This window comes from Shimia biformata (genome assembly GCF_016888515.1).
In the GTDB taxonomy this organism is placed as follows: domain Bacteria; phylum Pseudomonadota; class Alphaproteobacteria; order Rhodobacterales; family Rhodobacteraceae; genus Shimia_A; species Shimia_A biformata.
The window spans coordinates 2943160-2999482 of the sequence record NZ_JAFEJK010000001.1 but is presented as its reverse complement, the minus strand read 5'-3'; the positions used below and the strand labels follow the sequence as shown (position 1 = coordinate 2999482).

At 62.5% G+C, this 56323-nt stretch carries 53 protein-coding genes (2 of these 53 running past the window's edge); 28 read left to right on the top strand and 25 right to left on the bottom strand.

Annotation, left to right across the window (positions count from 1 at the left end):
- From JQ863_RS14755 to JQ863_RS14730, 6 genes are all read left to right on the top strand, one after another.
- Positions 1-2808, top strand: the 3' portion of a protein-coding gene (locus JQ863_RS14755; RefSeq protein ID WP_204114915.1) for a helicase-related protein. The gene continues 24 nt to the left of window position 1, outside the view; the window shows 2808 of its 2832 coding nt (coding positions 25-2832); the start codon falls outside the window, past its left edge; the stop codon is at positions 2806-2808.
- The gene (locus JQ863_RS14750) at positions 2805-3119 is read left to right on the top strand and encodes a hypothetical protein (RefSeq protein ID WP_204114914.1); all 315 of its coding nucleotides are present in this window, start codon (positions 2805-2807) and stop codon (positions 3117-3119) included. The genes JQ863_RS14755 and JQ863_RS14750 overlap by 4 nt, the downstream gene beginning before the upstream one ends.
- A complete protein-coding gene (locus tag JQ863_RS14745) occupies positions 3116-3571 on the top strand; it encodes a PIN domain-containing protein (protein ID WP_204114913.1) in 456 nt (151 codons plus the stop codon). The genes JQ863_RS14750 and JQ863_RS14745 overlap by 4 nt, the downstream gene beginning before the upstream one ends.
- The gene (locus tag JQ863_RS14740; protein WP_204115171.1) at positions 3571-3948 is read left to right on the top strand and encodes an RNA-binding S4 domain-containing protein; all 378 of its coding nucleotides are present in this window, start codon (positions 3571-3573) and stop codon (positions 3946-3948) included. The genes JQ863_RS14745 and JQ863_RS14740 overlap by 1 nt, the downstream gene beginning before the upstream one ends.
- A gap of 51 nt (positions 3949-3999) precedes the next feature.
- Positions 4000-4338, top strand: coding sequence for a ferredoxin FdxA (gene fdxA / locus JQ863_RS14735; protein WP_204114912.1), 339 nt, complete (start codon positions 4000-4002; stop codon positions 4336-4338).
- A 285-nt stretch (positions 4339-4623) separates the two neighbouring features.
- Entirely contained in the window at positions 4624-5130 is a 507-nt protein-coding gene (locus JQ863_RS14730) for a CarD family transcriptional regulator (protein ID WP_204114911.1), read from the top strand.
- Between the two features lie 74 nt (positions 5131-5204).
- On the opposite strand, the gene cobS is transcribed toward JQ863_RS14730, so the two are convergent.
- Positions 5205-5957: an adenosylcobinamide-GDP ribazoletransferase gene (gene cobS, locus JQ863_RS14725; protein WP_204114910.1), complete on the bottom strand. Its 753-nt coding sequence runs from the start codon at positions 5955-5957 to the stop codon at positions 5205-5207.
- 96 nt (positions 5958-6053) lie between these two features.
- Between cobS and cobT the strand changes: the two genes are divergently transcribed.
- Positions 6054-7067, top strand: a complete 1014-nt coding sequence (gene cobT / locus JQ863_RS14720) for a nicotinate-nucleotide--dimethylbenzimidazole phosphoribosyltransferase (RefSeq protein WP_204114909.1) — start codon at positions 6054-6056, stop codon at positions 7065-7067.
- Between the two features lie 60 nt (positions 7068-7127).
- Here the strand turns inward: cobT and JQ863_RS14715 are convergent, their stop codons facing one another.
- Together JQ863_RS14715 and JQ863_RS14710 are read right to left on the bottom strand one after the other, a co-directional pair.
- The gene (locus JQ863_RS14715; RefSeq protein ID WP_204114908.1) at positions 7128-8999 is read right to left on the bottom strand and encodes a cation:proton antiporter domain-containing protein; all 1872 of its coding nucleotides are present in this window, start codon (positions 8997-8999) and stop codon (positions 7128-7130) included.
- An 18-nt stretch (positions 9000-9017) separates the two neighbouring features.
- The gene (locus JQ863_RS14710; RefSeq protein ID WP_204114907.1) at positions 9018-9473 is read right to left on the bottom strand and encodes an Lrp/AsnC family transcriptional regulator; all 456 of its coding nucleotides are present in this window, start codon (positions 9471-9473) and stop codon (positions 9018-9020) included.
- 151 nt (positions 9474-9624) lie between these two features.
- Between JQ863_RS14710 and hppD the strand changes: the two genes are divergently transcribed.
- Positions 9625-10722 carry a 4-hydroxyphenylpyruvate dioxygenase gene (gene hppD, locus JQ863_RS14705; protein ID WP_204114906.1) on the top strand — a complete coding sequence of 366 codons (1098 nt, stop codon included), beginning with the start codon at positions 9625-9627 and terminating at the stop codon, positions 10720-10722.
- Positions 10723-10809: 87 nt separating this feature from the next.
- Here the strand turns inward: hppD and JQ863_RS14700 are convergent, their stop codons facing one another.
- Positions 10810-11661 (bottom strand): 1-acyl-sn-glycerol-3-phosphate acyltransferase, encoded by an 852-nt coding sequence (locus JQ863_RS14700; RefSeq protein ID WP_204114905.1) that lies wholly within the window; start codon positions 11659-11661, stop codon positions 10810-10812.
- A gap of 102 nt (positions 11662-11763) precedes the next feature.
- A complete protein-coding gene (locus JQ863_RS14695) occupies positions 11764-14223 on the bottom strand; it encodes a hypothetical protein (protein WP_204114904.1) in 2460 nt (819 codons plus the stop codon).
- Between the two features lie 163 nt (positions 14224-14386).
- Here JQ863_RS14695 and JQ863_RS14690 point away from each other — a divergent pair, with 163 nt between their 5' ends.
- Positions 14387-15070 (top strand): SIMPL domain-containing protein, encoded by a 684-nt coding sequence (locus JQ863_RS14690; protein ID WP_204114903.1) that lies wholly within the window; start codon positions 14387-14389, stop codon positions 15068-15070.
- Positions 15071-15127: 57 nt separating this feature from the next.
- Here the strand turns inward: JQ863_RS14690 and JQ863_RS14685 are convergent, their stop codons facing one another.
- On the bottom strand, positions 15128-16474 hold the full coding sequence (locus tag JQ863_RS14685) for an O-acetylhomoserine aminocarboxypropyltransferase/cysteine synthase family protein (RefSeq protein ID WP_204114902.1): 1347 nt from the start codon (positions 16472-16474) through the stop codon (positions 15128-15130).
- 125 nt (positions 16475-16599) lie between these two features.
- Positions 16600-17604: a hypothetical protein gene (locus JQ863_RS14680; RefSeq protein ID WP_204114901.1), complete on the bottom strand. Its 1005-nt coding sequence runs from the start codon at positions 17602-17604 to the stop codon at positions 16600-16602.
- Positions 17605-17720: 116 nt separating this feature from the next.
- On the opposite strand from JQ863_RS14680, the gene JQ863_RS14675 reads away from it, so the two are divergent.
- Complete coding sequence (locus JQ863_RS14675) at positions 17721-18161, top strand: hypothetical protein (protein ID WP_204114900.1); 441 nt, start codon at positions 17721-17723, stop codon at positions 18159-18161.
- On the opposite strand, the gene JQ863_RS14670 is transcribed toward JQ863_RS14675, so the two are convergent.
- Positions 18131-18823 (bottom strand): TetR/AcrR family transcriptional regulator, encoded by a 693-nt coding sequence (locus JQ863_RS14670; protein ID WP_204114899.1) that lies wholly within the window; start codon positions 18821-18823, stop codon positions 18131-18133. The two genes, JQ863_RS14675 and JQ863_RS14670, sit on opposite strands and share 31 nt — an antisense overlap.
- A gap of 60 nt (positions 18824-18883) precedes the next feature.
- Here JQ863_RS14670 and JQ863_RS14665 point away from each other — a divergent pair, with 60 nt between their 5' ends.
- The 4 genes from JQ863_RS14665 to JQ863_RS14650 are packed head-to-tail and all read left to right on the top strand — an operon-like array spanning position 18884 to position 22777.
- On the top strand, positions 18884-20203 hold the full coding sequence (locus JQ863_RS14665) for a flavin-containing monooxygenase (protein ID WP_204114898.1): 1320 nt from the start codon (positions 18884-18886) through the stop codon (positions 20201-20203).
- Positions 20200-21102, top strand: a complete 903-nt coding sequence (locus tag JQ863_RS14660; protein ID WP_204114897.1) for a bile acid:sodium symporter family protein — start codon at positions 20200-20202, stop codon at positions 21100-21102. Before JQ863_RS14665 ends, JQ863_RS14660 begins: the two co-directional genes overlap by 4 nt.
- A complete protein-coding gene (locus tag JQ863_RS14655; protein WP_204114896.1) occupies positions 21099-22028 on the top strand; it encodes an SDR family oxidoreductase in 930 nt (309 codons plus the stop codon). Before JQ863_RS14660 ends, JQ863_RS14655 begins: the two co-directional genes overlap by 4 nt.
- Positions 22025-22777 carry an SDR family NAD(P)-dependent oxidoreductase gene (locus tag JQ863_RS14650; RefSeq protein ID WP_204114895.1) on the top strand — a complete coding sequence of 251 codons (753 nt, stop codon included), beginning with the start codon at positions 22025-22027 and terminating at the stop codon, positions 22775-22777. Before JQ863_RS14655 ends, JQ863_RS14650 begins: the two co-directional genes overlap by 4 nt.
- A gap of 55 nt (positions 22778-22832) precedes the next feature.
- Here JQ863_RS14650 and JQ863_RS14645 read toward each other — a convergent pair whose 3' ends face one another.
- A complete protein-coding gene (locus tag JQ863_RS14645) occupies positions 22833-23942 on the bottom strand; it encodes a CaiB/BaiF CoA transferase family protein (protein ID WP_204114894.1) in 1110 nt (369 codons plus the stop codon).
- Between the two features lie 8 nt (positions 23943-23950).
- Positions 23951-24520 carry a cupin domain-containing protein gene (locus JQ863_RS14640; RefSeq protein ID WP_204114893.1) on the bottom strand — a complete coding sequence of 190 codons (570 nt, stop codon included), beginning with the start codon at positions 24518-24520 and terminating at the stop codon, positions 23951-23953.
- A 128-nt stretch (positions 24521-24648) separates the two neighbouring features.
- Here JQ863_RS14640 and JQ863_RS14635 point away from each other — a divergent pair, with 128 nt between their 5' ends.
- A complete protein-coding gene (locus JQ863_RS14635) occupies positions 24649-25863 on the top strand; it encodes an acyl-CoA dehydrogenase (RefSeq protein ID WP_204114892.1) in 1215 nt (404 codons plus the stop codon).
- Between the two features lie 48 nt (positions 25864-25911).
- On the opposite strand, the gene JQ863_RS14630 is transcribed toward JQ863_RS14635, so the two are convergent.
- From JQ863_RS14630 to JQ863_RS14610, 5 genes are all read right to left on the bottom strand, one after another.
- Complete coding sequence (locus tag JQ863_RS14630; RefSeq protein WP_204114891.1) at positions 25912-27015, bottom strand: serine hydrolase domain-containing protein; 1104 nt, start codon at positions 27013-27015, stop codon at positions 25912-25914.
- Between the two features lie 204 nt (positions 27016-27219).
- Positions 27220-28242 carry an ABC transporter substrate-binding protein gene (locus JQ863_RS14625; RefSeq protein ID WP_204114890.1) on the bottom strand — a complete coding sequence of 341 codons (1023 nt, stop codon included), beginning with the start codon at positions 28240-28242 and terminating at the stop codon, positions 27220-27222.
- A gap of 102 nt (positions 28243-28344) precedes the next feature.
- Entirely contained in the window at positions 28345-29172 is an 828-nt protein-coding gene (locus JQ863_RS14620; protein WP_204114889.1) for an ABC transporter permease, read from the bottom strand.
- Entirely contained in the window at positions 29165-30097 is a 933-nt protein-coding gene (locus JQ863_RS14615) for an ABC transporter permease (RefSeq protein ID WP_204114888.1), read from the bottom strand. Before JQ863_RS14615 ends, JQ863_RS14620 begins: the two co-directional genes overlap by 8 nt.
- A 4-nt stretch (positions 30098-30101) precedes the next feature.
- Complete coding sequence (locus JQ863_RS14610; RefSeq protein WP_204114887.1) at positions 30102-31166, bottom strand: ABC transporter ATP-binding protein; 1065 nt, start codon at positions 31164-31166, stop codon at positions 30102-30104.
- A gap of 151 nt (positions 31167-31317) precedes the next feature.
- Between JQ863_RS14610 and JQ863_RS14605 the strand changes: the two genes are divergently transcribed.
- The 3 genes from JQ863_RS14605 (at position 31318) to betC (ending at position 35422) form a co-directional block, all read left to right on the top strand.
- Positions 31318-31998: a TetR/AcrR family transcriptional regulator gene (locus JQ863_RS14605; protein ID WP_204114886.1), complete on the top strand. Its 681-nt coding sequence runs from the start codon at positions 31318-31320 to the stop codon at positions 31996-31998.
- Positions 31995-33659 (top strand): amidohydrolase, encoded by a 1665-nt coding sequence (locus JQ863_RS14600; protein ID WP_338055527.1) that lies wholly within the window; start codon positions 31995-31997, stop codon positions 33657-33659. The genes JQ863_RS14605 and JQ863_RS14600 overlap by 4 nt, the downstream gene beginning before the upstream one ends.
- A 227-nt stretch (positions 33660-33886) precedes the next feature.
- Positions 33887-35422 carry a choline-sulfatase gene (betC, locus tag JQ863_RS14595; RefSeq protein WP_204114885.1) on the top strand — a complete coding sequence of 512 codons (1536 nt, stop codon included), beginning with the start codon at positions 33887-33889 and terminating at the stop codon, positions 35420-35422.
- A 9-nt stretch (positions 35423-35431) separates the two neighbouring features.
- Here the strand turns inward: betC and speB are convergent, their stop codons facing one another.
- The 4 genes from speB to JQ863_RS14575 all read right to left on the bottom strand — a co-directional run bounded on the left by speB (position 35432) and on the right by JQ863_RS14575 (position 40480).
- On the bottom strand, positions 35432-36379 hold the full coding sequence (gene speB, locus JQ863_RS14590; protein WP_204114884.1) for an agmatinase: 948 nt from the start codon (positions 36377-36379) through the stop codon (positions 35432-35434).
- 248 nt (positions 36380-36627) lie between these two features.
- Positions 36628-38340 carry a methionine--tRNA ligase gene (metG, locus tag JQ863_RS14585; RefSeq protein WP_204114883.1) on the bottom strand — a complete coding sequence of 571 codons (1713 nt, stop codon included), beginning with the start codon at positions 38338-38340 and terminating at the stop codon, positions 36628-36630.
- An 88-nt stretch (positions 38341-38428) separates the two neighbouring features.
- The gene (locus tag JQ863_RS14580; protein WP_204114882.1) at positions 38429-39655 is read right to left on the bottom strand and encodes an MFS transporter; all 1227 of its coding nucleotides are present in this window, start codon (positions 39653-39655) and stop codon (positions 38429-38431) included.
- Positions 39656-39730: 75 nt separating this feature from the next.
- Positions 39731-40480, bottom strand: coding sequence for an SDR family NAD(P)-dependent oxidoreductase (locus JQ863_RS14575; protein ID WP_204114881.1), 750 nt, complete (start codon positions 40478-40480; stop codon positions 39731-39733).
- A 75-nt stretch (positions 40481-40555) separates the two neighbouring features.
- Here JQ863_RS14575 and JQ863_RS14570 point away from each other — a divergent pair, with 75 nt between their 5' ends.
- A complete protein-coding gene (locus JQ863_RS14570) occupies positions 40556-41158 on the top strand; it encodes a TetR/AcrR family transcriptional regulator (protein WP_204114880.1) in 603 nt (200 codons plus the stop codon).
- Here JQ863_RS14570 and JQ863_RS14565 read toward each other — a convergent pair.
- Positions 41134-41763: an ImuA family protein gene (locus tag JQ863_RS14565; protein WP_204114879.1), complete on the bottom strand. Its 630-nt coding sequence runs from the start codon at positions 41761-41763 to the stop codon at positions 41134-41136. The genes JQ863_RS14570 and JQ863_RS14565 overlap by 25 nt on opposite strands.
- A gap of 182 nt (positions 41764-41945) precedes the next feature.
- Here JQ863_RS14565 and JQ863_RS14560 point away from each other — a divergent pair, with 182 nt between their 5' ends.
- Complete coding sequence (locus JQ863_RS14560) at positions 41946-42989, top strand: aldo/keto reductase (RefSeq protein WP_204114878.1); 1044 nt, start codon at positions 41946-41948, stop codon at positions 42987-42989.
- 19 nt (positions 42990-43008) lie between these two features.
- Here the strand turns inward: JQ863_RS14560 and JQ863_RS14555 are convergent, their stop codons facing one another.
- Complete coding sequence (locus JQ863_RS14555) at positions 43009-44430, bottom strand: pyridoxal phosphate-dependent decarboxylase family protein (protein ID WP_204114877.1); 1422 nt, start codon at positions 44428-44430, stop codon at positions 43009-43011.
- A gap of 4 nt (positions 44431-44434) precedes the next feature.
- Entirely contained in the window at positions 44435-45580 is a 1146-nt protein-coding gene (locus tag JQ863_RS14550) for a DUF819 family protein (RefSeq protein ID WP_204114876.1), read from the bottom strand.
- Between the two features lie 172 nt (positions 45581-45752).
- Here JQ863_RS14550 and JQ863_RS14545 point away from each other — a divergent pair, with 172 nt between their 5' ends.
- Entirely contained in the window at positions 45753-46232 is a 480-nt protein-coding gene (locus JQ863_RS14545; RefSeq protein ID WP_204114875.1) for a hypothetical protein, read from the top strand.
- Positions 46233-46234: 2 nt separating this feature from the next.
- Here the strand turns inward: JQ863_RS14545 and JQ863_RS14540 are convergent, their stop codons facing one another.
- The 3 genes from JQ863_RS14540 to JQ863_RS14530 are packed head-to-tail and all read right to left on the bottom strand — an operon-like array spanning position 46235 to position 48963.
- Positions 46235-46798 (bottom strand): TadE/TadG family type IV pilus assembly protein, encoded by a 564-nt coding sequence (locus JQ863_RS14540; protein ID WP_204114874.1) that lies wholly within the window; start codon positions 46796-46798, stop codon positions 46235-46237.
- A gap of 3 nt (positions 46799-46801) precedes the next feature.
- Positions 46802-47338: a TadE/TadG family type IV pilus assembly protein gene (locus JQ863_RS14535; RefSeq protein WP_204114873.1), complete on the bottom strand. Its 537-nt coding sequence runs from the start codon at positions 47336-47338 to the stop codon at positions 46802-46804.
- Positions 47335-48963, bottom strand: a complete 1629-nt coding sequence (locus tag JQ863_RS14530; RefSeq protein WP_204114872.1) for a pilus assembly protein — start codon at positions 48961-48963, stop codon at positions 47335-47337. The genes JQ863_RS14535 and JQ863_RS14530 overlap by 4 nt, the downstream gene beginning before the upstream one ends.
- 109 nt (positions 48964-49072) lie before the next feature.
- Between JQ863_RS14530 and JQ863_RS14525 the strand changes: the two genes are divergently transcribed.
- The 7 genes from JQ863_RS14525 to JQ863_RS14495 all read left to right on the top strand — a co-directional run.
- Positions 49073-49213, top strand: coding sequence for a hypothetical protein (locus JQ863_RS14525; RefSeq protein WP_204114871.1), 141 nt, complete (start codon positions 49073-49075; stop codon positions 49211-49213).
- 80 nt (positions 49214-49293) lie between these two features.
- Positions 49294-50724 carry a Glu/Leu/Phe/Val family dehydrogenase gene (locus tag JQ863_RS14520; RefSeq protein ID WP_204114870.1) on the top strand — a complete coding sequence of 477 codons (1431 nt, stop codon included), beginning with the start codon at positions 49294-49296 and terminating at the stop codon, positions 50722-50724.
- Between the two features lie 2 nt (positions 50725-50726).
- Positions 50727-51317, top strand: a complete 591-nt coding sequence (locus tag JQ863_RS14515; protein ID WP_204114869.1) for a DUF6151 family protein — start codon at positions 50727-50729, stop codon at positions 51315-51317.
- A 62-nt stretch (positions 51318-51379) separates the two neighbouring features.
- Entirely contained in the window at positions 51380-52273 is an 894-nt protein-coding gene (locus JQ863_RS14510) for a hypothetical protein (RefSeq protein ID WP_204114868.1), read from the top strand.
- 110 nt (positions 52274-52383) lie between these two features.
- The gene (locus tag JQ863_RS14505) at positions 52384-53640 is read left to right on the top strand and encodes a sarcosine oxidase subunit beta family protein (protein WP_204114867.1); all 1257 of its coding nucleotides are present in this window, start codon (positions 52384-52386) and stop codon (positions 53638-53640) included.
- Between the two features lie 55 nt (positions 53641-53695).
- Positions 53696-53968 (top strand): sarcosine oxidase subunit delta, encoded by a 273-nt coding sequence (locus tag JQ863_RS14500; protein ID WP_204114866.1) that lies wholly within the window; start codon positions 53696-53698, stop codon positions 53966-53968.
- Positions 53965-56323: the 5' portion of a sarcosine oxidase subunit alpha family protein gene (locus JQ863_RS14495; RefSeq protein WP_204114865.1), read on the top strand. Its footprint extends 572 nt past the window's final position; only the first 2359 of its 2931 coding nucleotides appear in the window; the start codon lies at positions 53965-53967; the stop codon falls past the right edge of the window. The genes JQ863_RS14500 and JQ863_RS14495 overlap by 4 nt, the downstream gene beginning before the upstream one ends.

Sequence of the window (56323 nt, the reverse complement as noted above, 5' to 3'; positions counted from 1 at the left end):
GCGGTGCTGGGCCCCACCAACACCGGCAAGACGCATTACGCGATCGAGCGGATGCTGGGCTATCGGTCGGGCATCATCGGCCTGCCACTGCGTCTTTTGGCACGCGAGGTCTATGACAAGATCGTTGCCGCACGCGGACCATCGGTTGTGGCGCTGGTCACCGGAGAGGAACGGATCGTGCCGCCGCGCACCCAGTATTGGGTCTGCACGGTCGAGGCCATGCCCGAGGGCATGGGCGCGGATTTTGTTGCCATTGACGAAATCCAGCTTTGCGCCGATCCAGAGCGCGGCCATGTCTTCACCGACCGTTTGCTCAGGTCACGCGGCACGCATGAGACGCTGTTTCTTGGCGCCGACACGATGCGCGGCACCATCCGGGCGCTGGTGCCGGGGGCCGAATTCATGCAGCGCGAGCGTATGTCGACCCTCAGCTATTCCGGCAGCCGCAAGATTTCCCGGATGCAGCCGCGTTCGGCCATCGTCGGTTTCTCGGTCGACAACGTCTATGCCATCGCCGAACTGATCCGCCGACAAAAGGGTGGGGCGGCGGTGGTGATGGGGGCACTTTCCCCGCGCACCCGAAATGCGCAGGTCGATCTCTATCAGAACGGCGATGTCGACTACCTTGTGGCGACGGATGCGATCGGCATGGGGCTGAACCTCGACATCGACCACGTCGCCTTTTCCGCCACCACCAAGTTCGATGGCCGCCGGATGCGCCCGCTGGCCCCGAACGAACTGGGTCAGATCGCGGGCCGTGCCGGGCGCGGCATGAGTCACGGCACCTTTGGCGTCACGGGCGAAGCCGCGCCGCTGTCGGACGAGGTCGCGCAGGCGATCATGGATCACCGCTTTACCCCGCTTCGCAAGCTGAACTGGCGCAATGCGGCGTTGAATTTCGGCTCGATCGACGCACTGATCGCGTCGCTGGAAGAGGCGCCGCAGGATGAAATCCTGATCAAGGCGCGCGAGGCGGATGACCTTATGGCGCTGAAATCCGTGGCGCAAACGGCGGAAATCCGCGCCCGCGCCGGGACACCGGACGGGGTCAGATTGCTTTGGGATGTGTGCCGTATCCCGGATTTTCGCGGCATCAGCCACGCCGAACACGCGGGCCTGATCGAAACGATTTTCGGTTATCTGCATGAAAAACAGGCACTTCCCGACGATTGGCTGGCCCGGCAGGTACGCCGGATCGACCGGATTGATGGCGATATTGACACATTATCGAAACGTCTGGCCTTTATTCGCACGTGGACCTATGTCGCACAGCGGAAAGGCTGGGTAAGTGACGAAAACCATTGGCGAAACGAAACCCGCGCGGTAGAAGATCGCCTGTCGGATGCATTGCACGAGCGTCTGACCCAAAGATTTGTGGACCGGCGCACATCCGTGCTTCTGCGCCGGCTCAAGCAGAAGGAGGCCCTTTTGGCCGAAGTGAATGACAAGGGTGAGGTGAGCGTCGAAGGTGAATTCGTCGGTCGTCTCGAAGGGTTCCGGTTCATGGGCGACAAGGGCGCCACGGGACAGGAAGCCAAGACGCTGAAACAGGCCAGCCTTCAGGCGCTGGCCCCGCATTTCCACCTGCGCGCCGACCGGTTCTATAACGCGCCCGATACCGAGATCGACTTCACCGAACAGGGTGGTCTGATGTGGGGCGACAGCGCCGTCGGCAAACTGGTCGCCGGACCCGAGCCGCTGAAACCGCAGGTCGAGGTCTTTGTCGACGACGAGGCCGGGGCCGAGGTTGCCGAAAAGGTCCAGCGTCGCCTTCAGCATTTCATCGACCGCAAGATCGCCGCGCTGTTCGAGCCGCTGCTGAACCTTGGCCGGGACGAGGAACTGACCGGGCTGGCACGTGGCTTTGCCTTCCGCATGGTTGAAAACCTCGGCATCCTGCCCCGTGGCGAGGTCGCGAGCGAAGTCAAGGAACTGGATCAGGACGCCCGTGGCGCGCTGCGCAAGCATGGCATCCGCTTTGGCCAGTTCACCATCTTCATGCCCTTGCTGCTGAAACCCGCCCCGACGCGTCTGCGCCTTGTACTGTGGTCGCTGTCGAAGGGTCTGCAAGAGTTTCCCGAAGCGCCGCCTCCGGGTCTGGTGACCGTGCCCTCGGGTGAAGGTCTGCCGCATGGCTATCACGCAATGGCCGGTTACCGCGCCGCCGGCGACCGCGCGATCCGTATCGACATGCTGGAACGGCTTGCCGACATGCTGCGCACCGAAGACAGCCGTGGCGGGTTTGAGGCCAAGGCCGACATGCTGTCGATCACCGGCATGACGCTGGACCAGTTCGCCGACCTGATGACCGGGCTTGGCTACAAGGCCGAGAAGGGCGAGCGTGAAAAGGTCAAAGCCGCGCCGGAAGCTGCCCCCGCCGAGGCGGTTGAGGCGTCAGACGCAGAAGCCGCGCCCGCCGAAGTCCCCGCCACAGACGCGGCAGAGGCTGAGGCACCTGTTGCAGAAGCGGTGGCTGAGATCGAAGAACCCGTCGAAGCACCCGCAGAAACACCTGCCGAAGCTGCTTCCGAAGACGGCCCCGAGATCGAGACCTTCTATACCTTCACATGGGCTGGACGCGGTGCCCGACAGGGCGGCAACCGTGGCCGTGGCCGACGTGACGATGCCCGCCCGCAAGGCGGCAAGCCCCGTGCCAAGGGCGGACGTCCCGGCGGTCCGAAAGGCGGCAAGGGCCCGCGCAAGGAACAGGGCGCCAAGTCCTTCCAGGCGCGTCCTCCGAAGCAGGACAAGATCGACCCCGACAACCCCTTCGCCGCGGCGCTGATGGGGCTGAAGGACAAGGGGTGATCGAGATGCCTATTGCAGACGCGAAGTCATTGACACCTTCAAATGCCATTGAAATAGCCAAAGGCTATTTCAATGAGTTTTTTGCCGACACGAAAACTGAAAACGTCTTGTTGGAGGAACTAGACTTTGACGACTCTACCGGCGTTTGGTCTGTTACAATTGGCTTCGATGTGGGTAGGACAAAGATGCGCCAACCCAACTACAACGCGTTGGCGGCATTGTCTCCTCAAGAAGTCATTCCAGTTAGGGAGGCCCGCCGGTTCTTCATTCGCGATGAAGATAGTGCGTTAATCAAATTGGATGTCGTTTGAAGAAGTATTTCCTAGACACAAATACTCTGATTTTGTGGTTGGTAGGATCTACGCATCCCGAATGGTTGGGAAAGAGAAAACCCGTCTCCGATTTGGACGAAGAGGATTATACGAACCTCAATGAAATTTTGTCAGATGCAAAAGCGTTCGTAACCCTCCCTTACGTTCTAGCCGAGACATCAAACCTAATTGGTTTCGGGAAGCGAAACACGGCAACCCCCGCGCTGTTTTTGCAGTTCCGGCGCTACGTGGAAAACTGTCAAGAACTGAAAGCTGTTTCCCAAGAGTTAGTGGCCAGGGATGCAATGAGCAGCCATGGACTAACCGACTACGCAATTATCACCCTCGTTCGCAACGGTGTCGTCACAGTTACTCAAGACTTTAAGCTATTTGGAGTGCTTCAGGAATTAGGTTTGCCAGTGGAAAACCTCCGACACAGAAGAAAACTATGATGACCGACCCGTCCCCAAAGCAACGGCTTGACAAGTGGCTCTGGCATGCGCGGTTTTTCAAAACCCGTACCCTGGCGGCAAAGGTGGTGTCCGGCGGCCATGTCCGCGTCAACGGAACCAAGGCCGCAAAGCCCAGTCATTCGGTGTCGCAGGGGGACGTGCTGACCTTCCCGCAGGCCCGGCGCATTCGCGTCGTGGAAATCGCCGCCCTTGGCGACCGGCGCGGCCCCGCAGCCGAGGCGCAGGCGCTTTATATCGACCGCACCGAACCCGAAACACCTGTTCCAAACGCGCCGGGATTTGACGGAAAGGGTCGCCCGTCCAAGCGTGATCGTCGCAATCTCGACCTTTCCCGCCGCACAGCGCTTGAAGATTAGCCCCGGCTGTTTTAGTCAGACGCCCAAGTCAAACCAGATCGAGTCCTTCACATGACCTATGTCGTCACCGAAAACTGCGTCGCCTGCAAATACACCGACTGTGTCGAGGTCTGCCCGGTGGACTGCTTTTACGAGGGTGAGAACTTTCTGGTCATTCACCCCGATGAATGCATCGACTGCGGCGTCTGCGAGCCGGAATGCCCCGCCGACGCGATCCGTCCCGACACCGAGCCGGAGATGGAGAAATGGGTCGAATTCAATCGGAAATACTCGGAAATCTGGCCGGTGATCATTTCCAAGAAAGACCCGCTTCCCGGCGCTGATGAGCGTGACGGCGAAGAAGGCAAGATGGAGAAATACTTCTCCGAAGCTCCGGGCGAGGGCGGCTGAGGTCGATTCGTCTCGTGGTGCCGCCTGGCGGTGCCCGCGACGGGCAAATTTCCGCCCCAAACCACTGAAAAGGAAGGGGGAACCGTGCGGTTGCCACGGGTGCCCCTTTGATTCGGCCCATTTTTGTGTTATATTGCTGACACAAATGTTGTGACCTGCCTGATACCATCCGATGTGCATGCTGCCGTGGATGGTTTTTTACGCCGCAGAGAAACCTTGGTCGCGGGAAGCTGTTTTCCCGGGGGTATCTTGTTCGCCGGCTCAGGCAAATCTGGGAAAGACTATATGACGAAGAAGAAACTGGACTTCCGCCCGAATGAACATGTTGTTTATCCGGCGCATGGTGTTGGTCAGATCATCTCGATCGAAGAACAGGAAGTGGCAGGCATGTCGCTTGAGCTGTTCGTGATCTCGTTCGAGAAGGACAAGATGACCCTGCGCGTGCCCACCAACAAGGCCACCGAGATCGGCATGCGCTCGCTCTCGTCGCCCGACGTCGTGGATCAGGCGATGAAGACGCTGAAGGGCAAGGCCAAGGTGAAACGCGCCATGTGGTCGCGCCGGGCGCAGGAATATGAGCAAAAGATCAACTCGGGCGACCTGATCGCGATTGCCGAGGTGGTCCGCGACCTGCACCGCACCGACGAACAGCGCGAGCAAAGCTATTCCGAGCGTCAGCTTTATGAGGCCGCGCTTGACCGGCTGACCCGCGAAGTTGCCGCAGTTCACGGCGATGACGAGGTCGCCGCCGCCAAGAAGGTGGACGAGGTGCTGCTGTCCCGCGCCGCCTGATCTGACGGACATTCCAAAATCAAGAAACCGCGCCTGTCACCGGGCGCGGTTTTTTTTGGACTTTGGACCTCGGTTCACGTTAGCGTGGCAAGGGTCGCCAAAAGCGCGATTTCGCAGACCTGCTGCGTTGCCCCCAAAACGTCCCCTGTCTGGCCACCGATCTTGGATCTGGCGATCAGCGCACAACAGCCTGTGGCAAGCAGGGCAACGACAATCAAGGCGATCCCGCCCCAACCCGCGCCCAGTATCGCAGCGCCGCATCCAATAGCCACCGCCACCAGCGCCTGTTGCCGCGACGGACGCCCCTGCGCCCGGCTCAGCCCGTCTGATCGCGCATGGGGCAAGGCGGTCATCAGAGCCGGCATGGCCGCCCGGCTCAGTGCCGCCACCCCGATCAGTGCCAGTCCCCACCCCGGCACCGTCAGGATCACCGTCAGCGCCGCCCAGCGACACAACAGCGACAGGCCAAGCGCCAGCACGCCATAGGTGCCGATCCGGCTGTCCTTCATGATCTCAAGCCTGCGCGCCTTTTCCCAACCGCCCCAGAACCCGTCGGCACAATCGGCCAGCCCGTCCTCGTGCATGGCGCCGCTCAGGACGATCGTCGCGAAAAGCCATGCCGCCGCCGCCAGCGTGGGAGGCAGGCCAAGCGCCATCAACAGCCAGCACATCACACCCGCCAGCATCGCCAGAACCACGCCCGCAAGCGGATAGGCCCAGGCGGCCGCCGCCCCGCGCGAGAAGTCGGCACGCAGGGGAAGCCGCGTCAGCAGCGCCAGCGCGACAGCGATATCGCCCGCTCTGATATCCGGTTTCTGCTGCGGCATGTCGGCTCTCACCCTCGTAAAGTCTCTTCCCGCCTTGTCGGTGGGCATCTTTCAGGTAAACACCCCCCAAGAACAAGTCCATTCACGGAGCTGCCCATGACCGCCCCCTTTGCCACACTTGAAGAATTCCGCGCAACGCTGGCCAAGGCGCCAACCCCTGACGCAAAAGCACATGGCGAGGCCGAGGCGCGAAATGGTCAGCTGACCAAGCCGCCGGGCGCGTTGGGGCGGCTTGAGGAACTGGCGATCTGGTATGCCGGGTGGCGCGGCGATGCGCGGCCATCGCTTGACCGTCCGCAGGTGATCGTCTTTGCCGGCAACCATGGTGTTACGGCGCAGGGTGTCTCGGCCTTTCCCGCCGAGGTGACCGAGCAGATGGTGCTGAACTTTCAGCACGGCGGTGCGGCTATCAACCAGCTGTGCCGCGCGGCGGGGGCCTCGCTGGATGTGCATGCCCTGTCGCTGGACAAGCCGACCCAGGATTTCACCAAGACCGCGGCCATGACCGAGGAAGACGTGACCGAGGCCCTGACCAAGGGCTGGACGTCGGTTGATCCCGGTGCCGACCTCTTGGTGGTTGGCGAAATGGGGATCGGCAATACCACATCGGCGGCGGCCATCGCGCTTGCGCTGTTTGGAGGCGATGCTGAGGACTGGACCGGGCGTGGCACTGGTGTCGACGACGCCGGACTTCTCAACAAGACCCGTGTTGTCGCCGAAGCGGTGGCGCTGCACGGCACCAACGACGGGCTTCAGGTGTTGCGCTGCCTTGGCGGGCGGGAACTGGCGGCCATGGCGGGCGCCATCGCTGCGGCCCGTGCCCACCGTATCCCGGTGATCCTTGACGGGTTCATCTGCACCGCCGCTGCCGCCTGTCTTGCGGCGGCCAATCCCGGCGCGCTGGACCACGCGGTCGCCGGGCATGTCAGCGCCGAGGGCGCCCACGGCGCGCTTCTGGACAAGCTGGGCAAGGCGCCGATCCTGTCGCTTGGCATGCGCCTGGGCGAAGCATCGGGCGCGACGGTTGCCATCAGCATTCTGAAGTCGGCCATCGCCTGTCATTCCGGCATGGCCACCTTTGCCGAAGCCGGCGTCTCGGACGCCGACTAGGTTTTTTGCTGGTCAAAAATACCCATGTCCCCACCTCTGGTCAGGTGGGGACATGACTGGTCAGGCGGCGTCGCTGCGCGTGTCCAGCACGGCCAGCAATTCGGCCTCAAGCTCTTTCTGCAACTCCTTCGACCGCGCGACATAGGCCTCGTTCTCTGAGGGCGGCTTGTCTGGATCCCAAAGCATGGCGAGTTCGCGGATCGTCATCCGGTCATGCTGATAGAAGGTCTGCTCGGCCTGCGCCGCCTCGTATTCACTGAGCCCGACGTTCTCCAGCACATAGCGGCCCGCGCGCAGGGACGAGTCAAACATCTCGCGCACGATGTCGTTGGCCCCGGCCTGATACAGCCTGAAGACGCTGACGCGGTCATGGGCGCGGGCGACGATATGCAGGTCAGGCCGTTCGCGGCGGGCGTGTTTGACCAGTTTCAACGCCGCTTCGGGATCATCCAGCGCCACCACCAGCACCTTGGCTTCGGCCAGCCCTGCGGCATGCAGCAGTTCCGGCCGGGTGGGATCTCCGAAGAACCCTTTCACCCCGAACCGCCGCATCAGCTGCACCGTGCGCAGGTCGTGGTCCAGAACCACCGTGCGGAAGCCTGCGCTTGACACCAGACGATGCACGATCTGCCCAAAGCGGCCGATCCCGGCAATGATGATCGGACCCTGTTCGTCGATGTCGTCAGGTTCCGGGGCGTCGTCCACCGCGTCCGTCACCGCATAGCGGGCCAGCACCTCGTTGGCGATGAACAACAGCGGCGTGACCAGCATCGACAACGCCACCACCAGAAGCAGGACTTCGGCGGTTTCCATCGGCATCACGTTCTGGGTCAGCGAGTAGGAGATTAGGACAAAGCCAAATTCACCGGCCTGCGCCAGGCCCAGCGTGAACAACAGCCGGTCGCGCCCTTTCAGGCCAAAGACCACCGCCAGCACGAACAGGATCAGCGCCTTCAGCGCGATCAGCCCCAGTGTCAGCCCAAGGATCGTCAGCGGTGCGCTGAACAACAGATCGACATTGATCCCGGCCCCCACCGTGATGAAGAACAATCCCAGAAGCAGCGCCTTGAAGGGCTGGATGTCGCTTTCCATCTCGTGGCGGAATTCCGAGTTCGCCAGAACCACCCCGGCGATGAAGGTTCCCAGCGCCGGAGACAGGCCGACCACGGTCATCACCAGCGCAATGCTGACCACGATCAGCAGGGCAAGCGACGTATACATTTCGCGCAGATGGGCGCCGTGGATATAGCGGAAGATCGGGCGGCTGCCATAAATCCCGCCCAGGATGATTGCCGCGACCACACCCAGGGTGACCAGCGTCTCGCCCCAGGCGGGCAGGCTGTGCAGCCACTCGGCGACAAAGCCAAGCGCACCGCTGGCGTTGTCATGCCCTTCGGCCAGCTCCGCGCGCGCGTCCTGCGAAGCCAGAAGCGGCAGGATGGCAAGAAAGGGAATGACGGCAATATCCTGTGTCAGCAGGACGGCAAAGGTTGATCGCCCGCCCTTCGTCTGCATCAGCCGCTTCTCAGTCAGGGTTTGCAGCACGATCGCCGTCGAGGACAGCGAGAATGTCATACCGATCGCGATGGCCAGCGGGGTTTCGGCCCCAAGCAGAATGGCGGCCCCGGCCACCGCAGCCCCGGTAATGCCGATCTGCAACCCGCCAAGACCCAAAAGCTTGTGCCGCATTGCCCAAAGTGCGCGCGGGTCCAGTTCAAGTCCGATCAGGAACAGCATCATGACCACGCCGAACTCGGCATAGTGTTGCAACTCGTGCGATTCATGTGTTCCGAGAAGGCCCAGCACCGGCCCGATCACCACCCCCGCCGCGAGGTAGCCCAGCACCGAGCCCAACCCAAGCCGCGCAGCGATCGGCACCGCGATCACGGCGGCGGCCAGGAAAATCGTTGCCTGAAAGAAAATGTTTTCCATGTCAGTCCCTATGGTCCATCACGTGGGCAGCGGCGCGTCGCGTTTGAACTGGTCCATCACGATCTGGCTTTGCACCCGGCTTACCGCTGGATGTGGCAGTAAAGTTTCGTGAATCAAGCTGTTCAGCGCGGCAAGGTCTTCACAATAGACCCTCAGCAGGTAATCCGCATCCCCCGTCAGGGTCCAGGCGCTGACAATTTCCGGTCGGGTGTTCACAAGTCTCGCAAAGCTTTTTGACTGTTCCGGCCCGTGAATCCCAAGACTGACCTGCACAAAGGCCTGCACCGACAGGCCCAGCTTCTTGGCGTCCAGCCGCGCCGCGTAGTTCTGGATATAGCCTTCCGCCTCAAGCCGCTGCCGCCGCCGTCCGGCCTGGCTGGGCGACAGGTTCAGTATTTCTCCCAGTTGCTGCGCGGTCAGATGGGCGTCTTTTTGCAGGGCAGCAAGGAGTCGGGTGTCGGTGTCATCGAGCATGTGCGGGGAATTCCGAAAAATTGGCAATTGTGTGCGATACTCGCGCAAAATACGCAGTCTGAACACCCAAATTCGCGGAAAACCCGCGCTGCGTTGCGAATATATTGCATTCAGCGAACATCTTTACCTTCAGTCCAACAGGAGACGCGACATGGGTCCCTTCCCGCACGAAGCACCAAAAGCCACCATTTCCCCGCAAAACCCCGCCGGCACGGATGGGTTCGAATTTGTCGAATTCGCCCATCCCGATCCACAGGAGCTTCGTGACCTGTTTGCTCGCATGGGCTATGCCAAGACCGCCCAGCACAAGACCAAGAACATCGAACTGTGGCAGCAGGGCGATGTGACCTATGTGCTGAACGCCGAACCGGGCAGCTTTGCCGCCAAGTTCGTCGAGGAACACGGGCCCTGCGCGCCTTCGATGGCGTGGCGCGTGGTGGACGCAAAGGTTGCATTTGACCATGCCGTGTCCAAGGGCGCGATACCTTACGAGGGCGACGGCAAGGCGCTGGATGTGCCCGCGATTTATGGCATCGGCGGCAGCCTTCTCTATTTCGTTGACCAATATGGCGAGGGCGCGGATGCCTATGCCGCCGAATACGACTATGTCAGCGACAAGAAACCGGCGGGCGACGGGTTCTATTATCTCGACCATCTGACCCACAATGTCTTCAAGGGCAACATGGACAAGTGGTTCAAATTCTATGGCGACCTGTTCAACTTCCGCGAAATCCGCTTTTTCGACATCCAGGGCAAATATACCGGCCTGTTTTCCCGCGCATTGACCTCGCCCGATGGCCGTATCCGCATCCCGATCAACGAGGACCGCGGCGAGACCGGGCAGATCGTCAGCTATCTCAAGAAATACAACGGCGAAGGCATCCAGCACATCGCCGTGGGCTCGGACGACATCTATACCTCGACCGACAAGATCGCCGCCAAGGGGCTGAAATTCATGCCCGGTCCGAATGAAACCTATTACGACCTCAGCTATGAGCGTGTGAAAGGCCATGACGAGCCCAAGGACCGGATGATGAAACACGGCATCCTGATCGACGGCGAAGGGGTTGTCGACGGGGGTGAAACCAAGATCCTGTTGCAGATCTTCTCGAAAACGGTGATCGGCCCAATCTTCTTCGAGTTCATCCAGCGTAAGGGCGATGATGGTTTCGGTGAGGGCAACTTCAAGGCGCTGTTTGAGTCGATCGAGCGCGAGCAGATCGAGAACGGCGAAATCGCCGCCGAATGACAAGCAGGCGATAGGCCCGGTCCAACCGGGGGGAGGGGGCGCCGTCGATCTTCGGGTCGGCGGCGTTTTTGTCGTCACGCGGCCATGTCAGACCGGGTGGTACAGCCCCGGCACCAGCGCCTCGGCTGCGGCCTTGATCTCGTCCGGGGGCGTTCCCGGAGGCAACGCGGGCCCGTAATGCACGTCATACGTCCCGCCCAGCTTGGCCAGCAGTTCCGAGACATAGCGCAGCGACGCCACTTCCCGCGCCAGATCGTCATTGCCCCGGCTCAGCCAGCCGACCAACCGACGGGTGCGGTAGTAATGGCGCGAGTTTCTCATGTCCGGCGAGGCGGGGATGATCGGGGCGTTTGCGCTTTCCGACATGCGCGTTGGCCCAAGGCGCCACGGCGGTTCCACCAGCAACCCGTTCTCCATTCGCGGCACCCGTCCCGAGCCAAAGATCAGCAGCGCCCCGCCCGCGTCCAGATGGGACTGCATCGCGGCGTGGGTGGCGCGGGCAGAGGTGGCGTTGTTGTGCTTGTCCAGATCGACGGGGATCAGGATGTCCTTGCCGAGAAAACGCTCGGATTCGCGGTTGGCGATCACCTTCAGATCGGGGCGGTGCGGCAGAAGCGCCCCGGCATGGACGATGAAGTCATAGGTGCCAACGGGATGGGTCGAGGCGATGACAACCGCGCCTTCGCGTGGAATGTTCTCCACCCCATGCGCCGTGATCGTGGTGCCACCCTTCATCGCCAGCAACGCATCGACCAGTTCCAGCCCGGTCCGGCCGTCCAGTTCGATCAGCGTCGCCTCGGCCTCGCGCAGCGCGAAAAAGCTTTGACCCGTGAAAACCTTGTTGCCGACATCGATGAGCTGCATCAGGATCCGCAACGCCTTCAGTCGAAACCTGGCGCCTTCCCTGATCCGCAGACGGGCGCGAAGAAGCTCGTCCATCGGGTTGTTATTGTTTGATCTTGCCAAGTCTCTTCCAGTGGTCCGCCCGAAGTGGAGACCACGCTAGCACAACCGGCCCGAGGTCTGCAGCCTCAAATGGTGTCAGCTCTTGGGCAGGGTCAGCACCAAGTTTCGGCCACCTTTCTGATAGCGCAATTCCTGATCGCCAATGGCCACGACCTTGCCGCCATCGATGCGGTCGCCGACCTTGACCTTCTTGTAACGGCTGTTCGGAAGGCGAACCAAGGCACGACGGTCGTTGGCCGTGCCGTATACGCCAATCAGGTTCACTTTTCGAAGGTTGATCGCGTTCTTCATCGTTGCCTGTCGCGCGACCGAGGCCGAGGACGGGATGCTGGGCGTAACCGAAGCGGACACCGGGGTTGCCACCGCCACCTCTTTCGGCATCGCCCGATCCACGATCTGGGCAAAATTCGACGGCCGGACTCGGGGCTTCAACGAGGCAACGATCGCCTGATCCGTCTTTGCGGTGTCCCGCTCTGCCTGTGCCTTTTCGGTTGCGGGGCGCATTTTGGGGCGAACCGAGGCAAGTTCGTCCAGCGTATACCCACCGGTCTGGCTGCGCTCGACCCGGTCCGCCATGTTGCCCGGACGCAGGCGGGGGCGAATTTCGGCAAGCAGGGCCAGCTTCACCGCATCCGATTCCGGGCTGGCGTCGTCAGCGCGTTCTGGCAGAGCCTTCGGCAGCACGGAAGGTTTGCCAAGGAACACCGTGATCCCCTCGGGGGTCAGGGCCCCTTCGCGCGTGGCAACGACCAACCCGTTTTCATCAAACTGGAACGTGGTGCCGGACGGCGGCGGCACCGGCTGGCGGTCCATGGCCTTGTCCGTATGTTCGGGATTTGCCTCGGGCAGGGCAATCGCGTCATGGGCCAGGTCCGCAGGGTCGATCGAGGCGATGTAGATATCGTCTATCTGCCCGATGGTCGGGGTGGCGGGCTGATCGGGGCCGCGTTCCCAGATGCCGGTGACCGCATATCGGGCCTGCGCGTCGGCCTCGCTCAGAAGCGGGGCGGGCTCTGGCTCGGGTTCCGGTTCGGCCATGCTGTCTTCGAGAAGTGCAAGGTCGTCGCCCTCGTTGCGCAGGTCGATCATGGCGACCTCATCCGGGGGGACAGCCGTGGTCAGGGCGGTCACGACTGGCACGTCCTCGGGGGCGATCACGGGGGTTTCCACCGGTGCTTCGTCCGGGTCGCTTACGGCGATCTGCGGTGCGTTCTCGCGCCCGAACAGGCCAGCGACCCCATCTTCAAGGAACAGCGCCGCCCATGCCGCGACCCCTGCAAGGAACAGCAGCAACAGTACGGTGAGGGCAAGGCCAAGGAAACGGGGCTTGCCGCCGACCTCGGTCTCGCGCGCGCCGAAAATCGTCATGCGGCGCTTTTCATCGGTGCCGTCGTCGGGCGCACCCTCGTCGGGATCGGCATGGGGCGTCCGGCTGTTCACTGGTCCGTTGGCGGCGGCGGGCGTGATCGCGGCAGGCGCAGCCCGGCTTGCCCGGCGGCTGAAGAAGGATGTCGCGACGCCGTTGGACTTGGCCTGGTCCTCTTCCTCCGGCTCGTCGATCACCGGGTCGGCGCGCAGGCCTTTGATCAGGCTGGCGGGGTCGAAACGCAACTGGGCCGACACCCTGTCATCCGTGTCCGCAGCTTCGCCCGAGGGCGGCTGGATAACAGGAGCGGTCGCGCCCACGTCGTCACGTGTGACGCCGGACAGGGACTTGGTTGCATCGGCAGTGTCGTCCCGCCGCGCACGGATGCTGGCGAAGGCGGCCGGCGCCGGTGCGCGCGTGTCGATGGCGACTTGCCGTGCCGTGTCCGCAGGGCTGCCGTCTTCCGACGATGTTGCGTCAACTTCGTCCGCACCAGTCAGGCGAAGCGGCGCAACCGCAGTCTCAGCCGTGGGCTTGGTCGCGGGCGCGGCTTGCGGTTCGGGGGGCGCTTCAGGTTCGGATGCCGGGGCAGGCGGTTCCTGCGATGCAGGTTGCGCGGCAGGCAGAGGACCTCGCGCAGTAATGCTGATAACCACCGGGTCGTGTTCATGCAGCGCATCGGGATGTTCGCCAGCAAAGCGGGTCGCACCGAAATCCGGGGCCTGGGGAAAGCTGTCCTCGGGCGGGATTGCGGTGAAGCCGACGGGCCGGAATCCGTGATCCACGGCAAAGCTCTCGGCCTCGTCCAATGTTTCGCGGGCGACCGCTGCAACATGGGTCATGCGCCCGTTTGCGGCTATGTCGAAACTCAGATCATCCACGCCATAGGGGGTTGCCGCTTCCAGCGCCTCTGCCGCCTTTACGCGGCGCACCTCGTCGCGGGCGCGGCCGGTTTCCAACGACAGATATCGGATCTGGTCGTTGGGCAGCACCAGCACACAGCGGAAATCCGCCGCGATCGCCTCACCCATCTCGCGCAGCGCACCAAGCGCCTGGGTCAGGTCGTCCGAGGCCAGCGGCACTTCGTCCAGAAGGCGCCAGCCGCCCGACTCTCGGTAGAGCAGCCCAATGCCTTCAAAAGACAGGGAAAGCGCAAATTCCGGTCTCATATTCCTGTTGGTTCCTCGGTCCCCATCAGACGAAGATTGCCCGATAACACGGCGATTTTATAGCAGGAATCCGCCGAGGCAAAGAAAAAGACCGGGGGCGGGGTCGGGTTCGGGCGCGCCAGCCTCTAGATTGGAGGCACGAGGTCAAACAAGGGGGGGCGCGATGCGTCTTTTTGCAGTCATTTTTCTGGTGGCCGGGTTGTCCGGTCCCGCATTCGCAGACGCCGGCAGGATCGAGGTCACAGGGATCGGAACGGTCGAGGCCGCGCCCGACATGGCGGTGATCACGCTGGGCGCCGAGGCGCAGGCAGACACAGCGCGCGACGCCATGCAGCAGGTCAGCGATATCACACACGCCATCCTTTCACGTCTGGGTCGGGCCGGGATCGCGCCGCGCGACATGCAGACAAGCGATCTGTCGCTGCATCCCGTCTGGTCCAATTACAACTCTGGCGACACGCGCAGGATTACCGGCTTTTCGGCCAGCAACCGGGTGACGGTGCGGGTCCGGGACATGCTGGCGCTGGGCGGCGTCCTTGATGCCGTGTTGAAGGACGGTGCCAACCAGTTCTCGGGGCTGCAATTCACCGTCCAGAACCCCAAGCCGCTGATGCAGGATGCCCGCCGTGCCGCCGTCGCGGATGCCCGCGAAAAGGCCGAGCTTTACGCCGAGGCCGCCGGGGTCAAGCTTGGGGCGGTTGTGCTGATTTCCGAGGCGGGCTCACCGGCGCCGCGCCCGGTGATGATGGAACGCGCCATGGCCGCTGACAGTGCTGGCGTTCCTGTCGCCGCCGGAGAGGTTTCGCTGGAGGCGCGGGTCTCGGTCATTTTCGAGATCGCGGAATAACCCAACACAAAAGGCCGCGCGGGGAAACGCGCGGCCTTTGCTTCAATGCGTCACTGGTCAGGCGTGAGCGCGTTTCAGCGCCTTGTCGAGATCCCGGATCAGGTCGTCGGCATCCTCAATCCCGATCGAGATACGCACGACATTAGGCCCGGCGCCCGCCGCTTCCTGTTGTTCCGGCGTCAGCTGTCGGTGGGTGGTCGAGGCAGAGTGGATCACCAGAGACCGGGTGTCGCCTAGGTTCGCGACGTGGCTGAAGATTTCGAGGCTGTCGACGAACTTGACGCAGGCGTCATAGCCCCCTTTCAGCGCCACGGTGAACAGCGCGCCCGCCCCCTTGGGACAGATCGTGCCGACACGCGCCTTGTAAGGTGACGAGTCGAGCCCGGCATATGTGACGTAATCGACGTTTTCGTGGCCTTCCAGCCAGTTGGCTACCTTTTCGGCGTTTTCGACATGGCGTTCCATGCGCAGGGACAGGGTCTCGATCCCCATCAGCGTGTAATGCGCCGCCTGCGGGTTCATGGTCATGCCAAGGTCGCGCAGGCCGATGGCGATGCCGTGGAAGGTAAAGGCCAGCGGGCCGAAGGTCTCGTGGAACTTGAGCCCGTGATAGGCCGGTTCCGGCTGGCTGAGCGAGGGGAACTTGTCATTGGCGGACCAGTCGAATTTGCCTGAATCCACCACGCAGCCGCCGGTCACGGTGCCATTGCCGGTCAGGTATTTCGTGGTCGAATGCACCACCAGCGTCGCGCCGAGGCTGATCGGGTTGCACAGGTAAGGCGTGGCCGAGGTGTTGTCGACAATCAGCGGGATCCCGGCCTTGTCGGCGATTTTGGCAATCGCCGGGATGTCGGTGATATAGCCGCCGGGGTTGGCGATGGATTCACAGAAAACCGCACGGGTGTCCTCGTTGATGGCGGCGGCAACGGCAGCCTCGTCATCGAAATCGACAAAGGTCGCCGACCAGCCGAAGCGCTTGATGGTCTGGCTGAACTGGGTGACCGTGCCACCGTAGAGGCGGGTCGAGGCGACCACGTTGGTGCCCGGTCCCATCAGTGGAAACAGCGCCATGATCTGCGCCGCATGCCCGGACGAGCAGCAGACCGCCCCGACGCCGCCTTCCAGCGTGGCAATCCGTTCCTGCAGCACCGCGACCGTGGGGTTGGTCAGGCGGGAATAGATGAAACCCACTTCCTGAAGGTTGAACAACGCGGCGGCGTGTTCGGCATCGCGGAAGACATAGGCCGTGGTCTGGTAGATCGGCGTCTGGCGCGCGCCGGTCGCGGGATCGGGGCGGGCGCCCGCGTGGATTTGAAGCGTGTCGACCCCCCTGGCCGGCCCGGCGGACTTCCAATTCTCCCCCCGACCTAAACTGCTTGTTGAAGGTTTTACGCGACTGGTCATGGCTCGCCATTGCCCCCCCCCCCCCGGGGGGGGGGGGGGGGGCGGGGGCGCTGCCCCCTCTTGGCTGCGCCAATTCACCCCCGGGGTATTTCTGACCAGCAAAAAGGGTTGGCCAAAAAAGGTTGTCAGCGCATCCAGAAGCCGTTGCGCTTGATCGTGTTGCGGAGGGCGCGTTCCTTGCGGGGCAGGTTGTCCTGGTCAAACAGCGCGCGCACCTTGTGGCCGCGCGCCTGATAGATCATGCGCTTGAACGGGTCGTATTGCTTCAGCACCTTCTTGATCCGGTTCGGCGCCGTCACCTGTTCCAGTGCCTCGACAACGCGGTCGTTTTCGCGGGCGTAGAGCAGGGGCAGAAGGCGGTAATGGCAGGTCACATCGCCATCGAGATAGCCGGGTTCAAGCGCGTCACGCCCACCGCCGAAACTGTGGATGACGAGCGGCAGCGCGACCTGATCCAGCCACGGGTTCAGGGACTGGCACACCAATTCGCGGGGCGGGTTGTCGCGAATTTCGGTGGCGTAGTCGAGGAAGCGCTGACCGAATTCATGCGGGCAGCGGTAATAGAAGAAACCAGCGTTGAAATAGAGGTAACGGCGCCAGTATTCGTCGGGTTGCGACAGGTCGAGCGAGCTTTCGAAGTCTAGGCCGAACCGGTCGTAAAGCGATTTCCACGTTTCGGTATAACCCGGCCCGTAAAGTTCGATCTCGGGCCAGGTGCCTTCGACCTTCAGGCTGGCCGAGGGAAGGTCGAAGTCGAAAGGGACTGTGTCCAGGTCGCCAAGAACCAGCGTGTCGGTGTCCAGAAACAGGAACGGTTCACCTTTGGGCAGGGCCAGAAGTGCCTCGATCTTGTTGCCATAGGGGTAAGTCTGGCCGAAGGCGTGAGAGTCGAACGGCAGGATTTCGGCGCCAAGGTCGCTCAGCAGGTCAAGCACGGCCGGGTTGTGAATGCGCGGGTCGTTTTCCCAGAGCGGACCCGGTTGCGGTTCGGCGACGAACAGGCGGCCCGCAAAGTTCGGGTTTGCGGCGCGCAGAGAGGCCGCAAAAAGGCACGCCTCGTATTGCAGGCGTCCGCCCTGGCCAACGATCATGATGTTGAACCGGGTTTTTCCCGACGCTTTCCTTGCCATTTGCCCTGCAGCCCTGCACCCTGTTTTGACATTACTATAAGCGGCGGGACGGTGGGGCAAAAGATGTGTTTGCCCGCTTCACCCATCGCGTGAGATTTTGGAAACAGGAGGTTGTAATGAATAGGTTTTTCTTGATCGCGGCATGGCTTTTTGCGACGGGTGCGGCGGCGGACGGCCATTTCGAGGCCGAGGATCAGTCCCCGACGGGCAAGTTCCTCAATGCCACCGAGACGCGGATGATCCTGGACGCCACCAAGGGCAGTTGGGTCGCCGTGCGCGAATATGATGGCCGCGACCTGGTCTATCTGACCCAGCTTCTGTCGTGGCGATGCGCGCTGCACCAGATCAGGTTTTCGGTCAATGGCGGTGAGATGCAGGTCTGGCCGATGGCGCCTTGTTACGCCGACGAACCGTCTGTGAACGCGCTGAAAGAGGGCGACCAGATCTATGTCGAATATGACCTCGGTTCGGTCCAGTCGGTCGAGATCGAGGTGCTGTATGACGACATGGGCACCGATACGGTCACCTATGACCGCGCCGCCGTGCTGATGCCCTGAGCGCGGCGCAGGCTGGCGTCGATCCCGGCGGCGCAGAAGGTCACCAATTCGTCCAGATGGCTGGCGGCGTCATCGCGCGGGTCGCCAAGGGCGGCGATCCGCCAGCGCGAGGTCAGAAGCGCCAGCATCGCCGAGACCGAATAGACAAATCCCGCCGCCACCGCCGGACGCGGGGCGGTCGGGTACAGCGCTGAAATCTCGTCGATGAAACGGCCTGCAGTGGGGTCGAAACAGACCGCGGCCAGTTCGCGCCAGCGCGGATCGGCCGAGACCATCGCCACGATCCGGGCATAGGCCAGCCATTGCCGCCCGCCGACCTCGGCCTTTTCCAGGTAGGGGCCAAAGAAGCATTCCAGCAGCGCGGTCAGGGTGATGGGGCCTTGTGCCTTGCGCGATTGCAGCGCGGTCAGCCGCAGCGCCGACAACTGATCCGCCCGCCGTGCGACCACTTTCCAGAACAGTTCCTCTTTGCTGCCCCCGTGGTGGCTGACAAGGCCCAGCCGCACCCCGGCTTGGGCCGCGATCGATCGCATGCCTGCCGCATCGAATCCCTCGGCTGCAAAGACCCGTTCGGCGGCATCGAAAATGCGTTCGCGCGTGGCCAGCGCCTTTTGTGAAGGCGCCCTTTGCCGTTGTTTTTCTTCCAGAAACTCTTGGGTCATGGATTCCTCTTGCCTTAAATTGGACGTTCGTTCAATCTAAAATCGAACGAGGGAGGATATATGGACGACACACGCAACAGGTTCGCCCTGATCGGGGCGGGGCCGATGGGCCTGGCTGCCGCCAAGGTGCTGGCCGAACAGGGCATCGCCTTTCAGGGGTTTGAGCTGCACAGCGATGTCGGCGGGCTGTGGGACATCGATGCGCCGCGCTCGACCATGTATGAGTCGGCGCACCTGATCTCGTCCAAGCGGATGACGGAATTCACCGACTTCCCGATGCGTGACGAGGTTGCCGAATACCCCTCGCACCGCGAAATGGCCCGCTATTTCCGCGACTTCGCCGATCACTTCGACCTGCGCCGCCACTACATCTTTGGAGCCGAAGTTCTACGCACCGAACCCGTCGGCGCGGATGGCGACGGCTGGCGCGTGGTCTGGCGAGACGCGGCGGGCGAACACGAGGCGGTGTTTGCCGGGGTATTGATCGCCAATGGCACATTGTCGGAACCCAATATGCCGCGGTTTGCCGGAGAGTTTTCCGGTGAGATGATCCATGCCAGCCAGTATCGCAATCCCACCCAGTTTGCCGGAAAACGGGTGCTGATCGTCGGGGCCGGGAACTCTGGCTGCGACATCGCGGTGGATGCGGTGCATCACGGGGCAAGCTGCGATATCTCGATGCGGCGGGGATATTACTTCGTGCCGAAATACGTCTTTGGCATGCCCGCCGACACGATGGGCGGCAAGATCAGGCTTCCGATGTGGTTGAAGCTCAAAGTGGACGGGCTGATCCTGAAGTGGTTTGTCGGCACGCCCGAGAAATATGGCTTCCCGAAACCCGACTATGCGCTTTACGAAAGTCACCCGGTCGTCAATTCGCTGGTGCTGTATCACGCTGGTCATGGCGACATCACAGTGCGCGCCGATATCGACCGGCTGGAGGGCAACACCGTCCATTTCAAGAACGGCACCAGTCGCGAGTATGACATGATCCTCGCCGCGACGGGCTACAAGTTGCATTACCCGTTCATCGACGACACCCTGTTGAACTGGCAGGGCGATGCACCGCATCTCTACCTCAACGCCATGCATCCCCAACGCGACGATCTGTTCGTGCTGGGCATGGTCGAGGCGACCGGGCTGGGCTGGCAGGGGCGTCACGAGCAGGCTGAAATGGTAGCCCGCCACCTGCGTGGTCTGCGTGACGGCGATCCGCAGGCCGAGGCGCTGAAAGCCGCGAAATCCGGCGCCTTTGACCGGGCCACCGGCGGAATGAACTATCTCAAGCTGGCGCGTATGGCCTATTACGTGGACAAGGCCACCTATCGCGGGGCCGTCACCGGTTGGATCGACCGTCTGTCGAAAGGAGCGCGCGCATGACCCCTGTGGATGATGTAGTCCTGAATTTTTCACCCGGTTCGCTGATGCTGCTGAACGGGATACTGGCGGTTGTGATGTTCTCGATCGCGATTGACCTCACGCCCGAAGATTTCAAGCGGCTGGCGCGAGCGCCGAAGCCGGTGATCGCCGGGCTGTTGTCTCAATTCATCGTGCTGCCGGTTCTGACTTTCGGTCTGGTCCTGCTGACGCAGCCGATCCCGTCGATCGCGCTGGGCCTGATCCTTGTCGCCGCCTGTCCCGGCGGCAATATCTCGAATTTCATCACCCATCGCGCCGGGGGCAATGCGGCGCTGTCGGTCAGCCTGACGGCGTTTTCGACTGTGGCGGCGATCTTTCTGACCCCGCTGAACATCGCCTTCTGGGGCAGCCTTTATGAACCCACCCGAGAGATCCTGCGCGCCACGTCGGTCGATCCGATCTCGGTGGCGATCACCGTGGGGCTGATGCTGGTTCTGCCCTTGGCTCTGGGGGTGACACTGAACGTCCGGCGCCCGGATGTCACGAAACGGCTGCGCACCCCGCTGCAATGGCTGTCGATGGCGATTTTCATCGCTTTTGTCGTCGCGGCGCTGTCGGCGAACTGGTCTTATTTCCTTGTTTATGCCGGGCTGGTGGCGGTTCTGGTCTTTGCCCATAACGGGTTGGCGCTTGCGGGTGGCTTCCTTGTCGGCTCGGCCATGCGTCTCAGCCCGTTTGACCGCCGTGCCATCACCATCGAAACCGGCATCCAGAACTCGGGCCTTGGGCTGATCCTGATCTTTGCCTTCTTTCACGGGCTTGGCGGAATGGCGGTCGTCGCGGCCTTCTGGGGCATCTGGCACATCTTCAGTGGCATGGCGCTGGCGGCTGTCTGGTCCCGGACCAAGGCCGCACGATGACGCGCATCCTGATCACCGGCGCGGGCGGTCTTGTCGGGCGCGCGCTGCTTGCGACGCTGGCGGGGCATGAGGTCATCGCAACCGACCATCGCCCGATCGACGACCTGCCCGACGGCATGCGCTTTGAAACACTGGACGTGACCGGCGGCGATCCGGCACGCGTCATCGCCGCGACACGGCCCGAGGTCATCATCCACCTTGCGTCCATCGTGACCCCGCCCAAGGGGGCGACGCGCGAATTCGCATACAAGGTCGACGTAACCGGCACTGAGAACGTGGTGCAGGCGGCACTAGCAAATGGCGTGCGGCGGCTGGTCGTGACCTCGTCCGGGGCGGCCTATGGCTATCACGCCGACAACCCCGTGCCGCTGGTCGAAAGCGACCCCGTGCGCGGCAATCCCGAATTCGCCTATTCCTGGCACAAGCGCCTTGTCGAGGAACGCCTTGGTGACATTCGCCAAAAGCATCCCGAACTGGAACAGGTGGTTTTGCGTGTCGGCACGGTTCTGGGACCGGGCAGCGAGAATCAGATCACCAACCTGTTTCGCAAACCCCGCCTTCTGGCGCTGTTCGGGGCCGAAAGCCCGTTTGTCTTCATCTGGACAGATGACCTTGCCCGTATCCTGGCCCGCGCCGCCACCGACGGTCCGCCCGGGATTTTCAACGTTGCCGGGGACGGCGCGCTTGGGGTCAGCGACCTGGCGCGGATCATGGAAAAGCCCGTGCTACGCCTGCCCGCTGCCGCGCTTCAGGCGGCGCTGGCGGTCGCAAAACCGCTTGGCATGTCGCGCTATGGGCCGGAACAGGTGCGTTTCCTGCAATACCGCCCGGTTCTCGACAATGCCGCCCTGAAATCCACGTTTGGCTACACGCCGCTGAAATCCTCGGAAGAGGTGTTTCGCATGTGGTGGGATGCGGCGGCATGAAGACGGCATTGGTTACCGGCGGGGCCGGGGGGCTGGGGCGCGCGCTGGCTGACGCGCTTGAGGGGCGCGGCTGGCGTCTTGTTCTGGTGGATCGGGACGTTTCGACGCTGACACCCAGCGATACGCGCATCCTTCATCAATGTGATCTCACCGACGCCGCCGAACTGCAAAACCTCTGCGCCGCGCTTAATGCCGAATACCCGCATCTGGACCTCGTGATCTATAACGCCGGCGTCACCCAGATCGGCGGGTTCGGCACTCAGGACCTTGCCGCGCATCGTCGCCTGTTCGAGGTCAATTACTTCGCCGCAATCACCATGGCACAGGCGCTTCTAATGCCCGTGCGCGCCGCCAAGGGCACCCATCTCGCCATGTCCTCGGTGGCGGGGTTTGCGCCGCTTTACCACCGCACCGCCTATGCCGCCTCCAAACACGCGCTTCAGGGGTTCTTTTCCTCGCTTCGGTCCGAGGAACGTCGGCACGGGGTCTCTGTCCGCATCGCCGCGCCCTCATTCGTCGCCACCAACCCCGGCGCGACCGCGCAGTATGGGTTGGAGCGCCCCGGTTCATCCAGTGACGGGATCGATGCAATGGATGCCACCACCGCCGCCGAGATCATCCTGAAAGGGCATGAGAGGGGCCGCGATTTCATCCCGGTTGGCCGGGTCTCGCGGCTGTCCTATCTTCTGAACCGCCTCACCCCCGCCTTCTATCAATACTTGATGGAACGCCGCATCAACGGGCATTGAGCCGCGCCTTTTTGCTGGTCGCAAATACCCCGGGGGTGCGGGGGCAGCGCCCCCGTCACTTACCCTTGGGCAGCACCGGTGCGGAACGCTCCAACGCCAGTTCCGCGTCTGAAAACACCCACGGCCCCCGCACGCCGGGCACCCCTTCCGGCGAGATCTGCATCCCCCGCGCTACGATCTGTGGGTCTTCAAAAGCCTCGCCGACCGAATTGATCGGGGCGGCCGGAACGGTGGCTTTCTCAAGCGCTGTCAGAATGTCTGCCTTGCTCCATGCCGACAGGGTCGCCGTGATCGCGGCGATCAGCCCGTCGCGTCCCGCAACCCGGCCCGCATTGGTCTGATAGGCCGGGTTCCCGGCCAGATCCGCGCGGTCGATCACGGTGCAGAAACGTTGAAACTGCCGGTCATTGCCCACCGCAAGGATGATATGCCCATCCGCGACCTCAACCACCTCGTAGGGGGTGATATTGGGATGGACATTGCCCAGCCGCACCGGGCTGTCACCAGTGGCAAGATAGTTCATCGTCTGGTTTGCCAGCATCGCCAGCCCGCAGTCCAGAAGGCTCATGTCGATCTGCTGACCGCGCCCGGTGCGGTGGCGCATCTCGACAGCAGCAAGGATACCCGTCGTGGCATAAAGCCCGGTCACGATATCGGTCACGGCAACCCCCACTTTCTGCGGCTGGCCATCCTTGGGCCCGGTGATCGACATCAGCCCCGACATGCCCTGCACCAGATAGTCATAGCCCGCCCGTTCTGCATAAGGCCCGTCCTGCCCGAACCCGGTGATCGAGCAATAGATCAGGCGCGGATTGACCTCTTTCAGACTGTCGTAATCCAGCCCGTACTTTGCCAACCCGCCGACCTTGAAGTTCTCGATCAGGATGTCGGCATCGCGGATCAGGTCGATCACTTTGGCGCGGCCTTCCTCGGTGCGGAAATCCGCGGTCACACAGGCTTTGCCGCGATTGGCGGAATAGTAATAGGCCGCCGTCCGGTCGCCGTCGCGCTCGATGAAGGGTGGGCCCCAGCGCCGGGTGTCATCCCCTTCGGGGCTTTCGACCTTGATCACCTCGGCACCCAGATCGGCCAGCGCCTGTCCTGCCCATGGCCCGGCCAGGATACGCGCCAGTTCGACAACTTTCAGTCCTTCAAGCGGCTTCATCTTCTTCCTCACAGATAGGGGGGCGTGCAGGCCGAAATGACCTCGGCCGGTTTGTCAGAGATATTGCGGAAACGGTGCGGTGCGCGGCTGTCGAACAGATAGGCCTCGCCCGCGCTCAGCACCCGGACGCTGTCGCCCACCGTCACCTCGATCTCACCCGAGATCACGACCCCGCCTTCATGGGCGTCATGTTCCAGCATGGTCACGCCGGTGTCGGCACCGGGGGCATAGTATTCCTTGAGGATCTGAAGCCCGTGTGCCTCGGCGTCACCCACCTGTTTCAACACCATGCGCCCGCCATAGCTGAGGCGCGACGTCAGGTCCGTCAACTCGTCCTCGGCAAAGAAGGTGCGCGTCGGGGTGGGGGTGTCCGGTTCGAAAAACGCCGACATGCTGGTGCCAAGACCGCCTAATATCCTGCGCAAGGACGCCACCGAGGGGCTGGACCGGTTTGTTTCGATCATCGAGATCTGCCCATGAGGAACCCTGGCGGCCTCGGCCAGGCCGCGCTGGGACAATCCGGCCTTGATTCTCAAGTCCCGAAGGCGGGCGCCGACATCAAATTCGTATTCGTCCATGGGTTCTTCCTCACGCAGCGTCACGAATCATCATTAAGCGGGTCTGATACAAAATTCCACTCGCTTTGCTCAGAAATTTGAGCAATATCGGCGTTAGCTAAACAAAGCAATGATTCGAAAGGCGCGAGATGACCGAACACCTGTCCCCGCAATCCATGCCCGCGCTGGGCCCGTTCAACTGGGAAGACCCGTTCCTGATCGAAACCCAGCTGGAAGAGGAAGAGCGCATGGTGCGCGACGCCGCCCGCGCCTATGCGGACGAAAAGCTGATGCCGCGCGTCACCGATGCGTTTGCCAAAGAGGAAACCGATCCCGAGATTTTCCGCGAGATGGGCGAGATGGGGCTTCTGGGCACCACGATTCCCGAGGAATATGGCGGCATCGGCGCTGGCTATGTCACCTATGGTCTGGTCGCGCGCGAGGTTGAACGCGTGGACTCTGGCTATCGCTCGATGATGTCGGTGCAATCGAGCCTCGTGATGTATCCGATCTATGCATATGGCACCAAGGAACAGCGTCAGAAATACCTTCCGAAACTGGCCAGCGGTGAATTCATCGGCTGTTTCGGACTGACCGAGCCGGACGCGGGCAGCGATCCCGGCAGCATGAAGACGACCGCCAGGAAAACTGATGGCGGCTATGTGCTGAACGGGTCGAAAATGTGGATTTCCAACGCGCCGATCGCGGATGTCTTTGTGGTCTGGGCCAAGTCCGAGGCCCATGGTGGCAAGATCAAGGGGTTCGTTCTGGACAAGGGCACCAAGGGCCTTTCCGCGCCGAAGATCGAGAACAAGGCATCGCTGCGGGCCTCGATCACGGGTGAAATCGTGATGAACAATGTCGAGGTGGGCGAGGACGCGCTTCTGCCCAATGTCGAAGGGCTGAAAGGGCCGTTTGGCTGTCTGAACCGCGCCCGCTATGGCATCGCTTGGGGGGCGATGGGCGCGGCCGAGTTCTGCTGGCATGCGGCGCGGCAATATGGTCTGGACCGCAAGCAGTTTGGCCGTCCGCTGGCCAACACCCAGATTTTCCAGTTGAAACTGGCCAATATGCAGACCGAGATCGCGCTGGGCCTTCAGGCCGCGTTGCGGGTCGGGCGGCTGATGGACGAAGCAAAAGCCGCGCCCGAGATGATCTCTCTGATCAAGCGCAACAACTGTGGCAAGGCGCTGGATGTGGCGCGCATGGCGCGGGACATGCACGGGGGCAACGGCATCTCCTTGGATTTCCATGTGATCCGCCACATGGTCAACCTTGAGACCGTGAACACCTATGAGGGCACGCATGACGTTCACGCGCTGATCCTTGGCCGGGCGCAAACCGGGCTTCAGGCTTTCGTCTGATTTGGGCCAACAACGAAGGTCAGCGGGCATTCTGCGTGCCCGCTGCCCCTAGGCCGAATGCGCGGCCACAACCGCCCGCACGCCCCGCACCCAGTCCATGACCCATCCCTCATCACTGAGGAAGGTCGGCCAGCTTGAGAATTTCACGGCGACCGTGCCTGTCTCGGGGTCGACAAGGATGTGCTGGCCAAAGATGCCAAGGCTCAAGTGTGCCGGGCCATTTTCATCCATGATCCAGAACTGGTTGCGATAGCGGCCATTGGGCAGGAAATCCCGCAAATGCTGGTTTGCCAGCCCATGCGCCCCGTGGCGGATGTCGTCGATCCAGCTTTTTGGCACCACCTGCCGCCCGTCGCGCCGCCCGTCTTCCAAAAGCAGTCGGCCAAACCGAGCCATATCGCGCAGGGTTGCGTTCAGTCCGCCATCGGCCATGGCAAACCCGCCGCGATCCACGGTGAAACAGGCATCACGTTCCGCCCCCATCGGGCCCCACAGTCGGTCCGAGAGCAATTGCGGCAACCGCTGCCCCGAGACCCGCTCCATCGCGAAACCCAGGCAGTCAGTCTCGATCGAGCGATATTCAAAGCGGCTGCCGTGGGGCGCATCTGTTGATTTCAGACTTTGGATCAACTCCCAGATCGTGGCGGGAACCTCGTCCTGTTTCATCCAGGGATAAAGCGGTTTCAGATTGGCGGCGACGTCGAGAAGAAAGACCTGAGCGTCAGGGTTTCCATAGCTTTCGTCGAACTTGACGCCGCTGGTCATGTCCAGAACCTGACCCAGCGTGGCACCCGTCCAGGCGGTCTGGGCCAGTTCGGGCAGGGGATCGGTGATCGGAGCGTCCGGGTCCAGAAGCCCGTCGTCGATCAACATGCCAGCAACCGTTGCGACCACGCTTTTCGACACGGAAAACGCGATATGTTCGGTCGTCGGGGTCATGTTGTTGAAATAGCGTTCACTCAGGACGCGCCCGTCGTGCCAGATCAGCGTCGCGTCGGTATAGGACAGGTCCAGGAAGCCATCCCAGGTGATGGTTTCGCCGTTTCCACGGGCAAAGGTGATGTCCCCGGTTGCGCAATTCTCATCCGCACCGGGCAGGTCCCAGACGGTGCCGCCACGCGGCACAGGGACCGTCGGAACCAGTTCACGCATGTGCTGAAAGCTCCACCTGTTCCAGGGCGGGGCGTCCCAGTCATATGCCGCGACACGCCATTCGGGGGGCACGGGGCTGCCTTGCATGATCGGCGGGGCGGGGTCTGAATTTCGGAAACTCTCGGGCATCGGACCCTTGCTTTGAATGTGGGTGGTGAAAGAAAAGTGGCCCGCGCGGGGCCACTTTGGTTGTCAAGTCTGCGCTTACTTCTGGAGGTCGGTCCAGATGCGGGTGTAGATCTGCTGAACATCCGGCGGGCAGGTTTCGTTGAAGACACCCTTGTCCTTCAATTCAGCCGGGATCACGATCTCGGGCGCAGTGATCATGTCGGCGGGCATAAACGCCTCGGAGCCCATGATCCCATTGGCATAGCGCGCGAATTCGCTGATCAGCGCGGCGTTTTCCGGGTCCATGATGAAGTTCTGGAATGCCTTGGCTTCATCGACGTTCTTGGCGTCCTTCAGAACCGCGACCGAGTCCATCCAGACCGGGTAGCCCTCTTTCGGGTAGCCATAGGCGATGGTCTCGTTCTGAAGGCGCATACGGAAGGTCGAGCCGTTCCAGTTCACGCCAGCCCAGAGGTCTTCCTTGGCGAATTTCTCAAGGTTGCCATAGTCCATGCCCAGCCAGTGCTGCTTGGCTGCGACCAGACCGTCGCGCACCTTTTTCAGCACTTCCTTGTCGCCGGTGCAGGGTTCGCCGCCGTAATACATGATCGCCAGCGCCATGACGTCACCCATCTCGGGCACGACGTTGATCTTGCCGCGCAGCGATTCCGGCGGGTCCATGAAGATGGCCGAGGTATTGATGTCGCCGTCATAATACTTGGTGTTGACCACGACGCCGGTTGTGCCCCATTGCCACGGCACCGTGTAATGCCGACCCGGATCCCATTTCACGTCGACCCAGTTGGGGTCCATGTTCTTGAAGTTTTCCATCTGATCCGGGCGGCTTTCCAGCAGCAGGCCCTCGCTGATCCAGATCGGGACATAGGTGTGGGTCGGCACCACGATGTCGAACCCGTGCCCGCCGGCCTTGACCTTGGCCAGCGCCGTGTCATTGCTGTCGAAATCGGTAATCGTGACCTTGATGCCGGTTTCGGCCTCAAACTTTTCGATCAGCTTGGGGTTGGTGTAGTTGCCCCAGTTATAGATGTTCAACTCCTGCGCCGAGGCCGCGCCAGCGGCAAGGCCAAGGGCAGAGAGTGCTGCGATCATCGTCTTCATCGTTCGTCTCCTTGTTGGGTTTTCGGTTTGTTTGTTGGGTCTTGGTGAGGTTGTTCGTTCCGGGCTCTGCGCGGTCCGGTTCAATATTGGGCGCCCCTGAGGTCAGACGCGCCTGTTGGTCAGCAGGAAGAACAGCGAGACAAGGATCGCACCCGCCAGAAGGATCACGGTCGAGATCGCGTTGACCTCGGGCGTGACCACGCGGCGCAGCTGGCCCAGCATATAGGTCGGCAGGGTTTCCTGTCCGGCGGATTTCACAAACTCGGTGATGACCACGTCATCCAGTGAGATCACGAAAGCCAGCATCAGCCCCGCCACGATCCCCGGCCACATCAGCGGCAGGGTGACACGCCGGAAGGTCAGCCAGCGCGAGGCATAGAGGTCCTGCGCCGCCGCCTCGAGAGAGTTGTCCATCGTCTCAAGCCGGGCACGGATCGGCAGATAGGCAAAGGGCACGCAGAACGCGGTATGGGCGACGATCAGGTAGATCATGCTGGTGTGCCCGGTCCAGACCTTGATCGCGGCAAAGACAATCAGAAGCGCTACGGCGGTCACGATCTCGGGCACCATCAGCGGCTGGTTGATCAGCGCATAGATCATGGTGCGACCGGGGAAATGCCGGGTGCGGGTGGTGGCCAGCGCCGCCATGGTCGCGGCAACCGTCGCCACCGATGCCGCCGAGATCGCAAGGATCAATGAGCGTAGGGCGGCATCCTGAACCGCTTCGTTTGCAGCGGCCTGCTGATACCAGCGCAATGAGAAGCCTTCCCACACCGCCAGCGACGTGCCCTGGTTGAAGGAATAGACGACGAGGATCACGATCGGGGCATAAAGCGCGACAAGCGTGAACAGCGCGACGACGGAAAAGCCGGGCAGGGTCTTTACGGAATAGCCGCGCGCCTTGGTTTTGAGGGGTGAGTTCTCAGCCATCTGCCTGCTCCCGAGAAGTGACGCGCACATACCAGATCAGGGCCACCATCACCGCCAGCATCAGCATCAGCGACAGGGCCGCGCCAAGCGGCCAGTTGCGGCCCGCACCAAACTGCAATTCGATCAGGTTGCCGAACATCAGGTTCTTGCCACCGCCCAGGACGCGCGGCGTGACATAGGCGCCGAGGCTGGGAATGAAGACCAGGATCGACCCGGCGATGATGCCCGGCTTGATCAGCGGCAGGATCACCCGGCGGAATGCGGTCCACCGCCCGGCATAAAGATCATGCGCCGCCTCGACCAGCCGGAAATCCAGCTTGTCGACCGAGGCATAGACCGGCAGTACCATCAAGGGCAGGTAGACATAGGTCATGCCAAAGCCGATGGCAAAATCGGTGAACATCATCTGGATCGGTTCGTCGATCAGTCCGACCTTCATCAGCGCAAGGTTGATGACCCCTTCCGAGCGGATCAGCTCCTGAATCGCAATCGTGCGCACCAGCAGGTTGGTCCAGAACGGCACCGTCACCAGAAACAGCCAGAACTGGCGGCGGTTCGCGGGCTGTGTGGCGATGAACCACGCTGTCGGCACTCCGAAAAGCAAGGTCAGGATCGTTGTGATCAGCGACAGCGACAAGGACCGCCAGAAAATCGACAGATGGGCGTCTGCCCAGATCAGCGTGTCGTCGAAGATATCGCGCTGGACAAAGATGTTGGTCCATCCATCCAGTGAAAACTGCCATTTGACGTTGCCGTAATCGCCGGGGGTCAGGAAGGAGTACAACACCATGACCAGAAGCGGTCCCGCCGCGGCGCAGGTGATGATGACGACCGCCGGAAGCGACAACAGCCAGCGGCTGCGGTTGTCGGCGGCGCGGGCTTCTGCCTCAAGCTCTCCGGGCTGGTATGTCTGGGTTTCGGCCATGCGTTCAGTCCCGCAAAACGGTGATCGCGCCGGTGGCGACGGTCAGCGCGGCGCTGTCGCCTTCTTTCGGCAGGCTTCCGTCACCCAGCGGCGCATTGCCGATCTTGGCCTTGACCTTTTCGCCCGTGGGCAGGGACAGATGCAGCGTTGTCGCCTCGCCGGAATAGACCACCGTGTCCACGGTTGCTGCAATCTCGCCATCCTGCGCCGCGCCCGCGCGGGCGGCGACATGTTCGGGCCGCAAAAGCACGGACACCGCCCCGTCCGCCACACCATCGGGCACCGAAACGTCAAACGTGCCGCCGGCGGCAAGTGTCACCTGTCCGCCTTTCAGGGTGGCATCGAGGAAGTTCGACTCGCCGATGAAATTCGCCACGAACCGGGCCGAGGGGCGTTCGTAGATTTCTTTCGGGTTGCCGATCTGCAGGATTTCGCCGCCATTCATGACCGCGATCCGGTCCGACATGGTCAGGGCTTCTTCCTGATCGTGGGTGACAAAGACAAAGGTGATGCCGGTTTCATGCTGAAGCCGTTTCAGCTCGATCTGCATTTCCTTGCGCAGCTTGAGGTCCAGCGCGCTGAGCGGTTCGTCCAGAAGCAGAACCTTGGGGTGGGGTGCCAATGCACGCGCCAGGGCCACGCGTTGCTGCTGTCCGCCCGATATTTCGCTGGTGCGGCGGTCCTTCAACTCTTCCATCTTCACCAGACGCAGCATCTCGGCGACCGTGCTGTCCACCTCGTCTTTGGGCTTGCCCAGCATTTCAAGTCCGAAGGCGATGTTGCCCGCCACGCTCATGTGCGGGAACAGGGCGTAGTTCTGGAACACGGTATTGACCGGGCGTTCGGCGGGGCGCAGCCGGGTGATATCATCCCCGGCAAGCTTGATCGCGCCCATGGTTGGCGGTTCAAACCCCGCGATCAACCGCAAGAGCGTGGTCTTGCCACAACCCGACGGCCCCAGAAGTGTGAAGAATTCGTTTTCGGCAATGGTCACGTTGACGGCATTGAGCGCCCTGAAGGCGGCCTCGCCGGTGCCGAAGACCTTTGTCGCGCTTTCGATCTCGATCATGTGGATCCTGTTTTCCCAGTCGTCGCGGTTGCGATAATTGAGATTGACAAAACATCTTTAGTCAATACAAAATTTTTATAGCGATAAAAAATTTTTGGGCGAGAGGGCCAGAACATTGGCACAGCCGTCACAGGGCACATCACAAGACGCAATGGGCACAGACAGCCCCGACACCGGTCTGCGCGGCCGCAAGAAGGCGCGGCGGCGGCAAGAAATCCTGTCCAATGCCAGCGAACTGTTTGCCCGTCAGGGCGTGGATGCGACCACCATGGCCGAGATCGCAGAAGCCTCGGAAGTGTCGCCGCCAACTGTGTTCAACTACTTCGGATCAAAGGAAAATATCCTGAATGCGCTGATTTTCGAAGGCGCCGAAAGGGCACGAAATGCTCATCGCGACAGCCCGCGCGCGACCGGAAAACCCTTTGGAGACATTCTGGCCCAACTGTTGTTTGAGTTCACCGACAACACGCTGCAGATCGCCGGAAAACGGGTCTGGCGCTATGCTGAATCGGTGAATATCAGACGTCCGAACTCGGATTTTCAAAAGCGGTTTGCGACCTCGGATGCGGCTCTGATCGACCTGCTTGCCGAATATTTGGGCGATTATGACATGCGGCTTCTGAACGGTGCCGACCCCGATCCGGATTTCCTTGCCCGGATGTTCTTCGACCGCTGGACCGCCCGCTATTTCGCCTTCATCAAGGATGAGGTGATGTCGCTGGAAGCCCATCGTGTCGATGTGGTCGCGGATACCCATACGATGGTGGGCCTGTTGTTCGAACCCGAGTTCGCGGCGCATTCTCCTCTGAAGAAAAAGGCTGCCAGATCGTGACGAAGATTACGCGTATCATCGTGAACGGGGCGGTGGTGACCATGAACCCGGCACAACCACGTGCGCAGGCGGTGGCGATGGCCGGAAACAGGATTGTCGCGGTTGGGTCCAATGCAGAGATCAGGATGCTGGCCGGGGCGGGGGCGCGCGTGTTTGACGCCCAGGGCAACACGGTCATGCCCGGCATGATCGAGGCGCATCTGCACCTGTTCCCCGGCGCCTTCGGGATGGACCTGCTGCATCTGGACGGTGTGCGCGGGGCGGATGCGCTGCGGGACAAGCTGATCCCCTATGCCCACGCCAACCCGGACGAGGCACTTCTGATCTGCAAGGCGACCGATTACAACCTGTTCGGCGAAGGCGTGTCGACCACGCGACAGATGCTGGATGCGGTGCTTTCCGACCGCCCGATCCTTCTTCTGGCGGGCGATCACCATACCGCATGGGCCAACTCGATTGCCCTTGACCGGGCGGGGCTGATGCAGGGCCGCGACCTGGCGCCGGGAAATGAGATCGTGATGGCGTCCGACGGGACGGCTGCCGGTGAATTGCGCGAACACGCGGCCTATGATCCGGTGATGGCGCTGCGGTCCTCGGGCGGGCGCGAAGGGCTGGGGCTCGCCGGGATCGAGCCCGGCGACGATCTGACCCCGGCTGATTGCGCCGAGGATATCGAGACGTTGAAACGGGGCTTGCGCTATTGTGCCTCGTTTGGTTTCACCAGTTTGCAGAACATGGATGGTAATCGGTATCAGCTTGAATTGCTGTCTGAAATCGAGGCCGCTGGTGATCTTCTCTGCCGGACCGAGATACCGTTCCACTTGACCCCGGCAAAACCCGTCGACGCGCTGGACGAGGGCGCGGCGCTGGCACGGGAATTCGCCACCGACAGGCTGTCCGCCAACCGGGTCAAGATGTTCATGGACGGTGTGATCGACAGTTCCACCGCTGTTCTGGTCGAGGATTATGCCCATCGCCCCGGTTGGCGCGGCGACCGGCTGCACAGTGCGGAACGGTTCCGCGACGCCTGTATCAAGGCCGATGCGCTGGGCTTGCAGATCTCGGTCCATGCCATCGGCGACGGTGCGGTGCGCACTGTTCTGGACGGCTATCAGGCCGCGCGCGAGGTCAACGGCCCCCGCGATTCCCGCCACCGGATCGAACATATCGAACTCTTGCACCCTGACGACCTGAGCAGGTTCGCGGAACTGGGTGTGGTCGCCTCGATGCAGCCGCCGCACCCGCCCGGCGCGATGGATTTCCCGCTTGAACCGTGGATCACCCATGCCGGGCCTGCGCGCTGGCCCTGGGCGTTCCCGGTCAGCTATCTTCGGGCGCAGGGCGTGCCGATTGCGTTTTCGTCGGATTGGCCGATTTCCGATATCAACCCGATGCGCGGGGTGCAGGCGGCAGTCATGCGGCGCCCATGGCAAGAGGGCCACCCGTCCCATGCCTCATCTCTGGACGAGGCCCTTCATGCCTATACCGCCGGGGGGGCCTTTGCCGGGTTTGCAGAAACACGCCTGGGCCGGATCGCGCCGGGTTTTCTGGCCGATATCGTGGTGATGGACCACGACCTGCATGCAACGGCGCCGGATGCGCTGGACACGGCCCGCGCCGCGCTGACCATCTGCGACGGAGACGTTACCTTCGAAGCCTAACCTGGTGCCGCTTTTGGACCATATCGGGTGATACCTGTCGATTTCTGGTCAGAAATTGCACCATCGATGCCGCAGGCTGCCCCACATGTCACCAGCGTGGGAAAACAGATTGCCCAGACCAACGCAACATTTGCGACCCGTCTCGCGCCGCGCCAAGCCCATGCATTATCAGCCGCCGCCCTCCTGCCTGTGATCCCATCGGTTCATTGGCTTTTCAGGAGGAACACATGCAAGACCGTCCAAACATTGTGATTATCATGGCCGACCAGTTGGCCCCACATTTTACCAGGGCATATGGCCACAAGACCGCAAAGACCCCCCATATGGATGCGTTGGCGGCGCGGGGGATGCGATTTGACGCCGCTTATTGCAACTCGCCGCTATGCGCGCCATCGCGCTTTTCGTTCATGTCAGGGCAATTGATCAGTCGGATCGCGGCTTATGACAACGCGACCGAGTTCCGCGCCTCGGTGCCGACATTCGCGCATTACCTGACCTCGCTGGGCTATCGCACCTGTTTGTCCGGCAAGATGCATTTCGTCGGACCCGACCAGAAACACGGGTTTCAGGACCGTGTGACCACCGACATCTACCCGGCCGATTTCGCATGGACCCCGGACTGGGAGGCGCATGACGAGCGCATCGACAGGTGGTATCACAACATGTCCGCCGTCACCGAAAGCGGCATGGCCATCGCCACCTTCCAGACCGATTTCGACGACGAGACCGGCTTTGCCGCACGCCGCTGGCTGATCGACCGCGGGCGGGACCGGGGGGCGGGGGACCCGCGCCCCTTTGCACTGGTGGCCAGCTTTATGCATCCGCACGACCCCTATGTCGCCAAGCCCGAGTTCTGGGACATGTACTCGGATGACGAGATCGACATGCCGGAATTCGTCCTGCCGCTGGACCAGCAGGATCCGCATTCGCGCCGCGTCATGGACGGGATCCAGGCCAGTGACGCGACCCTGACCGACGAACAGGTGCGGCGGGCGCGGCGGGCCTATCTTGCCAATGTCAGCTATTTCGACAGCAAGGTGGGCGAAATCGTCGACGCGCTGAGCGACATCGGCCAGTTGCACAATACGGTAATCATCGTCACCGCCGATCACGGCGATATGCTGGGCGAACGCGGGCTTTGGTACAAGATGAACTTCTTTGAACACTCCGCCCGCGTGCCGCTGATCATGGCAGGGCCGGGCGTGGCGCGGGGCCGCGCAGGGAATGCCTGTTCGCTGGTCGACATGCTGCCCACGTTGGTCGAGATCGCCGGCGGTGACGTGAGCGCGCTGGGCGCGCCGATTGACGGACGGTCCCTCATGCCGCTTGCACGGGGCGAAGAGGATCCGGTTGACGAGGCGATTGGCGAATACTGCGCCGAGATGACGCCCTATCCGATCCTGATGATCCGCCGCGGACCGCTGAAATACATCCATTGCGACCCCGACCCGCCGCAGCTTTATGATCTTGCCATGGATCCTGGTGAACGGATGAACCTTGCTACCGACCCGGCCCACGCCGAAACCGCGCGTGCTTTTGCCGATGAGGTCGCCGCGCGCTGGGACAGCGAGGCGCTACGCCGCGACGTGATCGCCACGCAGAAGGCGCGCCGCGCGCTGCACGCTGCGATGGAGGCGGGATCGGGGGAACATTGGGATTACAACCCGCCGTCGGATGCCAGCCAGCAATATGTGCGCAACCACATGGACTGGACGACTGCCGCCGCCCGCTATCGGTTTCCGCCGCTCAAGGATGGTGGCTAAGGTCCACTGTCAATCCCGCGCCACGCCCGGCAGGACGCACAGCATTTCGTACAGCAGGTTGGCGGCGACCATGGCGGTGTGACCGGACGGGTCCCAGGGGGGCGAGACCTCGACCAGATCGCAGCCCACAAGGTTCAGCCCCGCGCAACCGCGCACGATCTCAAGCGCCTGCCAGACGGTCAGCCCGCCGATCTCGACCGTGCCGGTCCCCGGCGCGAAGGCGGGGTCGAGGCTGTCGATGTCATAACTCAGGTAGACAGGCGTATCGCCGATCTGGGCGCGCACGTCCTGCATCAGCGGCACCAGTGACTTGTGCCAGCATTCCTCGGCCTGCACCACGGTGAAGCCCTGGCGGCGCGACCAGTCGAAATCGTCCGGTCCGTATCCGGTGCCGCGCAGTCCGATCTGGAACACTTTGTCGGTTTGCAGGATGCCGTCTTCGACCGCGCGGCGGAACGGGGTGCCGTGGGCGATCTTCTCGCCGAACATCTCGTCATTGATGTCGGCATGGGCGTCGACATGGATCAGCGCCACGGGTCCGTGCTTGTCGGCCATGGCGCGCAGGATCGGATAGGTGATGGTGTGATCGCCGCCGATGGTCAGCGGGATCGTGCCGTGGCCAAGGATGGATTTGTATTCGGTTTCAATGATCTGAACGGCCTTCTTCAGGTCGAACGTGTTGATCGGAACATCGCCGATATCCGCGACCTGAATGCGGTCAAACGGCGCAGCGCCCGTTGCCATGTTATAGGGGCGCAGCATCACACTTTCGCCGCGCGCCGCCTTCGGCCCGTGCCGTGTGCCTGACCGGTAAGATGTGCCGTGATCCATCGCCACGCCCACGAAACAGGCGTCCAGCCCTTTCGCCGTGTCTGCGGCGGGCAGGCGCATGAAGGTGCCGGGGCCGGCAAAACGCGGCATTTCGTTTCCGCCAAGCGGTTGGTTGAACTGGGACATGTTGGGCCTCGGGTTGGGGCTGGAGTTGGATGCAAAGAGACCCCGAACCGTGCCGGTTGTCGATATACGGATTGATAAAGCGTCTGACCTTTAACCTGAGACAGGGAAAAGGTGGGACGCAGCGCAACATATCTGCGTTACGCGCGCCCTGCCACAAACCCGTAATTCAGGTTTATGGCAGGGCGCTTTAGGCCAACGAGAAACGCCGCCCGGTTGGGGCGGCGCCTTCTTGTGGTTCCCTGCTTGGATCAGTCCCGTTTGCCCGCGAACCGGTTCTGCCAGTCCTCACGTTCGTCATCGGTGATCTTGCGGAAGGTCACGTCCGGCACGGTGAAGGCGTGGCCCGGTTTCAGCGCCTCAAGCGCGCCCGCCACATCGTCGGGCCAACCCCAGTCGTCGGTCTGCATCGCGGCCATCAGCGTGTCCGACGCATCAGGAATGAAGGGCGATGACAACACCGCGTATAGACGGATCAGGTTGAGCGCCAGACGGATTTGCGCCGCCGCCTTCTCGGGGTCTTCCTTGAAGGTCGACCACGGCGCCGCCGATTGCAGGTATTCGTTCCCCGCCACCCAGATCGCGCGCAATTCCTGCGCCGACTTGCGCACTTCCATCGCGGCCATGTGGTCCTCGTAGGCGCGGATGCGGGTGGTCAGTTCGGCGATCAGCGCCTGTTCGGTCTCGCCCAATGCGCCACCTTCCGGCACCACTTCGCCAAACTTCGAGCGGCAGAACTTGGTCACGCGGCTGACGAAATTGCCCAGCACGTCGGCCAGGTCCTTGTTGACCGAGGCCTGGAAATTCTCCCAGGTGAATTCGCTGTCCGAGGATTCCGGCGCATGGGACAGCAGCCACCAGCGCCAGTAATCGGCAGGCAGGATTTCCAGCGCCTGATCCATAAACACGCCCCGTCCGCGCGAGGTCGAAAACTGGCCGCCGTCATAGTTCAGGTAATTGAACGACTTGATGTAATCGACAAGCTTCCAGGGCTCGCCCGAACCAAGGATCGTCGCCGGGAAGGACAGCGTGTGGAAGGGGACGTTATCCTTGCCCATGAACTGGGTATAGGTCACGTCCTCGGCGCCCTTGTCGGTGCGCCACCAGCGTTGCCAGTCATCCCCCTTGCCTGCGTCGACCCATTCCTGCGAACAGGCGATGTATTCGATGGGCGCGTCGAACCAGACGTAGAACACCTTGCCTTCCATGCCCGGCCAGTCTTCGTCGCCTTTCTTGACCGGCACACCCCAGTCGAGGTCGCGGGTGATGCCGCGGTCCTGCAACCCATCCCCGTCATTCAGCCACTTGTTGGCGATCGAGGTGGTCAGGATCGGCCAGTCGGTCTTGCTGTCGATCCACTCTTGCAGCTTGCCGCGCATTGCGGTCTGGCGCAGATAGAGGTGCTTGGTCGCGCGTTCTTCCAGATCGGTCGAACCCGAGATGGTCGAATAGGGGTTGATCAGGTCGGTCGGGTCCAGCTGCTTGGTGCAGTTGTCGCACTGGTCGCCGCGCGCACTTTCATATCCGCAATTGGGGCAGGTGCCCTCGATATAGCGGTCCGGCAGAAAGCGGCCATCGGCCTTGGAATAAATCTGGGTCTCTTCGACTTCGCGGATCAGCCCGGCATCGGCAAGGCGGCCCGCGAAATGCTGGGTTAGTTTCTTGTTCTGATCGCTGGACGACCGCCCGAAATGGTCAAAGGACAGGCGGAAGCCATCGGCGATCTCGGCCTGAACCGCCCACATTTCGGCGCAATAATCCGCCACCGGCTTGCCCGCCTTGGCCGCGGCCAGTTCCGCCGGTGTGCCGTGTTCATCGGTGGCGCAGAGGAACAGAACCTCGTTGCCGCGCGCACGCTGGTAGCGGGCGAATAGGTCGGCGGGCAACTGGCTGCCGACAAGGTTGCCCAGGTGCTTGATGCCGTTGATATAGGGAATGGCCGAGGTGATCAGGTGACGCGCCATGCCGGATGTCCTTCGTATCGTCGAATTCGCTTGCGCGTTGGCTTAGACCAAAGGCGCGGCAAGTGCCAGAGGCTTGCGGAAATACAGCCTATTCCGCGTCCTCTTCGCGCTGGCGGCGGGTCAGGCGGCCAATCAGGAAAGAGGTGCGCGGGCTGTAAACATAGCGTGTTTTGCGCTGCGCGGGCCGCGCCCGCATCCGCCCGATGCCGAAGACGATAAGCACCACATGCCCGGCGGCGATCAGGCCAAACAGGGCTGGCGGCCCGAACCGTTCGATCAGCCAGGACGCCAGCGTCGGCGCGGCGATGGCGCCGAGGGCGAAGAAGAACATCAGCGCGGCCGACAGTTCCACCCGCTCGTCCGAGGTGGCGAAGTCATTGGCGTGGGCGGCAGCGACCGAGTAGATCGGGAAGGCGGTGAAGCCGAACAACCCCGCCGACAGCATGATCGCCGTGTAGCCCAGATCGCTGACCATGACCGTGGTGATCGAACTGGCCACCGCCGCCGCCGAAAGCCAGATCAGCACCCAGCGCCGGTCATATTTGTCCGCCAGCCAACCGATCGGGTATTGCGCCAGCGCACCGCCAAGCACGAAGGCCGCCAGGAACCACGCGATCTGTCCCGTGGCCAGCCCGACCTCTTGGCCATAGACCGGGCCGACCATGCGGAACGACGCCGAAGACAGCGCCGCCACGATCACCGCCGCCCCAGCCAGCGGCGATTTCGAAACCGCAAGCATCGGGCGAAGGCGGGGCGACTCGGGGGTCTCGGGCTGACTTTCCCGCGTCAGGGTCAGCGGCAAAAGCGCCGCGCAGCACAGGATGGCAAGGATGTTGTACGAGACATAGGATGCGGGCTCCAGCACGCCGATCACAAGCTGCGCCATCAGCGACGCGCCCATGTCGACCACGCGATAGGTGCCCATGGCGCGGCCGCGCGTCTCATTGGTCACACGCGACTGCAACCACGCCTCGATGATCGTGTAACAGCCCGCGACACACATTCCCGAGGCGATCCGCATCACCGCCCAGGCTAGCGGGTCGATTACCAGGAAATGCGCCATCAGCCCGATTGCACCGGTCGCGGTAAAGGCGGCGAAGGCGCGCGAATGGCCGATGCTTCCCATCAAACGCGGCGCCCACCAGCAGCCGATGAAGAAGCCGAAGAAATGCGCCGACCCCAGAAGGCCGATCTCGCCCGTGGTGAAACCCAGCGCAATCCCCGACAGCGCATCCAGAGGCCCCACGCCTCCGGTAGAAAGCTGCAACAGGACAACGGACAGGAACAGGGCGGAGAACGAAATCAACATGCGCATGACTGCCCCAAACTCGGCAATCGGTCGGGCAAAGGCTAGTGCATTTCGACCGGGTTCATGTCGTTTTTGGACAGGTCAGCCATCGCGCAGGATGCGGGCAGCCAGACCGGGCGCGGCGCGGTGGATCACCCGGAACGCTCGGGTCTGGCCGATCCATGTCTCGTCACGGCCCTTGCCAAGCCCCGCGATCAGGGCTTCGGCGGCGGCTTTGGGGCTGATCGTGGCAACGTTGCGGCCTTCGGTCATGCCCGTCGCAACCAATGGCATCACGGTCTCATTGACCAGAAGATGCGTCATGTCGCGTCGCACCTGGTATCGCAGGGCGCAAGTGAAGCTGCGCAGCCCCGCCTTTGTCGCGCAATAGACCGGGGCGCTGGCCTTTGGTGTCAGCGCCAGTGCCGAGGTGACATTGCAGATGAACGGTGCCTCGTGCCGCCCCAGAAGCGGCAGGAGACCCGCCACCAGTTGCGACGGCGCGGTCAGGTTGACGGTGATCTCGGTCTCGATGGCGCGTGACGTGGCACCGTTTGGAAACCATAACTCCTGCTGGAGCGCGGCGTTGTTGATCAGCCCGCCAATGTCGCCATGACGTGCCGCGACCCAGTCGACCACGCTGGCGGCCCCCGCGGGCGCAGCAAGGTCGACGGCGAAAGTCTGAACCTGACCGCGTGCTTCCTGTGCGACGCGCTCCAACGCAACCGTGTCGCGCCCGGTGGCCAGTACAACGGCACCCAGTTCGGCCAGCGCCAGCACGATGGCCCGCCCAATCCCCCGGTTCGCGCCCGTGACCAGTACCTTGCGGCCCGCCCATTCCATCTGTGCCATCAACTTGTCCCTTGCTATTTTGCCCTCTGACCGCAATATGTGAGCAAAGGCTCGTATTTTGGACTCGCATTTGCCATGACCGTCGAACCCATTGCAAATCCACGGAAAACCCCACGGCAGGCCCGTGCCGAAGCAACAGTTGAGGCGATAGAACAGGCGGCGGCTCGCATTCTGGTGCAGGGCGGGATTGAGGCGCTGAACACCAACCGGATCGCCGAGGTCGCCGGGGTCAGCGTCGGTTCGCTCTACCAGTATTTTCCCAACAAGACCGCGATCATGGGCGCGCTGATCCGCCGCAAACGTGCGCGCCTTCTGGACGGGTTGCGGGCGGCGGTGGCGTCGGACGCGCCACCCAATACCCATATGCGGCGCCTGATCCTGGCCTTCATCCACCATCAGACGGGGTGGCCGCAACTGGCGCAGGCGCTGGACCGGGCCGAGGTTTTCCTGCCGCTCGACGAGGAAACCCGCCGCTTCGAGGCCGAGATCCTGTCGATCCTTCTGCCTCCGGTCACGGCCTTCGGCCCGGATGACCCGGCCCTTGCCGCGCGCGATATCATGGCCCTGTGCCGGGGCATGGTCGAGGCGGCGCTTTTGCGCGGTGAAACCGACGCAGAGGCGATCTGCGCCCGGCTTTTGCCGGCGATCACGGGCTATCTTAAGGCCAGTTCCGCCTGAGCCGCCGCTGGCGTATCAACCAGCCGCAATCCATCCCCGTCCGCCGCCACCTGCCAGTGCTTTTCGGGCGCGGTGCGGGCGCGCAGGCGGTGCAGGGTCCAGCCCTCATCCTCGCCGCGATGCGCCGGGGCCATGCGCCAGCGGCTTTCCACCCCCTGCGCGCCGCCATTACCGGGGGTCAGCAACAGGCCCAGCGGCACATGATCGCCCTCGGCTGCGCCGGTCTCGGCCGCCAGGTGCAGCCGCCGGACCGGGGTCAGCCCCGGCAGGCCGGGTATATCGGCCACCACCAGCGGCACCGCACCGGCGCGCAAGGCCTCTTCCATCGTCCACAGCACGTCCTCGGGGCGGCGGGGCGACAGGAAAGTCAGCCGCGCGGGGTTCAGAAACCGCGCCACCCCGTCCGGGTTCAGCCGGTCCCCGGCCCAGTCCGGCGCGATCCAGAACACCGGGCCGTCCATCCGCGCCGCCAGCCACAGCGCAAACGTTCGCCGCGCCGCGCCACAGCCCTCATGCGCCCGCCCGCGCACAAGGCTGGCGCCGGGGCCAAGCGCCACCTCGGGTCTTGCCCGCTCGGGCGCGCGTCTGAAGGTCTGAATCGGCATGGGTCCATTGTTACATGTTCCCTTTTTGTTCTGAAAGCCCCTGCTGTCCTCTTGCCAAAAAATACCTTCGGGGTGACTTGGCTCTGGAAAGTAACGGGCAGGCCAAGAGGGGGGAAACCCCTTGCACCCGGTCCCGCAGCCGCTACCTTGCCGCCGATAGCGCAAACAGCAGGATCAGACGGATGAAGATGAACCCCCTTGGACGCACCGGCATCGAGGTCTCGGAGCTTTGCCTTGGCACCATGACCTATGGCACCCAGACTGCGGAAGCGGACGCCCACACCCAGATCGACATGGCACTCGATGCCGGGATCAACTTCCTCGATGCCGCCGAGATGTACCCGGTGAACCCGGTCAGCGCCGAGACGCAGGGACGCACCGAGGAAATCATCGGCACCTGGTTTGCCAGGACCGGGCGGCGCGGCGATGTGGTTCTGGCGACGAAACATGCCGGCGCGGGTCCGAAGCACATCCGTGACGGGGTCGGCATTTCCGCCGCTTCGGTGCCGGTGGCGATCGAGGGATCACTGCGCCGGTTGCAGACCGATGTGATCGACCTCTATCAGCTGCACTGGCCCAATCGCGGGTCCTACATGTTCCGTCAGAACTGGACCTATGATCCGTCGAAACAGGATTACGCCGACACGATGGCCCATATGGAAGAGGTGCTGGACGCGCTGCAGCGCGAGGTCGACAAGGGCCGCATCCGTGCCTTTGGCCTCTCGAATGAAAGCGCTTGGGGCACGGCGCAATGGCTGCGGATTGCGGCGGAAAAGGGTGGCCCGCGCGTAGCCTCGATCCAGAACGAATATTCGCTTCTGTGCCGCCTGTTCGACACCGACCTGGCCGAGTTGTGCGTGAACGAAGATGTCGGCCTTCTGGCGTTTTCGCCGTTGGCGGCGGGCCTTCTGACCGGCAAGTACCAGGGCGGCGCAGTGCCCGAAGGCTCGCGGATGACCTTTGTCGGCAATTTGGGTGGTCGCAAATCCGACCGCGTGTTCGACGCGGTTGACGCTTATCTTGATATCGCGGACCGTCACGGGCTGGACCCGGTGCATATGGCGCTGGCCTTTACCGTGCAGCGCCCGTTCACCTGTTCCTCGATCTTCGGCGCCACCACGACCGACCAGCTGACCCGCATCCTGAAGGGCGCGGACCTGCGGTTGTCGGATGAGGTCATGGCCGAGATCAACGCCGCGCACAAGGCGCACCCGATGCCCTATTGATCCCGGCTGGGCGCGGGGCTCAACCCCTCCGCGCCTTCCATGCGACGTATCTGCCCATCAGCCGCTCGGCCAGGCCGGGCTTGCCGGATTCTTCCAGCTCAAGCGCGCCACCACCGGCCCGATACATGGCGGCAAACGTGTCCAGCACCTTGGCTTTGACCATGCCGCGCATCGGCACATGCGCCATCATGCCATAGGTCGCGGCGCTGCCTGTCCTGGCAAGGTCGGGGTTGGCACGGACCGTCGCCACCGCCGCTTTGAGGTCCGACAGATAGGTTTCGACCACCTCAAGATGCCGGGCGGTCACCATGGCGTGAATGCCATCGGGGTTCTGGACACGGTTGACGCTCCATCCTTTGGCGGCCAGTTGGTCGGCGACGGCAAAGATCGACAGGGCCTTGTCGGAAGCGCCATAGGCCAGAAGCGGCCCCTGCGGCGCCCCGAGGATTTTCAGCCCGTCGATCCCGTCGATCCCTTCTTTGATCGCGTCAACGGCGGCGATGGTGCGGCGGGCCAGGTCGCAATAGCCGTCCTCGCCAAACTTCTGCAGGGTCGCCCAGGCCGCGGCATAGGCGCCGCCGGGTCGGGTGCCCAGCATGGCGGGGCTGGCAAAAACCCCGCCGGGCCAGTCCTGATAAACGAACATCTGGTGTTTCAGTGTGTCCAGGTCACGATACAGGATCGCCGACGCGCCCTTGGCGGCATAGCCATATTTGTGGATGTCGCCCGAGATCGACGTCACCCCCGGCACCCGGAAATCCCACTCCGGCAGGTCATGCCCGTTCTTTTCCATAAACGGCAGGATGAAGGCCCCGACGCAGGCGTCCACGTGCATTGGAACGCCCTTTTCGGCGGCGATCCGGCCCATTTCTGCAATGGGGTCGATGGTGCCATGCGGATATTCCGGGGCTGATCCCAGCACCATCACCGTGTTGCCATCGATCTTGCGCGCCAGTTTCGAGATATCGGTGGCCAGGTCCTTGCCCACTGGCAACAACCGGATCTTGACCTTGAAATACTCCGCCGCCTTGAACCAGGCCACATGCGCGGTTGCGGGCAGGACCATGTTGGGCCGGCTGACGCGACGGGTCTTGGCGGCCATGTCGCGATAGCATTTCACCGCCATCAGACAGCTTTCGGTACCGCCCGCCGTCATCACCCCGCAGGTGTCCGGCCCACCATTGAGCAATCCCGCCATGACCGAGATCACCTGGCTTTCCATCTGTTTCAGGCTTTGGAAGGCCGCGGGGTTCAGGCCATTGGCCGACGAATACTGACGATAGGCGTCGGCAAGAAAGTCATCGTGTTCCTCGTCAAGGTGATAGACCAGGCTCCACAGTTTTCCGGCCTTGTAATCGGGATCCTTGGCCCGAAAGCGGGACAGGTCAGTCAGCACCTCGTCGGGGTTGCGCCCCTGTGCGGGCAGTTGCAGATGATCCATCGGGTTATCCTCCGGCAGCCAGTAACAAGGCGACGGCGATGCCAAGATAGTTGCCGATCGCAAAACCCAGGATGCCGGTCGCCATGCCGGACATCATCACGGCGGGGTTCTTCAGGGTTTTCACCACCATCGGCACAAAGGCAGGTGACATCAGCGCCGCGACAGAGGTGATCAGGAACGTGTCCACGTCGACGCGGAACAGGCGGCAGAACAGGGCGTGCAGTGCGAGGCTGCCAAAGGTCGCCACGGCGACAAAGACAAGGATCGACAGATCGAGGTCGGCTAGCGTGGTCACATCCAGTCCCGCCGCGACGCAGACCGAAAAGACATAGATCAGGTAGAGCCCCAGTTTCGGCGCGGCGCGGTTTTCGCGCAACGGGCGCAGGAAGGACGCGGCGATGCCCAGCGTCGTCAGCAGGACAATGGTCAGGATCGCCGGGTTGCCAAAGGGCAGGGCAGGGGCCAGCGTTACTGCCAGCCCGACACAGATCGCGGCGGCAAGGATCGCCACCACGCTTGCCCGCAGCCCGGTCCGCCCCAGCAGGTCGCGATAGGTCTCGGTCAGAAGTGCGCCCTCGTCCGCCACCCGCGCCGCATCGGGAAAACGCGGCAGGAACCGGGCAAACAGGCGCGGCGCCAGCGACAGCACAAACAGCAGGTAGACTGCCCCGATCGCCGTATCGACCGTGGCAAAGACAAGGTACCGCGTATCGGGAATGTCCAGCGCCAGCTTGATTGCGCCCAGATTGGCGATGCCGCCGGTATACATGCCGACCGCCATGGCCGAGAGCTGCTCGGGTGCCTCCGCGCCAGCGCGCGCATAGATCACGAACAAGGCCGAGGCGATGGCGGTCACGGCGATCACCGCCAGCCCCATCGACAGCATTGCCCGCCTCGCCACATCGCGCCACGCCTTTACGTCGACCGAAAACAGCAAAAGCGGCAGGGCAAGGCCAAGGCTGGCCTCCATCACCGCGTTGCGCATGGCGTCGGCGCTTTCCGGGATCATCCCGGACAGGCCGATCACGATACCTACGACATAGCACAACACGATGGCGCCGATCGCGCGCGCCGCAGCGACATGGGCGCAAAGCCACAGGATGCCGGCCGGAATGATCAGGAACAGGCAGGCTGTCAGGATATCGGTCATGGTTCTCCGGTTCTTCGCCCTTGTGCGACGTCTTGGTGGCGATCATGCGCGGCGGCCGTGGCAAAGGGCAAGGGGCGCGATGGTTGCCCTTGCGTCGCCCGTCAATCGCGACAGTGGCTTGAGGCGCGCCCCGGTTGGCGCTATGGCGTCAACAAACGTGAAGGAGAGCGACATGACCAAGGACGTGCTGGCAATTGTGCAGGCTTCCGCCCCCCGCCGGTGGATGGGGGTTCTGATGCTCTATCTTCTGGGGGGGATCCTGATCTATGTCGCCTTTTCGCAACCCCCGGCACCCGCCTTCATGGTCTTTCTGCTGGTCGTTGGGGCAGCGGCGTTGTGGCTGGCGGAAAAGACCCGCCGCGCCACCGAACGCGTGGTCGAGCTGACCGCCGAGGGGCTGCGCGACAATAGCGGCGAGGTGATCGCACCTTTCGATCAGATCGTCCGGGTTGAGCGCGGCGTGTTTGCAATGAAACCCTCAAACGGTTTCATGGTGCATCTGAAGGACAAGCGGTCACGCCGCTGGCTGCCCGGCCTTTGGTGGTGTCTCGGGCGCAAGGTCGGTATCGGCGGCGTCACGCCGGGACACCAGACCAAGGCGATGGCACAAATCCTGGAAGCGATGATCGTCCAGCGCGACGGCGAGCGCTGATCCTAGAGCAGGTCCGTCCGCTCCCAGACCACCTGCGATGCAAAACGCGGGCGGGTGAAGACGAATGTGTTGATGTCCAGGTCATTCAGCCCGACATTCAGCGGCGGGTCGAATTCGCTGTGCGTTTCAACAAGGATCAGATGTTCACCCGAGGTCATGACCGGCAGGTTGGCAGCGATGGTTTCGATATCGGCGGATTTCAACGCCTCCATCGCCCCACGGGTTTCCGACCATTGCAGGACATACTGGTCACGCTTGCCACTGTAGCTGATGACGCTGACACGGATGGCGGTGGGGCCGTCCGAGCGCGCCAGCATATCAAACAGCGAATGCATGCCGTTCATGTAGGCGGGCGTGATCGCCTCGGTTTCGCGGCTGATCATGTCGCTGATCGTGAAGGCGGCCTTTTCCGAAACCGACCTGGTACGGAACCCGTCAAAGAAGATGACCACGGCAACGTAGGCCCACAGAAGCAGGGGCATGATCAAGGCGGCCTCGACAGCGACACTGGCGCGTGTCTCGTCGCGGAAATCCTGGAGGAAAAATTTCAGGCGAAGCTTCCACATGGCTTAACTCGGCTCCTGAACGAAGGCGGAAACTGACACCAGGGCGATGTCCCCCGAGGTGTCCTTGGCAATCTCTTTGCCGAACCCCATGGTCGGATAGAGCGCGGGGACTTTGGCGCAGACACGCAGGATCATCAGCTGGTTGGCCTGACCAGGCGTGAAGGTCGTGACCGGCTGCACCTCTTCGGCGCGGTCGGTGCAGGTGGCCTGATCGGAAATCGGAACCCAGTTGCGCGGGTCGACCTGAACCATCTCAAGCGACAGGTTCTCGGCGCAATTGTCGATGAACGTGGCTTCGTCACAGATCAGGTTCTTGAGTTCCACGTGATCCGGGGCGTCACCTGTGGACAGGCGCACCTCGCGGACCGCGATATCAAGCCCGCGTTCGAGGAAGGCGTATTTCAGCGTAATCAGCCCGATTTCGACCGATGACAGGATGAAGACAAAGAAGAAGGGGAACATGATCGCGAATTCGATCGTGGCGTGTCCGTCTTCCTTGCGGCCGAAACGGGCCAGGTGTTTTGCAATGCGGTGCATCATTGGGTCAACCTCAGCTGACGGATGGCGACGGCGATGGTTTCAAACGCGTCGCTGATTTCAAGCCCCTTGGCGTCAAAGTAATGCGAGTCGGAGCTTGCGCAGTTTTCCAGAACGCGACGACCCTGCCGCGGCGCCTCGAAGCCGATGGCAAAAACGATCACACCCTGATCCTTGGTGATGCTGCAGATGTTCTTCAGCTGATTGTCCTTGGCCGAAGCGTTCTTTTTCGAGAAGGCCGAGGTGAACCAGTCCGCATAGGCGCTGTTGCTGAAGTAGAACAGTTCTGATGCGATCCATTTCAATGAGGCCTGTGCGGTCAGGTCCTTGTTCATCAACTGAACGGCTTCGTCCTCGTTCTCATGTATGGCGCAGTTGTCGTTCGTAAGACAGACACTGTTTTCGCCATTGCCATAGGGGTAGTCATGCCAAGTGCCCGTATGCGGCCAGAAGTAGTTGTATTTTCCCTTGGAGTGGTAAACCGAATACTTGTCTTCCTTGGCGTTGTACCAAACCGGCGACAAGGTATCGCGCATCGACGGGTTGAGGAAATACTGATCGGTATGTTGCCCGTCCGACATGATCACCACAACCTTCAGGACCATAAAATCGTCATAGCTGGACGGGCGTCCGGCGAATTTCGATTCAACTTCCCCTTCGTCGATCAACTCAGTGACAACGCTTTGCATCGACGGGTCAAGCAGCGACGCCCCCCATTTCATCCCAAGGTCGATCGACGTGTTGCCGCCGTGGGTCATGCTGTCGATATAGGCGTGAAGCTCGGCGCGGTCATCGGTCAGCGGCAGGATCTGCGACCCGGCACGGGTCGGGCAGACCGGCAGATCAATCGGGGCTTCCGAATAGGTGAACGGGTCGAAATGCATGGTGCGTTCAAGCGGCTCGGCGCGATCCAGGCCGTGCTTGCTGAACTGGTCGGGAATGAAGTTCACGCAATGCGAATAACTATGTTCCTGCGAGACATTGTATTTCGACAGGATCGGTTCGCCTGCGTTGACCTGCGTGGCGTAGGGCACGATCGAGATCGACAGGTTGCCTTCCTCGGTGTGCTGCAACAGCGTGTCGACAAAATCCTTGGCGGCCACTTTCAGGTTGGCGAGGCGCTTGTTGCTGCCCATCGACCCCGAGATGTCCAGAACCAGGGAAAGTTCGACGTTGCCGATGCTTTCCTCGGCCGCGCCCGCGGCCGGAACCGTCAGCGTCTCGATCCCGAGCATCTTCATGAACATCGTGTCGATGCTTGTGGTCGCGGTGGCGGTCACGTTGCGGAAGCCGATGCCCTCGGTCACGGTGACCGAGCTGAGGTATTTTTCCATGCCGGCCTTGGTGAAATAGTCGGCAACCACCAGCTTTGGATCACGCTCTTGCTCAAGGTCTGCCGCCGCCAGAACCGCGCGGTCAAGCGTTTGCTGCAGCTTGGTGCGTTCCATTTCGGAATACATGATATCGACGCCGATGCCGCCGATCATGAGAAGAATCAAAAACAAGAATACTGACAGGCCAGTGATCGCCCCGTCCTGGTCACGGACGAATGCGCCCAGCTTCCATCCGGTTCCAACCCGGCGCTTGGGCTTCGACTGGTCCTGGTTTGCTCGCGCTGTATGTGCCATGCGACTCACCCTTAAATCCGCGCCGAATCCGGTCAGAATTACCGGACAGGACGCACTTTTCGACTGGTCATGATTGCCATGCGAATAAGGCGAAAAAGGGGCGGGAAAGGTGCAAAACCTTGTGCTGTTGTCGAAAAAACACGTTTTTATTCAATGGCTTGGAAACGATTTGGGGCGCTGGGGTGGTATTGGTTCTGGAATCGAAACCCAAGGGGGTGGTTTCAATTTTGATGAAAAATTTGGCACTTAATAAACCTCCCTGATCATCATAGGGTGCATCCACAGGGCTGCGACGCCGAGTCGCGGCGAAATGTATTTCGGAGGGCAATCATGGGTCGGGTAAACGAGCCGAGTTTCAGGGAATCCGTTGATCTGATGTTCAACAGGGCCGTCGCCCTGATGGACTTGCCGCCGGGTCTTGAGGAAAAGATCCGGGTCTGCAACTCGACCTACACGGTGCGGTTCGGAGTGCGGCTCAGGGGGCAGATCCAGACCTTCACCGGATATCGCTCGGTTCATTCCGAACATATGGAGCCGGTCAAGGGCGGCATCCGCTACGCCCTGTCCGTCAACCAGGACGAGGTCGAGGCGCTGGCGGCGCTCATGACTTATAAATGCGCGCTGGTCGAAGCCCCGTTCGGCGGCTCGAAAGGCGGGTTGCGGATCGATCCCCGGCAATATGACGAACACGAACTTGAACTGATCACCCGCCGTTTCGCCTATGAGCTGGCCAAGCGCGACCTGATCCATCCCAGCCAGAATGTGCCCGCCCCCGACATGGGCACCGGCGAACGCGAGATGGCCTGGATCGCCGACCAGTATGCCCGCATGAACACCACCGACATCAACGCCAAGGCCTGCGTGACCGGCAAGCCGCTGAATGCCGGCGGGATCTCGGGCCGGGTCGAGGCGACGGGCAGGGGGGTGCAATATGCGTTGCGCGAGTTTTTCCGCGATCCCCGCGATATCGAGAAGGCAGGGCTGACCGGAACGCTGGATGGCAAGCGGATCATCGTGCAGGGGCTGGGCAACGTGGGCTATCACGCCGCCAAGTTCCTCAGCGAGGAAGATGGCGCGCGGATTGTCGGCATCATCGAACATGACGGCGCGCTCTACAATGCCGACGGGCTGGACGTCGAGGCCGTGCGCGGCTGGATCGTCAAACATGGCGGCGTGACCGGGTTCCCGGATGCCACACACTCGATCGACGGGGCGGCCTGTCTTGAAGAAAAATGCGATATCCTGATCCCCGCCGCGATGGAGGGGGTGATCCACATGGGCAACGCCAAGCGCATCAAGGCCCCGCTGATCATCGAGGCCGCGAATGGCCCTGTGACCGCCGGGGCGGATGAAATCCTGCGCAAGAAGGGCACGGTGATCATTCCCGATATGTATGCAAATGCCGGTGGTGTGACCGTGTCCTATTTCGAATGGGTCAAGAACCTCAGCCATATCCGCTTTGGCCGGATGCAGCGCCGTCAGGAAGAGGCGCGCCACCAGTTGGTGGTGGACGAGTTGGAAAAACTCAGCAAGGCGGCCGCGATCCCCTATACCCTGTCGCCCGAGTTCAAGCAGAAATACCTGCGCGGCGCCGATGAGCTGGAATTGGTGCGCTCGGGGCTGGATGACACGATGCGGATATCCTACCAGTCGATGCGCGATATCTGGCATGACCGGGCGGATGTCGAGGACCTGCGCACTGCCGCTTACCTTGCATCGATCACCAAGGTCGCGGCCAGCTATCGCGCCAAGGGCTTGTAGGCATGGCGGGACCTGATGTCGGTTTTTCCTGTCGCTGCGGGGCGTTGCAAGGCGTGGCGCATGACGTGTCGCCGCGCTCGGTCAATCATTTGAAATGCTATTGCCGGGACTGCCAGGCGGCAGCGCGGCACCTGGGCGATCTCGACAGCCTTGACGCGCATGGCGCGACCGACCTGTTCCAGACGGTGCCGTCGCGGATCGAGATCACCTCGGGCCAGGAACATCTTGCCTGTCTCCGGTTGTCGCCGAAGGGCATCCTGCGCTGGTATGCCGGATGCTGCAATTCGCCGTTGTTTACCATGCTGGCGTCGCGCGGGGTGGCGTTCTGCGGGGTGAACCTGGCCCGCTGCGGGGCTGAGGCGCAGGACATCGTCGGTCCGGTCACGGGCATATACGGTGCCGATGGGGCGCGGGATATGCCCGAGGACTTCCGCAATCGCGGCATCCTGCCTGCCACGCTGAAAATCATCGGTCGATCGCTGAAGGCGCGGGTCACAGGCGACCCCAACCCGTTTTTTGACGCAGGCGGCGCCCCCATCGTCGCACCGCGCATTTTGACGCTGGAAGAACGCCGCGCCGCGACGCCGAACTGATTGACCCACGAGTGATCCGGGCTGCGTCGCAGGACGTAACCCCGGAAAACATGGGACAATCTATGAAACACCTCACCCTTTCAGCCGCCGCGTTTGCGTTGGCGATGGCCGCCACAAATGCTTCCGCAGAGCAACCTGACAAGGACTGGTTCCTGTCACTGGATGGCGCCTATCTTGGTCAGAGCGCAGCCGACCTTGAGGGCGGCGGACAATTTTCGGTCAATCGGGCCTTTGCGCGCGTCGGCGGGTTGAAACGCCTGCAATCGGGCCTGTCCCTCGGGATCAGCGCCAGCTTCGGCGCGTCGGATTATGACTTCTCGGGCGTCACCGCGCCCTGGAGCCGCGTCAACGAAGCCGGTGTGTCGGTTTCGGTGATCGGAAAAACCAATTCCGGCATGCGCTATTTCATCGCGCCGACCATGCGTACCCGATACGAAGACGGCGTGTCAGCCGGGGACGGGGCCACCTATGGCGCCTTTGCCGGGGCAAGCTGGGAGGTCAGCGAAACATTGACCATCGGGCCGGGGATCGGCGTGTTCTCGCAGCTGGGCAGCGCCGATCCGAACATCTTCCCGGCGCTGATCATCGATTGGTCGATCACCGACCGCCTTGCGCTGACGACCGGCCCGACACTTGGCGCATCGGAAGGACCGGGCCTGACGCTGTCCTATGCGTTTTCAAAGGCGTGGTCGGTGTCCCTTTCGGGAAGGTCCGAACGCAACACCTTCCGCTTGTCCGACACCGGGGCAACCCCGGGCGGCACCGGCGAGGACAAGTCCTTCCCCGTGATCCTCAGCATTGGGTACGAGCCGAACCCGGGCATTTCAGCCTCTGTCTTCGCGGGCATGGAGTATGGCGGCAACCTGACGGTGCGTGATGCTGCGGATGTGATTGTGTCCTCAACCGACTACGATCCCGCCCCGATTTTCGGCGCGGCACTGTCGCTCTCGTTCTAATTCACCGGAAACGACAGCACCCGTCGCATTCGGTCATGTCGATGCGTCTGGCGCATTGCACTCTGCCCCCGGACTTGCTTCACTCGGAGCAGGACGAACGGGAGAGACAAATGCGGTTTTCGGGGCTCAGGGTTCTGAAAGAGGGGCTGACCGGCAACAAGGGCTGGGCGGCGCATTGGCGCGACGCCACGCCGAAACCGGAATATGATGCCGTTATCATCGGCGGCGGCGGGCACGGGCTGTCGACCGCCTATTACCTGGCCAGGAACCACGGCATGACCAATATCGCCGTTCTGGAAAAGGGCTATCTTGGCGGCGGCAATGTCGGACGCAACACCACGATCGTGCGCGCCAATTACTTTCTTCAGGGCAATTCCGAGTTCTACTCCCATTCGCTGAACCTGTGGGAAGGGCTGGAAGAGGACCTGAATTACAACGTGATGCATTCGCAGCGCGGGCTGATCAACCTGTTCCACTCGGACGGCCAGCGCGATGCCTTCGCGCGGCGTGGCAACATGATGCTGAACCAGGGCGACGACGCGATCCTTCTGGACCGCGACGGGGTGAGGAAACACCTGCCCTATCTCGATTTCGAGCAGACACGGTTCCCGATCTATGGCGGGCTATACCACCCGCGCGGCGGCACCGCGCGCCATGACGCGGTGGCCTGGGGCTATGCCCGCGGCGCGTCGGACCGGGGTGTCGACCTGATCCAGAATTGCGAGGTTACGGGCATCGATATCGAAGGCGGTGTCGTGAAAGGCGTCCAGACCACCCGTGGACCGATCAGGGCAAAGAAGGTCGGGATCGTGGTCGCGGGGCGCTCGGGCCAGGTGGCGGCGATGGCGGGGCGGCGCCTGCCGATCGAAAGCCACGTGTTGCAGGCCTTTGTGACCGAGGGGCTGAAGCCGGTGATCGACCACGTCATCAGCTTCGGTATGGGCCATTTCTATATCAGCCAGTCCGACAAAGGTGGTCTGGTCTTTGGCGGCGACCTCGATTTCTATGCCTCTTATGCCCAACGCGGCAACCTGCCGATGAAGGAACATGTGATGGAGGCGGGCATGACGCTGATGCCGATGATCGGCAAGGCGCGCGTGTTGCGGTCCTGGGGCGGGATCATGGACATGACCCCCGATGGCAGCCCCATCATCGACAGGATGGAGGGGGTTGACGGGCTGTTCATCGATTGCGGCTGGAACTACGGCGGGTTCAAGGCGGTGCCGGCCTCGGGCTGGTGCATGGCGCATCTGATGGCGACCGGTCAGCCGCATGAGGTGGCCGCGAAGTTCCGCATGGACCGGTTCCGCACCGGGGTCGGTCTGATGGATGAAGAGGGCACCGGCTCTCAACACAACCTGCATTGAGGGTGGCGATGTCGGAATTGGGTATTTTTGACCAGCAAAAAGCAGGGGGTGGGGCATGAGACTGACCTGCCCGCAGTGCGGCGAGAGGGATCGGCGCGAGTTTTATTATGTCGGTGACGCGGTGGCGCTGGAGCGGCCCGCGCCGGATGCCGGGGATGAGGCGTGGGAGGCCTATGTGCATCTGCGCGACAACCCGGCGGGCGAGACGCGCGATCTCTGGTATCATGAAGCCGGATGCGGCGCGTGGCTGGTGGTCACGCGGAACACCGTGACCCATGCCGTTCTGGACGTGGTGCTGGCGTCGGATGTGAAGGGGGGCGGCGCATGAGGGTCAATGGCAAGGGTCTTGTCGACCGGAATTCGCCGCTCAGCTTTACCTTCGACGGGCGCCGGGTCGAGGCGTTCAGGGGTGATACCGTGGCCTCGGCCCTGCTTGCCGCCGGTGAGCGGCTGGTCGGGCGGTCCTTCAAGTATCACCGTCCGCGCGGAGTGATGGGCGCGGGTAGCGAAGAGGCCAATGCGCTGATCACCGTCGGGAGCGGCGCGGCGCGGGACCCGAATGTGCGCGCCACGGTGCAGGAGGTCTTTCACGGGCTGGAAACAACGTCACAAAACCGCTGGCCGTCTTTGGATTTCGACCTGTTGGCGGTCAACGATCTGGCTGCGCCGTTTCTTGGGGCGGGGTTTTATTACAAGACCTTCATGTGGCCCCGAAAGTTCTGGGAGCGGCTTTATGAACCGGTGATCCGGCGGGCGGCGGGGCTGGGCGCGCTTAGCCGTGAACACAATCCTGATCGTTATGAAAAGGCCTTTGCCTTTTGCGATTTGCTTGTCATTGGTGCGGGGCCGGCGGGCCTGATGGCGGCGCTGACGGCGGGCCGCGCCGGGGCGGATGTCATCCTTGCCGATGAAGACGCGGTGATGGGCGGGCGGCTGAATGGCGAAACGCTTGAGGTTGACGGGCGGCCCGGTGCGGATTGGGCGGCGGCGGTTGTGGCTGAACTGGCGTCGATGGACAATGTTCGCCTGATGCCGCGCACCACGGTGACCGGGGCTTATGATCAGGGCACCTATGGCGCGCTGGAACGGGTCGCGCATCACCTTGAGGATCGTGGTGACAGGCCGCTGGAATGCTTCTGGCGGATCGTGGCAAAGCGGGCGATCCTCTGTGCAGGCGCGATCGAACGGCCCGTCGCATTCCGCAACAACGACCGTCCGGGCATCATGACGGCAAGCGCGGTGCGGACCTATCTGAACCGCTATGGCGTGGCGGCCGGCAGGACCGTGACGGTTTTTGCCAACAATGATGACGCCCATCGCACCGCGTCCGACCTTGTCGCGGCGGGCGTACACGTGGCGGCTGTGATCGACTCCCGCGACGACGCCCCCGACAGCGCCGACTTCCCTGTCATCAAGGGGGCGCAGGTCTGTGACGCCGCCGGGCGCAAGGGGCTTGAGAACATCACTTTCCGCACCGCGTTGGGCGAGGACAAGATCCAGACCGACCTTCTGGCGGTCTCGGGCGGCTGGAACCCGACGGTTCACCTGACCTGCCACATGAGTGGCCGACCGACATGGGACCCGACCATCGCCGCTTTTGTCCCGACGCCGGGATCGGTGCCGGGGCTGACCGTGGCAGGGGCGGCCAATGGCGCGTTTTCAACCCATGAGGCATTGCAGCAGGGCATGGCCGAGGCAAAGGCCGCGCTGTCCGACCTCGGGGTCAAACCGGCAGGTGTCGATCTGCCCCGTGCCGAGGATGGCGAATACGAGATTTCGCCGCTCTGGTCGGTGCCGGGCAAGGGGCGGGCGTGGCTGGATTTCCAGAACGACGTGACGGTGAAGGACGTGGTGCAGGCGGCGGCCGAGAACTTCCGTTCGGTCGAACATATGAAGCGCTATACCACCCAAGGCATGTCGCCCGATCAGGGCAAGAATTCGAACATCGGGGCCTTGGCGGTGCTGGCCGATGCCACGGGCCGGGGTATTCCTGAAACCGGGACCACCACCTATCGCCCGCCGTTCAGCCCGGTGTCAATTGCGGCGATGGGGGCGGGGGTGCAGGGGGCAGGTTTCGCGCCGCAGCGTTTCACCACCAGCCATGTCGCCTCGGTGGGCCACGGCGCACCGATGATCGAGGCGGGGTTGTGGTATCGCCCCAGCTATTTCCCGGCCCCCGGCGAAACCACCTGGCGGCAATCCTGTGACCGTGAGGTCAACATGGTCCGTAATACGGTCGGCATCTGCGATGTCTCGACCCTTGGCAAGATCGATATTCAGGGCAAGGACGCGGGCGTGTTCCTCGATTTTGTCTATACCAACACCTTCTCGACCCTACCCGTGGGCAAGGCCCGATACGGGCTGATGCTGCGCGAGGACGGGTTTGTCATGGATGATGGCACCTCGGCGCGGCTGGGCGAGAACCACTATGTTATGACCACCACCACCGCAGCCGCCGGGCCGGTGATGCGGCATCTGGACTATGTGCATCAGTGCCTTGTTCCTGATCTGGACGTGTCCTTTATCTCGGTCACCGAGCAATGGGCGCAGTTCGCGGTGGCCGGGCCGAAATCGCGCGATCTGCTGAACGCATTGGTGGACGAGACCGTGGAGGACACCACCTGGCCCTTCATGGGCTGTGCGCCTGTGACGGTGCAGGGGGTCAAGGGGCGGCTGTTCCGTA

Bases quoted from the DNA above. Each gene is read 5' to 3' on its own strand.
- JQ863_RS14635 (WP_204114892.1), top strand. From the start codon at position 24,649: ATGACCGAACACCTGTCCCCGCAATCCATGCCCGCGCTGGGCCCGTTC.
- JQ863_RS14505 (WP_204114867.1), top strand. From the start codon at position 52,384: ATGCGGTTTTCGGGGCTCAGGGTTCTGAAAGAGGGGCTGACCGGCAAC.
- speB (WP_204114884.1), bottom strand. From the start codon at position 36,379: ATGTCCCAGTTCAACCAACCGCTTGGCGGAAACGAAATGCCGCGTTTT.
- JQ863_RS14670 (WP_204114899.1), bottom strand. From the start codon at position 18,823: ATGACCCAAGAGTTTCTGGAAGAAAAACAACGGCAAAGGGCGCCTTCA.
- JQ863_RS14615 (WP_204114888.1), bottom strand. From the start codon at position 30,097: ATGGCCGAAACCCAGACATACCAGCCCGGAGAGCTTGAGGCAGAAGCC.
- cobS (WP_204114910.1), bottom strand. From the start codon at position 5,957: ATGCCGCAGCAGAAACCGGATATCAGAGCGGGCGATATCGCTGTCGCG.
- JQ863_RS14550 (WP_204114876.1), bottom strand. From the start codon at position 45,580: ATGACCGATATCCTGACAGCCTGCCTGTTCCTGATCATTCCGGCCGGC.
- JQ863_RS14710 (WP_204114907.1), bottom strand. From the start codon at position 9,473: ATGCTCGATGACACCGACACCCGACTCCTTGCTGCCCTGCAAAAAGAC.
- hppD (WP_204114906.1), top strand. From the start codon at position 9,625: ATGGGTCCCTTCCCGCACGAAGCACCAAAAGCCACCATTTCCCCGCAA.
- JQ863_RS14500 (WP_204114866.1), top strand. From the start codon at position 53,696: ATGAGACTGACCTGCCCGCAGTGCGGCGAGAGGGATCGGCGCGAGTTT.
- JQ863_RS14565 (WP_204114879.1), bottom strand. From the start codon at position 41,763: ATGCCGATTCAGACCTTCAGACGCGCGCCCGAGCGGGCAAGACCCGAG.
- JQ863_RS14740 (WP_204115171.1), top strand. From the start codon at position 3,571: ATGACCGACCCGTCCCCAAAGCAACGGCTTGACAAGTGGCTCTGGCAT.
- JQ863_RS14640 (WP_204114893.1), bottom strand. From the start codon at position 24,520: ATGGACGAATACGAATTTGATGTCGGCGCCCGCCTTCGGGACTTGAGA.
- JQ863_RS14650 (WP_204114895.1), top strand. From the start codon at position 22,025: ATGAAGACGGCATTGGTTACCGGCGGGGCCGGGGGGCTGGGGCGCGCG.
- JQ863_RS14625 (WP_204114890.1), bottom strand. From the start codon at position 28,242: ATGAAGACGATGATCGCAGCACTCTCTGCCCTTGGCCTTGCCGCTGGC.
- cobT (WP_204114909.1), top strand. From the start codon at position 6,054: ATGACCGCCCCCTTTGCCACACTTGAAGAATTCCGCGCAACGCTGGCC.
- JQ863_RS14555 (WP_204114877.1), bottom strand. From the start codon at position 44,430: ATGGATCATCTGCAACTGCCCGCACAGGGGCGCAACCCCGACGAGGTG.
- JQ863_RS14520 (WP_204114870.1), top strand. From the start codon at position 49,294: ATGGGTCGGGTAAACGAGCCGAGTTTCAGGGAATCCGTTGATCTGATG.
- JQ863_RS14535 (WP_204114873.1), bottom strand. From the start codon at position 47,338: ATGATGCACCGCATTGCAAAACACCTGGCCCGTTTCGGCCGCAAGGAA.
- JQ863_RS14530 (WP_204114872.1), bottom strand. From the start codon at position 48,963: ATGGCACATACAGCGCGAGCAAACCAGGACCAGTCGAAGCCCAAGCGC.
- JQ863_RS14540 (WP_204114874.1), bottom strand. From the start codon at position 46,798: ATGTGGAAGCTTCGCCTGAAATTTTTCCTCCAGGATTTCCGCGACGAG.
- JQ863_RS14665 (WP_204114898.1), top strand. From the start codon at position 18,884: ATGGACGACACACGCAACAGGTTCGCCCTGATCGGGGCGGGGCCGATG.
- fdxA (WP_204114912.1), top strand. From the start codon at position 4,000: ATGACCTATGTCGTCACCGAAAACTGCGTCGCCTGCAAATACACCGAC.
- JQ863_RS14510 (WP_204114868.1), top strand. From the start codon at position 51,380: ATGAAACACCTCACCCTTTCAGCCGCCGCGTTTGCGTTGGCGATGGCC.
- JQ863_RS14515 (WP_204114869.1), top strand. From the start codon at position 50,727: ATGGCGGGACCTGATGTCGGTTTTTCCTGTCGCTGCGGGGCGTTGCAA.
- JQ863_RS14700 (WP_204114905.1), bottom strand. From the start codon at position 11,661: ATGGACGAGCTTCTTCGCGCCCGTCTGCGGATCAGGGAAGGCGCCAGG.
- JQ863_RS14685 (WP_204114902.1), bottom strand. From the start codon at position 16,474: ATGACCAGTCGCGTAAAACCTTCAACAAGCAGTTTAGGTCGGGGGGAG.
- JQ863_RS14695 (WP_204114904.1), bottom strand. From the start codon at position 14,223: ATGAGACCGGAATTTGCGCTTTCCCTGTCTTTTGAAGGCATTGGGCTG.
- JQ863_RS14680 (WP_204114901.1), bottom strand. From the start codon at position 17,604: ATGGCAAGGAAAGCGTCGGGAAAAACCCGGTTCAACATCATGATCGTT.
- JQ863_RS14545 (WP_204114875.1), top strand. From the start codon at position 45,753: ATGACCAAGGACGTGCTGGCAATTGTGCAGGCTTCCGCCCCCCGCCGG.
- JQ863_RS14660 (WP_204114897.1), top strand. From the start codon at position 20,200: ATGACCCCTGTGGATGATGTAGTCCTGAATTTTTCACCCGGTTCGCTG.
- JQ863_RS14605 (WP_204114886.1), top strand. From the start codon at position 31,318: ATGGGCACAGACAGCCCCGACACCGGTCTGCGCGGCCGCAAGAAGGCG.
- metG (WP_204114883.1), bottom strand. From the start codon at position 38,340: ATGGCGCGTCACCTGATCACCTCGGCCATTCCCTATATCAACGGCATC.
- JQ863_RS14575 (WP_204114881.1), bottom strand. From the start codon at position 40,480: ATGGCACAGATGGAATGGGCGGGCCGCAAGGTACTGGTCACGGGCGCG.
- betC (WP_204114885.1), top strand. From the start codon at position 33,887: ATGCAAGACCGTCCAAACATTGTGATTATCATGGCCGACCAGTTGGCC.
- JQ863_RS14630 (WP_204114891.1), bottom strand. From the start codon at position 27,015: ATGCGTGAACTGGTTCCGACGGTCCCTGTGCCGCGTGGCGGCACCGTC.
- JQ863_RS14645 (WP_204114894.1), bottom strand. From the start codon at position 23,942: ATGAAGCCGCTTGAAGGACTGAAAGTTGTCGAACTGGCGCGTATCCTG.
- JQ863_RS14560 (WP_204114878.1), top strand. From the start codon at position 41,946: ATGAAGATGAACCCCCTTGGACGCACCGGCATCGAGGTCTCGGAGCTT.
- JQ863_RS14690 (WP_204114903.1), top strand. From the start codon at position 14,387: ATGCGTCTTTTTGCAGTCATTTTTCTGGTGGCCGGGTTGTCCGGTCCC.
- JQ863_RS14570 (WP_204114880.1), top strand. From the start codon at position 40,556: ATGACCGTCGAACCCATTGCAAATCCACGGAAAACCCCACGGCAGGCC.
- JQ863_RS14655 (WP_204114896.1), top strand. From the start codon at position 21,099: ATGACGCGCATCCTGATCACCGGCGCGGGCGGTCTTGTCGGGCGCGCG.
- JQ863_RS14715 (WP_204114908.1), bottom strand. From the start codon at position 8,999: ATGGAAAACATTTTCTTTCAGGCAACGATTTTCCTGGCCGCCGCCGTG.
- JQ863_RS14730 (WP_204114911.1), top strand. From the start codon at position 4,624: ATGACGAAGAAGAAACTGGACTTCCGCCCGAATGAACATGTTGTTTAT.
- JQ863_RS14620 (WP_204114889.1), bottom strand. From the start codon at position 29,172: ATGGCTGAGAACTCACCCCTCAAAACCAAGGCGCGCGGCTATTCCGTA.
- JQ863_RS14580 (WP_204114882.1), bottom strand. From the start codon at position 39,655: ATGCGCATGTTGATTTCGTTCTCCGCCCTGTTCCTGTCCGTTGTCCTG.
- JQ863_RS14675 (WP_204114900.1), top strand. From the start codon at position 17,721: ATGAATAGGTTTTTCTTGATCGCGGCATGGCTTTTTGCGACGGGTGCG.
- JQ863_RS14610 (WP_204114887.1), bottom strand. From the start codon at position 31,166: ATGATCGAGATCGAAAGCGCGACAAAGGTCTTCGGCACCGGCGAGGCC.